At 55.3% G+C, this 57671-nt stretch carries 49 protein-coding genes, 1 tRNA gene and 1 pseudogene (2 of these 51 cut by a window edge); 27 read left to right on the top strand and 24 right to left on the bottom strand.

What is annotated here, in order from left to right; translation table 11 throughout:
* Nucleotides 1–940, top strand: partial view of a YifB family Mg chelatase-like AAA ATPase gene (locus OS190_RS12135; RefSeq protein ID WP_267158970.1) — the 3' portion only. Its footprint begins 575 nt before the window's first position; the window shows 940 of its 1515 coding nt (coding positions 576–1515); the start codon falls outside the window, past its left edge; it ends in the stop codon at nucleotides 938–940.
* Here OS190_RS12135 and OS190_RS12130 read toward each other — a convergent pair.
* The 4 genes from OS190_RS12130 to rsmI are packed head-to-tail and all read right to left on the bottom strand — an operon-like array spanning nucleotide 906 to nucleotide 4063.
* Nucleotides 906–1832 carry an alpha/beta hydrolase gene (locus tag OS190_RS12130; RefSeq protein WP_267158969.1) on the bottom strand — a complete coding sequence of 309 codons (927 nt, stop codon included), beginning with the start codon at nucleotides 1830–1832 and terminating at the stop codon, nucleotides 906–908. The two genes, OS190_RS12135 and OS190_RS12130, sit on opposite strands and share 35 nt — an antisense overlap.
* Complete coding sequence (gene gshB, locus OS190_RS12125) at nucleotides 1829–2764, bottom strand: glutathione synthase (protein WP_267158968.1); 936 nt, start codon at nucleotides 2762–2764, stop codon at nucleotides 1829–1831. The genes OS190_RS12130 and gshB overlap by 4 nt, the downstream gene beginning before the upstream one ends.
* Before the next feature lie 58 nt (nucleotides 2765–2822).
* Nucleotides 2823–3203: a YraN family protein gene (locus OS190_RS12120; protein WP_267158967.1), complete on the bottom strand. Its 381-nt coding sequence runs from the start codon at nucleotides 3201–3203 to the stop codon at nucleotides 2823–2825.
* Nucleotides 3200–4063: a 16S rRNA (cytidine(1402)-2'-O)-methyltransferase gene (rsmI, locus tag OS190_RS12115; RefSeq protein WP_267158966.1), complete on the bottom strand. Its 864-nt coding sequence runs from the start codon at nucleotides 4061–4063 to the stop codon at nucleotides 3200–3202. Before rsmI ends, OS190_RS12120 begins: the two co-directional genes overlap by 4 nt.
* Nucleotides 4064–4149: 86 nt before the next feature.
* Between rsmI and OS190_RS12110 the strand changes: the two genes are divergently transcribed.
* The 3 genes from OS190_RS12110 to murJ all read left to right on the top strand — a co-directional run bounded on the left by OS190_RS12110 (nucleotide 4150) and on the right by murJ (nucleotide 9789).
* The gene (locus tag OS190_RS12110) at nucleotides 4150–5334 is read left to right on the top strand and encodes a penicillin-binding protein activator (protein WP_267158965.1); all 1185 of its coding nucleotides are present in this window, start codon (nucleotides 4150–4152) and stop codon (nucleotides 5332–5334) included.
* Between the two features lie 2 nt (nucleotides 5335–5336).
* Nucleotides 5337–8120 (top strand): [protein-PII] uridylyltransferase, encoded by a 2784-nt coding sequence (locus OS190_RS12105; protein WP_416237401.1) that lies wholly within the window; start codon nucleotides 5337–5339, stop codon nucleotides 8118–8120.
* Nucleotides 8121–8241: 121 nt separating this feature from the next.
* Entirely contained in the window at nucleotides 8242–9789 is a 1548-nt protein-coding gene (murJ, locus tag OS190_RS12100; RefSeq protein WP_267158964.1) for a murein biosynthesis integral membrane protein MurJ, read from the top strand.
* Here murJ and OS190_RS12095 read toward each other — a convergent pair.
* Nucleotides 9786–10472 (bottom strand): rhomboid family intramembrane serine protease, encoded by a 687-nt coding sequence (locus tag OS190_RS12095; protein WP_267158963.1) that lies wholly within the window; start codon nucleotides 10470–10472, stop codon nucleotides 9786–9788. The genes murJ and OS190_RS12095 overlap by 4 nt on opposite strands.
* 74 nt (nucleotides 10473–10546) lie before the next feature.
* On the opposite strand from OS190_RS12095, the gene trpS reads away from it, so the two are divergent.
* The 4 genes from trpS to OS190_RS12075 all read left to right on the top strand — a co-directional run bounded on the left by trpS (nucleotide 10547) and on the right by OS190_RS12075 (nucleotide 14067).
* Complete coding sequence (trpS, locus tag OS190_RS12090) at nucleotides 10547–11566, top strand: tryptophan--tRNA ligase (protein ID WP_267158962.1); 1020 nt, start codon at nucleotides 10547–10549, stop codon at nucleotides 11564–11566.
* 75 nt (nucleotides 11567–11641) lie between these two features.
* Nucleotides 11642–12748: a class II histone deacetylase gene (locus OS190_RS12085; RefSeq protein ID WP_267158961.1), complete on the top strand. Its 1107-nt coding sequence runs from the start codon at nucleotides 11642–11644 to the stop codon at nucleotides 12746–12748.
* Nucleotides 12749–12751: 3 nt separating this feature from the next.
* Nucleotides 12752–13330, top strand: coding sequence for a nitroreductase family protein (locus OS190_RS12080; RefSeq protein ID WP_267158960.1), 579 nt, complete (start codon nucleotides 12752–12754; stop codon nucleotides 13328–13330).
* Complete coding sequence (locus OS190_RS12075) at nucleotides 13315–14067, top strand: EI24 domain-containing protein (protein ID WP_267158959.1); 753 nt, start codon at nucleotides 13315–13317, stop codon at nucleotides 14065–14067. The genes OS190_RS12080 and OS190_RS12075 overlap by 16 nt, the downstream gene beginning before the upstream one ends.
* Here OS190_RS12075 and OS190_RS12070 read toward each other — a convergent pair.
* Together OS190_RS12070 and mce are read right to left on the bottom strand one after the other, a co-directional pair.
* Entirely contained in the window at nucleotides 13982–14275 is a 294-nt protein-coding gene (locus OS190_RS12070) for a DUF1467 family protein (RefSeq protein WP_267158958.1), read from the bottom strand. The two genes, OS190_RS12075 and OS190_RS12070, sit on opposite strands and share 86 nt — an antisense overlap.
* Before the next feature lie 3 nt (nucleotides 14276–14278).
* Nucleotides 14279–14683: a methylmalonyl-CoA epimerase gene (gene mce, locus OS190_RS12065; protein ID WP_267158957.1), complete on the bottom strand. Its 405-nt coding sequence runs from the start codon at nucleotides 14681–14683 to the stop codon at nucleotides 14279–14281.
* Nucleotides 14684–14813: 130 nt separating this feature from the next.
* Between mce and OS190_RS12060 the strand changes: the two genes are divergently transcribed.
* Nucleotides 14814–15533 carry a response regulator gene (locus OS190_RS12060; protein WP_267158956.1) on the top strand — a complete coding sequence of 240 codons (720 nt, stop codon included), beginning with the start codon at nucleotides 14814–14816 and terminating at the stop codon, nucleotides 15531–15533.
* An 11-nt stretch (nucleotides 15534–15544) separates the two neighbouring features.
* Here OS190_RS12060 and OS190_RS12055 read toward each other — a convergent pair whose 3' ends face one another.
* Nucleotides 15545–16270: a GNAT family N-acetyltransferase gene (locus OS190_RS12055; protein ID WP_267158955.1), complete on the bottom strand. Its 726-nt coding sequence runs from the start codon at nucleotides 16268–16270 to the stop codon at nucleotides 15545–15547.
* Between the two features lie 169 nt (nucleotides 16271–16439).
* Here OS190_RS12055 and OS190_RS12050 point away from each other — a divergent pair, with 169 nt between their 5' ends.
* Nucleotides 16440–16643, top strand: a complete 204-nt coding sequence (locus tag OS190_RS12050; RefSeq protein ID WP_267158954.1) for a hypothetical protein — start codon at nucleotides 16440–16442, stop codon at nucleotides 16641–16643.
* A 12-nt stretch (nucleotides 16644–16655) separates the two neighbouring features.
* Here the strand turns inward: OS190_RS12050 and OS190_RS12045 are convergent, their stop codons facing one another.
* From OS190_RS12045 to aspS, 3 genes are all read right to left on the bottom strand, one after another.
* Nucleotides 16656–17819: a DUF1501 domain-containing protein gene (locus OS190_RS12045; RefSeq protein ID WP_267158953.1), complete on the bottom strand. Its 1164-nt coding sequence runs from the start codon at nucleotides 17817–17819 to the stop codon at nucleotides 16656–16658.
* A gap of 9 nt (nucleotides 17820–17828) precedes the next feature.
* Nucleotides 17829–19211, bottom strand: coding sequence for a DUF1800 domain-containing protein (locus OS190_RS12040; RefSeq protein ID WP_267158952.1), 1383 nt, complete (start codon nucleotides 19209–19211; stop codon nucleotides 17829–17831).
* A 146-nt stretch (nucleotides 19212–19357) separates the two neighbouring features.
* On the bottom strand, nucleotides 19358–21208 hold the full coding sequence (gene aspS / locus OS190_RS12035) for an aspartate--tRNA ligase (RefSeq protein ID WP_267158951.1): 1851 nt from the start codon (nucleotides 21206–21208) through the stop codon (nucleotides 19358–19360).
* Nucleotides 21209–22196: 988 nt separating this feature from the next.
* Here aspS and OS190_RS20510 point away from each other — a divergent pair.
* The gene (locus OS190_RS20510; protein WP_323370692.1) at nucleotides 22197–24131 is read left to right on the top strand and encodes a DUF4214 domain-containing protein; all 1935 of its coding nucleotides are present in this window, start codon (nucleotides 22197–22199) and stop codon (nucleotides 24129–24131) included.
* Nucleotides 24132–24606: 475 nt separating this feature from the next.
* On the opposite strand, the gene OS190_RS12020 is transcribed toward OS190_RS20510, so the two are convergent.
* The 5 genes from OS190_RS12020 to OS190_RS12000 all read right to left on the bottom strand — a co-directional run bounded on the left by OS190_RS12020 (nucleotide 24607) and on the right by OS190_RS12000 (nucleotide 32033).
* Nucleotides 24607–27975, bottom strand: coding sequence for an error-prone DNA polymerase (locus OS190_RS12020; protein WP_416237400.1), 3369 nt, complete (start codon nucleotides 27973–27975; stop codon nucleotides 24607–24609).
* Nucleotides 27918–29387 (bottom strand): Y-family DNA polymerase, encoded by a 1470-nt coding sequence (locus OS190_RS12015; protein ID WP_416237399.1) that lies wholly within the window; start codon nucleotides 29385–29387, stop codon nucleotides 27918–27920. The genes OS190_RS12020 and OS190_RS12015 overlap by 58 nt, the downstream gene beginning before the upstream one ends.
* Nucleotides 29314–29784, bottom strand: coding sequence for an ImuA family protein (locus OS190_RS12010; protein WP_267158949.1), 471 nt, complete (start codon nucleotides 29782–29784; stop codon nucleotides 29314–29316). Before OS190_RS12010 ends, OS190_RS12015 begins: the two co-directional genes overlap by 74 nt.
* 204 nt (nucleotides 29785–29988) lie before the next feature.
* The gene (locus OS190_RS12005) at nucleotides 29989–31362 is read right to left on the bottom strand and encodes a sensor histidine kinase (protein ID WP_267158948.1); all 1374 of its coding nucleotides are present in this window, start codon (nucleotides 31360–31362) and stop codon (nucleotides 29989–29991) included.
* The gene (locus OS190_RS12000) at nucleotides 31359–32033 is read right to left on the bottom strand and encodes a response regulator transcription factor (RefSeq protein WP_267158947.1); all 675 of its coding nucleotides are present in this window, start codon (nucleotides 32031–32033) and stop codon (nucleotides 31359–31361) included. Before OS190_RS12000 ends, OS190_RS12005 begins: the two co-directional genes overlap by 4 nt.
* Nucleotides 32034–32196: 163 nt before the next feature.
* On the opposite strand from OS190_RS12000, the gene OS190_RS11995 reads away from it, so the two are divergent.
* From OS190_RS11995 to OS190_RS11975, 5 genes are all read left to right on the top strand, one after another.
* The gene (locus OS190_RS11995) at nucleotides 32197–33276 is read left to right on the top strand and encodes a tricarboxylate transporter (RefSeq protein WP_416237405.1); all 1080 of its coding nucleotides are present in this window, start codon (nucleotides 32197–32199) and stop codon (nucleotides 33274–33276) included.
* A 68-nt stretch (nucleotides 33277–33344) separates the two neighbouring features.
* Complete coding sequence (locus OS190_RS11990) at nucleotides 33345–35372, top strand: tripartite tricarboxylate transporter permease (protein ID WP_267158945.1); 2028 nt, start codon at nucleotides 33345–33347, stop codon at nucleotides 35370–35372.
* A gap of 13 nt (nucleotides 35373–35385) precedes the next feature.
* Nucleotides 35386–36474: a 4-oxalomesaconate tautomerase gene (locus tag OS190_RS11985; protein WP_267158944.1), complete on the top strand. Its 1089-nt coding sequence runs from the start codon at nucleotides 35386–35388 to the stop codon at nucleotides 36472–36474.
* Between the two features lie 50 nt (nucleotides 36475–36524).
* Nucleotides 36525–36764, top strand: a complete 240-nt coding sequence (locus OS190_RS11980) for a hypothetical protein (RefSeq protein ID WP_267158943.1) — start codon at nucleotides 36525–36527, stop codon at nucleotides 36762–36764.
* A complete protein-coding gene (locus OS190_RS11975; protein WP_267158942.1) occupies nucleotides 36761–37738 on the top strand; it encodes a D-2-hydroxyacid dehydrogenase family protein in 978 nt (325 codons plus the stop codon). The genes OS190_RS11980 and OS190_RS11975 overlap by 4 nt, the downstream gene beginning before the upstream one ends.
* Before the next feature lie 7 nt (nucleotides 37739–37745).
* On the opposite strand, the gene OS190_RS11970 is transcribed toward OS190_RS11975, so the two are convergent.
* Genes OS190_RS11970 through OS190_RS11960 form a run of 3 tightly spaced genes read right to left on the bottom strand, consistent with a single transcriptional unit; the run spans nucleotide 37746 to nucleotide 40115 of the window.
* Entirely contained in the window at nucleotides 37746–38420 is a 675-nt protein-coding gene (locus OS190_RS11970; RefSeq protein ID WP_267158941.1) for a transporter substrate-binding domain-containing protein, read from the bottom strand.
* A 19-nt stretch (nucleotides 38421–38439) separates the two neighbouring features.
* Nucleotides 38440–39468, bottom strand: a complete 1029-nt coding sequence (locus tag OS190_RS11965; RefSeq protein ID WP_267158940.1) for an AbrB family transcriptional regulator — start codon at nucleotides 39466–39468, stop codon at nucleotides 38440–38442.
* The gene (locus tag OS190_RS11960; protein ID WP_267158939.1) at nucleotides 39465–40115 is read right to left on the bottom strand and encodes a GntR family transcriptional regulator; all 651 of its coding nucleotides are present in this window, start codon (nucleotides 40113–40115) and stop codon (nucleotides 39465–39467) included. Before OS190_RS11960 ends, OS190_RS11965 begins: the two co-directional genes overlap by 4 nt.
* A gap of 57 nt (nucleotides 40116–40172) precedes the next feature.
* On the opposite strand from OS190_RS11960, the gene tcuA reads away from it, so the two are divergent.
* The gene (tcuA, locus tag OS190_RS11955; protein WP_267158938.1) at nucleotides 40173–41651 is read left to right on the top strand and encodes an FAD-dependent tricarballylate dehydrogenase TcuA; all 1479 of its coding nucleotides are present in this window, start codon (nucleotides 40173–40175) and stop codon (nucleotides 41649–41651) included.
* A 246-nt stretch (nucleotides 41652–41897) separates the two neighbouring features.
* Here tcuA and OS190_RS11950 read toward each other — a convergent pair.
* Nucleotides 41898–41974 (bottom strand) — tRNA-Met (locus OS190_RS11950).
* A gap of 106 nt (nucleotides 41975–42080) precedes the next feature.
* Here OS190_RS11950 and OS190_RS11945 point away from each other — a divergent pair.
* Nucleotides 42081–42746, top strand: a complete 666-nt coding sequence (locus OS190_RS11945; RefSeq protein ID WP_267158937.1) for a hypothetical protein — start codon at nucleotides 42081–42083, stop codon at nucleotides 42744–42746.
* A 23-nt stretch (nucleotides 42747–42769) separates the two neighbouring features.
* Here the strand turns inward: OS190_RS11945 and OS190_RS11940 are convergent, their stop codons facing one another.
* Nucleotides 42770–43171, bottom strand: a complete 402-nt coding sequence (locus OS190_RS11940; protein ID WP_267158936.1) for a hypothetical protein — start codon at nucleotides 43169–43171, stop codon at nucleotides 42770–42772.
* A gap of 138 nt (nucleotides 43172–43309) precedes the next feature.
* Between OS190_RS11940 and OS190_RS11935 the strand changes: the two genes are divergently transcribed.
* Entirely contained in the window at nucleotides 43310–44671 is a 1362-nt protein-coding gene (locus OS190_RS11935) for a caspase family protein (RefSeq protein ID WP_267158935.1), read from the top strand.
* 322 nt (nucleotides 44672–44993) lie between these two features.
* Here the strand turns inward: OS190_RS11935 and OS190_RS11930 are convergent, their stop codons facing one another.
* Nucleotides 44994–45407: a response regulator gene (locus OS190_RS11930; protein WP_267158934.1), complete on the bottom strand. Its 414-nt coding sequence runs from the start codon at nucleotides 45405–45407 to the stop codon at nucleotides 44994–44996.
* A gap of 13 nt (nucleotides 45408–45420) precedes the next feature.
* Entirely contained in the window at nucleotides 45421–47232 is a 1812-nt protein-coding gene (locus OS190_RS11925) for a CHASE domain-containing protein (RefSeq protein WP_267158933.1), read from the bottom strand.
* A gap of 337 nt (nucleotides 47233–47569) precedes the next feature.
* Here OS190_RS11925 and OS190_RS11920 point away from each other — a divergent pair, with 337 nt between their 5' ends.
* Genes OS190_RS11920 through argE form a run of 3 tightly spaced genes read left to right on the top strand, consistent with a single transcriptional unit; the run spans nucleotide 47570 to nucleotide 51321 of the window.
* Nucleotides 47570–48943 (top strand): aspartate aminotransferase family protein, encoded by a 1374-nt coding sequence (locus OS190_RS11920; protein ID WP_267158932.1) that lies wholly within the window; start codon nucleotides 47570–47572, stop codon nucleotides 48941–48943.
* 22 nt (nucleotides 48944–48965) lie between these two features.
* Nucleotides 48966–50150: a M24 family metallopeptidase gene (locus OS190_RS11915; protein WP_267158931.1), complete on the top strand. Its 1185-nt coding sequence runs from the start codon at nucleotides 48966–48968 to the stop codon at nucleotides 50148–50150.
* A 4-nt stretch (nucleotides 50151–50154) separates the two neighbouring features.
* A complete protein-coding gene (gene argE, locus OS190_RS11910) occupies nucleotides 50155–51321 on the top strand; it encodes an acetylornithine deacetylase (protein ID WP_267158930.1) in 1167 nt (388 codons plus the stop codon).
* A gap of 193 nt (nucleotides 51322–51514) precedes the next feature.
* Here argE and OS190_RS11905 read toward each other — a convergent pair whose 3' ends face one another.
* On the bottom strand, nucleotides 51515–52009 hold the full coding sequence (locus OS190_RS11905; RefSeq protein WP_267158929.1) for a hypothetical protein: 495 nt from the start codon (nucleotides 52007–52009) through the stop codon (nucleotides 51515–51517).
* Here OS190_RS11905 and OS190_RS11900 point away from each other — a divergent pair, their 5' ends adjacent.
* From OS190_RS11900 to OS190_RS11880, 5 genes and pseudogenes are all read left to right on the top strand, one after another.
* Nucleotides 52010–53299 carry a phospholipase D-like domain-containing protein gene (locus OS190_RS11900; RefSeq protein ID WP_267158928.1) on the top strand — a complete coding sequence of 430 codons (1290 nt, stop codon included), beginning with the start codon at nucleotides 52010–52012 and terminating at the stop codon, nucleotides 53297–53299.
* Nucleotides 53300–53438: 139 nt separating this feature from the next.
* Entirely contained in the window at nucleotides 53439–55085 is a 1647-nt protein-coding gene (locus OS190_RS11895) for an FAD/NAD(P)-binding protein (RefSeq protein WP_267158927.1), read from the top strand.
* Between the two features lie 80 nt (nucleotides 55086–55165).
* On the top strand, nucleotides 55166–55759 hold the full coding sequence (locus tag OS190_RS11890) for an exopolysaccharide biosynthesis protein (RefSeq protein WP_267158926.1): 594 nt from the start codon (nucleotides 55166–55168) through the stop codon (nucleotides 55757–55759).
* 598 nt (nucleotides 55760–56357) lie between these two features.
* Nucleotides 56358–57422 (top strand): annotated as a pseudogene (locus OS190_RS11885) (aminotransferase class V-fold PLP-dependent enzyme); the annotation flags it as partial.
* 141 nt (nucleotides 57423–57563) lie between these two features.
* Nucleotides 57564–57671 carry the start of a cyclase family protein gene (locus OS190_RS11880; protein ID WP_267159126.1) on the top strand. It continues 693 nt past the right edge of the window, so only the first 108 of its 801 coding nucleotides appear in the window; the start codon lies at nucleotides 57564–57566; its stop codon lies beyond the right edge, outside the window.

Below are 57671 nucleotides of genomic sequence, written 5' to 3'. Positions count from 1 at the left end.
CAAAGGCCAGGAACGTGCAAAACGCGCGCTTGAGATTGCGGCGGCAGGGCGGCACCACCTTATGCTTGTCGGCACGCCGGGATCGGGCAAGAGCATGCTGGCTGCACGGTTGCCGACCATTTTACCGCCCCTCACCCCAAGTGAGGCGCTGGAAACCTCGATGATCCATTCCCTCGCCGGTTTGCTGGACGAAGGCGGCATATCCCGCGCACGCCCGTTTCGCGAACCTCACCACACAGCTTCGATGGCCGCAATCATCGGCGGTGGACGGCAGGCCCAACCCGGCGAGGTCAGCCTGGCCCACAACGGGGTGCTGTTTCTCGATGAACTTCCCGAATTTGCTCGAACCGTATTGGAAACCCTGCGACAACCCATCGAAACCGGTGAAGTGATGATTGCGCGAGCCAACGCTCATATCCGATACCCTTGTAAATTCATGCTGGTGGCGGCAGCGAACCCCTGTAAATGCGGCTATCTGTCGGATCCGGCCCGCGCCTGTGCCCGTGTGCCTCAATGTGGTGAGGATTACCTCGGTCGCATCTCCGGCCCCCTGATGGACAGGTTCGATTTGCGCGTTGATGTGCCTCCTGTGGCCTATTCCGACCTTGATCTGCCTGCCACTGGTGCCTCATCCGCCGAGATCGCACAGCGCGTCGCCTGCGCTCGCGATATTCAACTGAAACGCTTTGCAGGCCAAAAGGGATTGATGGTCAATGCCGATGCAGTGGGTGACATCCTGGAAGACATTGCAACGCCGGATGACGAGGCGCGTGCGTTTCTAACCAAGGTCGCAGAGCGGTTTCACCTGTCGGCACGAGCCTATCACAGGATCTTGCGCGTTGGGCGCACCATTGCTGATCTGGACGGATCTCAGGTCGTGCGCAAACCCCATATTGCCGAGGCCGTCAGCTTTCGCCTTGCCTCACCTGTTTTCGTCTGATCCATTCCGTCAGGACATCCAGCGTCTTGCGTGCTTCAGGCAGGGTATTGTGAAAAAATGGCCAGACATGGGGCAAATCCTGTTCTTCTACAAATGTGACATCAACGCCATCACGTTTTAGCACCTCGGCCATGCGCCGGGAATCATCACGCAGGATCTCTGTATTCCCGACAGTGAGCCACACGGGCGCGGCCCCTGAGAAGGTGGCGAAAACCGGACTGACACGTGGATCTGTTTCTTCCTGACCATCAAGATACAATGCCGCCATTTCATGTGCCCGCGCGGCGGGCAGAACAGCTTCCTTTTCTGCGTTTTCATGAAAACTGTCGCTTGCAAATGACAAGTCCGTCAATGGCGAAAAGCAGAAAGTAGCCACCGGCATCTGCGCTGCTTCCTGCGCAAGCTGGCCCAAAAGTGATAGCGCCAATGCACCGCCTGCGCTGTCACCGCCGATCACGATCTGATCTGCGGCAACACCGCTTGCGATCAAGCCGTTCCAGGCAATGCGGCAATCTTCAAGGGCAGCGGGATAGGGATGTTCCGGAGCCAGGCGATAGCGCGGCAGGATCACCCGCGCGCGCAACCGTTGAGCGAGTTGGCCCGCCAGAGCAGAGTAAGCTTGCGGACTGCCGAAAACAAAGCCGCCACCGTGCAAATACAACACGACCAGGTTCGTATCCAGATTAGCTGGCACAACTTCAAGCGCTTCAATACGTGCCTGTTCATGCGCTAACACCTGCCATTGCATCTGTGTTCCGCGCGGGGCGTGGAAAAACAAGCGGGCTTGCAGCTCCAGACGTTTGCGCAATTGTTCTGGCCCAGCCGCCCGCATCATCGCGGGCTTTTCGATACGCCGCAACCAACCGTTCAACAGACGAGCCCGAAGGCTCATGCCAATCGACCCTCGATTGCGGCCCAGATTTTCGCCGCGATATTGACCCCGTCAAACCGTTCAAGTTCTTGAATGCCCGTGGGTGAGGTGACGTTGATCTCCGTCAGATAATCGCCGATGACGTCGATTCCGACAAATACCTGGCCTTTTTCCTTTAGCAGAGGACCAATGGCTGCACATATCTCTCGATCACGTTCGGTCAGGCCGATTTTTTCAGGACGTCCTCCCACATGCATGTTCGAGCGTGTCTCTCCTTTGGCGGGGACACGATTGATGGCGCCAACGGGATCACCGTCAACAAGAATGACGCGTTTGTCCCCTTTTGCCACCGCAGGCAGAAATTTCTGAACGATCAGAGGTTCCCGCGAAAACCCGGTGAATAATTCATGAAGGGATGAAAGGTTTCTGTCCTGCGCATCCAACCGAAATACACCGGCGCCGCCATTACCATAAAGCGGCTTCAGGATGACATCGCCATGCTTGGCCTTGAATGCTTTGATCGTATCCAGGTCACGTGCAATAGTGGTTGGCGGAGTAAGATCGGGAAAATCGAGCACCATCAGTTTTTCAGGATAATTCCGTACCCAAAATGGATCATTCACCACCAAGGTATGCCCTTTGAGGCGGTCCAGCAGATGGGTTGAGGTGATATAATGCATGTCGAATGGAGGATCCTGACGTAGCCACACCACATCGAAATCGACCAAGTTCACCTCGATCTCGGGGCCGAGCTGTGCGTGATCTCCCTGCACTCTCTGCACTGTAAATTCATGCCCGCGCGCGGTGATCCGACCTTCCTGATAGGCCAGTTTGTCCGGAGTATAGAAAAATAGATCATGCCCCCGTAACTGGGCTTCTTCGGCGAGCCGAAAGCTGCTGTCGGCGTCGATGTTCACATCCCCAATGGGGTCCATTTGAAAGGCGATCTTCATAAGTCTATCCTTGCTGCACCCTCTTTAGATGGCGCAGCGCAGCGTTAGGTGCAATGGGTCAACCGTGGCCGAAGGCATTTTCGATGATCTGAAAATCACCGATCCCATCAACCAGGGCTACGTCAAACCGCACTTCTGTCAGGCTGCCAAACCTTTGAGTGTCCAGAAACTCTTCTGCCGAGGAGCAGATGCGCCGCATCTGCCGTTGTGACAGGCTTTCGGCGGCGCGGGCCAAGTTCTGGCTTTTCTTGACTTCGACAAAAATAAATCCTGCCCCGTCACGGACAATCAAATCAATTTCACCACCTTTGCCACGCCACCGCTGATGGGCCACGGAAAAGCCGCGTCTTTCGTAGTCCCGTGCGATGCACATTTCGGCAGCGATGCCAGCATGATAGGCGATGCGCCCCCGGTGATGTCTGTTGTTTGCTGCCGTCATATGCTGTCTTTCCCCAGGGCCAGGGCAATCTGATAGACCTGCCTGCGTGGCAATGCGTGCGCTTGTGCCACCATATCCGCCGCATCACGCACCGACATTTCCAGCAACGCGCTGCGCAGGGATGTTTCTATGTCGATTTGTTTAATGGGTTCTGAATACCCGCGATCCACCAAGACGACGATTTCACCCTTGGGGGAAGTCTTCGCGTATAGGTGTGACAATTCTTCCAAAGTCCCGCGTCGCACCTCTTCGAATTTTTTGGTGAGTTCCCGACACACCGCTGCCTGCCGTTCGCCCCCCAAAACAACGGCTGCATCGCGCAACATCGCAGCCAGGCGTTTGGGTGATTCGTAAAAAACGAGCGTCCCGGACACCTCTTGCAACTTTTCCAATGCCGCGGATCGCGCCGCCCTGGCATTGGGCAGAAATCCGGCAAAGAAAAATGCATCGGTCGGCAATCCGCCCAGTGCCAGGGCAGTCAACACAGCCGAGGGACCGGGTGCGCATGTCATTTCTATCGACTCACGCACTGCCAACCGCGAGAGTTCGAAGCCAGGATCGGCAATCAGCGGCATGCCTGCTTCGGAGGCATAGGCGACAGATTTACCTTCCTTTACTGCTTTCACCAGCCGTGCCCCAACCCCTTCCGCACTGTGATCATGCAACGCCAGGATGCGCCGTTCACGCAGGGGAATGCCGTGAATATCCATCAGTTTACGCATCGATCGCGTGTCCTCTGCGGCCAGCACATCAGCCGATGCCAGTACATCCAGTGCCCGCAGGGTAATGTCTCGGGCCGTGCCAATTGGCACGCCGACAAAGTACAAACCTGCCGACAGAGGCACCTTTTGATAATTCACGCTGGACCCGCCTTTCGCACCCTCTATGATCACGCCCGAATGATGGGGTGCGCCTGCACCTCTGTGACTTTGGGGAGTGAGTTACGATGATTGCTTTTTTCAACGCGGGCCGCAAGAAGCTGCGGCTGCTGATGTTTCCTGTATTTGCCTTGGTTCTGGCAGCCTGTGATCCGGCCGCCGTCGGATCGATTGCCGCTTCGGGCGGACCAAAGATTGATGCCAATGCTGCCGTGCCTGTCGCGCTCTTGATCCCGCGTGGAGGATCACAAAGCGACAACCTACTGGCGAATAACCTTGAAAACGCCGCACGGCTGGCGATCCGCGACCTTGATGGCGTCAAGATCGACCTGCGGGTCTATGGCACTGGCGGCAACGCCGGCACTGCTGCGACGATGGCTGCACAAGCCGTTGGCGAAGGAGCCAAGATCATCATCGGTCCGGTTTATGGCGAAGCAGCGAATGCCGCAGGCGTCGCAGTCGCCAAACAAGGCGTGAATGTGCTGTCGTTCTCCAACAACCCGACCATTGCAGGTGGAAACGTCTTTGTGCTGGGGCAGTCATTTGCAAACACGGCGGACCGACTTGTCGGCTATGCCAAACGCGCCGGGAAAGACCGCATCGTCGTTCTCCATGCGAATGATGTCGCTGGGCAATTGGGGCGTAATGCGATTACTCAGGCGATTTCAGCCAAGGGGGCAACGCTTGCCGGCACCGTAGATTACGCCCTGAGCCAGGAATCGGTTGTCGCCGCAATTCCGCGTGTCAAGGCGACGGTGGACAATGGAGGTGCCAACGCCATCTTTCTGACGACATCTTCGGCTTCTGCGCTGCCCTTGTTTGCACAACTTTTGCCGGAAGCCGGCATCAAAAGCGCTTCAACGCAATACATCGGTTTGACCCGCTGGGACATTCCGCGCCAAACGCTGGAGTTGCCTGGTGTCCAGGGCGGCTGGTTTGCGACGCCCGACCCGGCCGCTGCAACGGCGTTTCGTCAAAAATACAATGCAGCCTATGGTTCTGATCCGCATCCGCTTGCGGGTCTTGCCTTTGACGGAATAGCTGCTGTCGGTGCTTTGGTGAAGTCCAGGAAATCCAACGCGTTGACCGGCGCTTCCCTGACCCAGGGTGCCGGTTTTCGCGGGGCCAATGGCATTTTCCGTCTGCGTCGCGATGGTACCAACGAACGCGGGTTGGCAGTTGCCACGATCCGCAACAAGTCGGTCGTCATTCTCGAAGGGGCTCCGCAGGCCTTTGGCGGGGCTGGTTTCTGAACTTGGCAGACGACAAGTCTCTAAAGCAACATTCAGGCGCTGCCCCCGCGCGGCGCCTGATTTGTCCAGCCGAGCTTATTTTTGATCCCGCCGCTGTTCAGGGTGAGATTGACGCCGCCTGCGCCGACCTGGCAGCGTCTGAGCAACGTGCCGCGATGGTCAAAATCCTGAATGCGGCGCAAAAGCAAGGCCGCGCCGCAATTGCCCAAGGGTTTGCTGCGGCACCCTTTGAAGCGCGGCCGATGACCCGCGCCTATACCTATCTCACCGATCATCTGGTACGTACCGCCTTAGCTTTCTCTGCGCGCGTATTGCATCCCAAACCCAACCCGACAGAGGGTGAGCGTTTAAGTGTGATTGCTGTTGGTGGCTATGGCCGTGGTGAAATGGCGCCGTTTTCCGATGTCGATCTGCTGTTCTTGATCCCCTACAAGGCCACGGCCTGGACCGAAAGCGTGATTGAAAGCATGCTTTACATACTTTGGGATCTCAAGCTGAAGGTTGGCCATTCCACGCGCACTGTCCAGGATTGCATAAGATTGGGCGCAGAAGACTACACCATCCAGACCGCATTGCTGGAACACCGGTTCATAACGGGAGATCAGGATCTTCAATCCGATCTCGTGCATGCTTTGAACAAACATCTTTTCTCAGGCAACGGGCGCGATTTCATCGAAGCCAAACTGGAAGAGCGGGACCGGCGCCATGATAAACAGGGCGAGCGGTATGTTGTTGAACCGAATGTCAAAGAAGCCAAGGGGGGTCTACGTGACCTGCATTCGCTGTTCTGGATCGCCAAATTCATCTACAAGGTCAATCATTCCTCCGAATTGGTAGGCAAAGGCGTCTTTCGCGCCGAGGAATACGAGACCTTTCAAGCGGCCGAAGACTTCTTGTGGGCCGTGCGCGCGCATCTGCATCTGCTAACGAACCGTGCGACGGAACAGCTTACCTTTGATATGCAAGTGCAGGTGGCCGAGGCCATGGGATACAAGGATACCGGCGGGCGGCGCGGCGTCGAAGTCTTTATGCAGGCGTTTTTCAGACATGCGACTGCCGTTGGTGATCTGACCCGCATTTTCCTGACAAATCTGGAGGCAATTCACGTCAAGGCAGAGCCACTGCTGGAACGCATTTTTCGCCGCCGTCCCAAGATCAAGGGTGGTTACCGCGTGGTCCATAACCGGATTTCGATCCCGGACGAAGCGGCGTTCCTGTCCGACAAGTTGAACCTGTTACGAATATTCGAAGAGGCTCTGCGCACCGGCATGCTGATCCATCCCGAAGCGATGCGACTGGTCAAGGCCAACCTCGGGTTGATCGATGACGACATGCGTCACGACCCTGAAGCCCAACGCATCTTTTTCGATCTGCTGTTGAAACATGGCAATCCCGAACGGGCCTTGCGGCGCATGAACGAACTGGGGGTGTTATCCACCTTTATCCCCGAATTCGAGAATATCGTCGCGATGATGCAGTTCAATATGTATCACAGCTATACCGTCGACGAACACACCATCCAGACCATCGCCAATCTTGCGCGGATCGAAAAACACGAACTGGAAGAAGAGCTGCCGGTCGCTTCCTCCATCCTGACAGGGGGGGTAAACCGCAAGGTCCTATACACGGCTCTGCTATTGCATGACATCGCCAAGGGGCGGCCCGAGGACCACTCGATCCACGGAGCCAAGATGGTACGTTCCATCGCCCCCCGCCTGGGCCTCAAACAGGAAGACACTGACACCATAGAATGGCTTGTGCGTTATCACCTTCTGATGTCCGATATGGCACAAAAACGGGACATCGCAGACCCACGCACTGTGCGTGATTTTGCCAAAGCGGTACAAACTGTCAAACGGCTGGACCTGTTGTGCGTCCTGACTGTTTGCGACATTCGAGGGGTTGGGCCGACCACTTGGAACAATTGGAAAGCAGTACTGATCCGCGGCCTTTACCGGCAAACCAAGCGTGCGCTTGAAACCGGATTGGAAGACCTCAATCGCGAAAACCGGGGGGCGGAGGCCAAAAAGGCCTTGCGACTGGCATTGTCGGACTGGCCACGCAAAGATCTGCAAACCGAAACCGCACGACATTACGATCCTTACTGGCAGGGTCTGCATGTGACGGCTCATGTGGCTTTTGCCGATCTGTTGCGCGACATCGGTGTTGACGATGTTCGTATCGACCTGCACCCGGACGAGGATCGCGATGCGACCCGCGCCTGTTTTGTCATGCCTGACCATCCGGGAATTTTTTCGCGCCTTGCCGGTGCATTGGCGCTGGTGGGTGCCAATGTGGTGGACGCACGCAGCTATACGACCAAAGATGGCTATGTAACCGACGCTTTCTGGATTCAGGACGCCGAGGGCAACGCCTATGAATCATCCAAGTTGCCACGCCTGCGCCAGATGATTGCCAAAACCCTGCGTGGCGAAGCCCTGGGGCGGGATGCCTTCAAGGCGCGTGACAAGGTCAAAAAGCGCGAGCGGGCGTTCAAGGTGCCCACACACATCACATTTGATAATGACGGTTCGGAAATCTACACCATTATCGAGGTCGATACCCGGGACCGCCCCGGTCTGCTATATGATCTGGCGCGCAGCCTGGCGGACAGCAACGTCTATATCGCCAATGCAGTGATCGCGACCTATGGCGAACAGGTGGTCGACACCTTCTATGTCAAGGATATGTTTGGCCTGAAGTACTATTCGGAAAGCAAACAAAGAACGCTGGAAAAACGCCTGCGCCAAGCGATTGCAGAAGGGGCGGAACGGGCAGAGACCTGATCGTGCCGGCCGCCTGTCGCTCCTGCTTCGCCTTGCTCCGGAGCAGCGCCGGATTGTCAGCATTGCTTAGGCTCAAACGCCGCGCTAAGGCAGTGGTCAGCAAATATTCACAAGGCACGCCATGAAACCCATCCGCCTCATGTCCGGCTTCTTTACCGTCGGTTTCTGGACTTTGCTGTCCCGTATCTTGGGTTTTGCACGCGAAGCCTTGTTGATCGCCCTGATCGGGCCAGGCCCTGTAATGGATGCCTTTGTTGCGGCCTTTCGTCTGCCCAACATGTTCCGGCGTTTCTTTGCCGAAGGGGCGTTCAATGCGGCCTTTGTCCCGATGTTCTCCAAGAAATACGAAAGCGCGGAAGGGGCACAGAAATTTGCCCAGGATGCCTTTAATGGTCTGGGTCTTGCCGTGCTGATCCTGGTCGGACTGGGTATGGTATTCATGCCCGGTTTCGTCTGGCTGACCGCCGAAGGGTTTTCCGGCGATGAACGCTTTGACTTGACGGTCGGTTATGGCCGCATCGTCTTTCCCTATATTCTGTGCATGTCCCTGGCCGCGTTGTTTTCTGGTATCCTGAACGCGACCGGGCGTTTTGCGGTTGCCGCCGCGGCGCCGGTCTTGCTCAACATCCTGCTGGTCGCAGCGATGACTTTGGCCGCCCTGACGGGGGGCAAGATCATCACCTGGCTGATCTGGGCTGTTCCAGTTGCGGGCGTAGCGCAACTGGCGTTGACGTGGCATGCTGCGGCGCAGGCTGGTTTCCACCTGACGCCATCCCGGCCGCGTTGGACACCGGATATGAAAGCAATGGTCGTCATTGCCCTGCCCGCCGCGCTTGCCTCTGGTGTGATGCAGATCAATCTTGTCGTCGGACAACTGGTTGCCAGCCAGTATGACAAAGCTGTGTCATGGTTGTTTGCCGCTGATCGCCTGTATCAATTGCCCCTGGGCGTTGTCGGGATTGCAGTAGGCATTGTATTGCTGCCGGATCTGTCGCGTCGTTTACGGGCGGGTGACGACGACGGCGCGCGTGTTGCGCTTAGCCGTGCAGGCGAAATAGCGCTGGCACTGACCATTCCATCGGCCGTTGCGCTGATGGTGGTGCCGCAAACGCTTGTTTCAGTGTTGTTCGAACGCGGGGCGTCAAATGTCGACGACACAGCCGCCATTGCCACCGCTGTCACGATCTACGGCCTTGGCCTTCCTGCCTTTGTGCTCCAGAAAATATTGCAACCGATCTATTTCGCCCGCGAAGACACACGCCGTCCATTCTATTTCGCGCTTGTCGCCATGGCCGTCAACGTCGTGCTCGCTGTGGGTCTTGCGCCACTGGTCGGCTGGATCGCGCCGGCAATTGCCACCACTTTCGCGGGATGGTCGATGGTGGTCTGTTTGATCATAGGAGCGCGCCGGTTTGGCAAGACCGCCCGCTTTGATGACCGCTTTCACAAGCGAATCTGGCGGATCATTGCAGCCTCGATGGTCATGGGTGTCGCGCTTGTCCTTGGCGATGCTGTGCTGGAAGGCCTGTTGAACACCCCCTGGTGGCGCGGTTTGGGGTTGATGGTGCTGGTCGTCATCGGTGCGTTCAGCTATTTCGGCACAGGTCAAATCCTTGGGGCGTTCCAGCTGGCCGAATTCAAGGCGGCAATGCGACGCGGCAAGGCTTAACGTCGCCGGAGCGCTTCGACAATACGGCCCCATTCACCGGGAGCCATGACAAAACACAGTGCGAAACCCAAAATGAATCCGAACAATTCGGCGACCCATTGTGTGCCCACATCAAAGAACACGCCCCAAACCAACTGGATGCCCATCAGAAACGCAATCAGCGTGAATGCTCGATATTGCTGCGCCCCTGTGCCCGCAAGTTGGCGCCACATCACAAAAGTATAGCCTCCGATCAGTCCGTAGGCATTCGGGTAGGCCCCGACCAGCCACATTGGATCATTGAGCAGCAAACCATAAATCACAGCCCCCCCAGCACCTGAAAGTACAAAGATCAATGCATATGTGAGCGGGCCCATGACCTCTGCCACCATCTTGCCCAGAGCAAGCAGCAGAACCATCGCAAAAAGGCTGTGCGTAAAACCGAGATGGATAAACGGGTAGGTAAAGACGCGGACAACCTCTGCCAACGGCCAGCGGCCATTCGCCTGCATCCAGTCGAAAATCTGACCAGAGAACCCATAATCGCGTATCAGTTCCAAGCGCCAGCCAACCGCACCAGGGCCGCCGATAATGCCTGCCTCCCCGAGGGACAGACCGGCCTCGACCCCGGCAATGGCCAGAAATGTCAGGATGACTATGGGTGGCAATGGATTTACGGGTGGCTCAAAATCTGGGTCTTGCATGGGCGCTCCTTGACGGCGACAGTCCCCCTGAGTAAGCCGCAGTGAGTACGAAATCCAGCCCTTCAAGGATCAACATGACCGATCAGAAATTCACCCCGCGCGCATTTTCCGGTATTCAGCCATCCGGCGGTCTTACGCTGGGCAATTATCTGGGTGCGATCAAACGTTTTGTGTCGATGCAGGACGAAGATTTCGAAACGATTTACTGCATGGTTGATCTGCATGCGATCACCGCCAAATTCCTTGATCCCAAAACCCTGACCCATAATACCCGCGAATTGGCCGCGGGCTTTATTGCCTCGGGCATCGACCCGGCCAAATCGATCCTGATCAACCAAAGCCAGGTTCCAGAACACGCGCAATTGGCCTGGATTTTCAACTGCGTGGCGCGAATGGGCTGGATGGGCCGGATGACGCAATGGAAAGACAAGGCCGGCAAGAACGCCGAAGCAGCCTCCCTCGGCCTGTTTGCCTATCCTGCCTTGATGGCCGCAGACATTCTGGTCTATCACGCGACGCATGTTCCTGTGGGGGACGACCAGAAACAGCACCTTGAGCTGACCCGCGACATCGCCGCCAAGTTCAACCATGACTATGGTGTTGATTTCTTTCCGATCACCGAGCCAGTGATTGAGGGGGCGGCGACCCGTGTCATGTCCCTGCGCGACGGGTCCAAGAAAATGTCGAAATCCGATCCTTCCGATGCCAGCCGTATCAATATGACCGACGATGCGGACGCCATTGCCAAGAAAATCCGCAAGGCCAAGACCGATCCTGACGCCCTGCCTTCCGAGATTGACGGCCTGGCGGATCGTCCAGACGCCCGCAATCTGGTAAACATCTATGCAGCCCTTAGCGATCAATCTGTCGAAGAGGTACTGCGCGACGTGGGCGGACAGCAATTTGGCACGTTCAAACCCGCACTTGCGGAGCTTGCTGTGGCCAAACTTGCCCCGATCTCGACGGAAATGGCACGCCTGATGGCCGAACCGGACGAGATTGACCGGATTCTTGCCAAAGGTGCGCTGCAAGCGCGCGAGATCACCACACCGATCCTCAAGAAGGCATATGAGATTGTCGGAATGGTTGGATAAGTAGGGAAAGGTCTGCCCCATGGACAAATACCTGCCACTGAGACAGGTTTGCCCTGACAGTAAGGGAGGGCCCTCATGGCCACTGGATTTTTCTATGATGAGCGCTGTTTCTGGCATGCCGGTGGCAACTATGCCTTTACCATGCCGATTGGTGGATTGGTTCAACCGCTCGCTTCCGGAGGCTTGCCCGAAAACCCGGAAACCAAACGCCGCTTGAAAAATCTGATGGATGTTACCGGCCTTACCGGAGAGCTTGTCTGCCAAGGGGCCGCCCCTACCACCCGCGCGATGCTGGAGCGGGTTCATCCCGCCAGCTATCTTGATGCCTTCAAGGCGATGTCAGAGGCAGGCGGCGGCGAAATCGGCCATCATGCCCCCTTTGCCCAAGGCGGATACGAAATCGCGACCCTTTCGGCGGGATTGGCCGTTGCCGCCGTAGATGCAGTATCGACCGGCGCGCTGGCCAATGCCTATGCCCTCAGTCGTCCGCCAGGACACCATTGCGAACCGGCGGCCCCCAAGGGTTTCTGTCTGCTCGCCAATATTGCCATTGCAATAGAAGCTGCCAAGGCCTCAGGTACGCTCAACCGTGTGGCGGTTCTGGATTGGGATGTACATCACGGCAACGGGACCGAAGCAATCTTTTATGACCGCGATGATGTGTTGACGATCTCACTGCATCAGGAAGGCAATTATCCCGCGACATCGGGTGCCCTGTCAGATCGGGGCACTGGCGCGGGCAAAGGATATAATATCAACCTGCCCATGCACGCAGGTTCGGGCCATACCGCTTATCTTCATGCGATCGACCGTGTCGTCATTCCCGCTCTGGAAGCCTTTCATCCCGATATGATCATCGTCGCCTGCGGCTATGATGCCGCGGTGGTCGACCCGCTGGCACGCATGCAGGCCATGGCCGAAACCTTTGGTATGATGACGCAAAAGATCAAGGATACTGCCGAGCGACTATGCGACGGCAAGCTCGTGCTGGTCCATGAGGGCGGCTATTCTGAGGTCTATGTCCCGTTTTGCGGCCATGCCACATTGACTGCCCTCTCCGGCAGTGCCATCGCAGCCCCTGACCCGATGGCTGCTGGACTCTGGCCGCGTCAGCCTTCGCCTGCTTTTGATGCCTTCCTGCGCCAATCAATCGACGATATGGCGCATCAACTGGAGCTGTGACCCATGCCCGAACATAACGCGGATGCACTTCGCTTTCTCCAGACGCGCCGATCCCGCCCGGCAAAAACACTTGGCCTTCCGGTGCCGGATCGTGCGACGTTGCGACCGCTTTTGACAGCCGCGGCACGCACGCCTGATCATGGCAAACTGGAACCCTGGCGGTTTATCGTCATCGAACAGGGCGCAATGGCACGTCTCGCCAGCCTCGCACAACAGCGTGGCACCGCACTGGGACTGGACCCGGAGCAGATTGCCAAGGGGCGCAATCAGTATGATCAGGGCAACCTGGCGGTTGCTGTCATCGAGGTGCAAAAATCTTCGCCCAAGATACCGCCACTGGAACAAACCTATAGCGTCGGTGCAGTTTGCCTTGCCTTGCTGAATGCCGCCCTGGCCGCGGGATGGGGTGCAAACTGGCTCAGCGGCTGGCCCTCGCATGACCGGGAATTCATGAGACAGGGCTTCAATCTTGAAGACCATGAACGCATTGCCGGTCTGATCCACATTGGCACTGAAACGTCCGAGCCCCCCGAACGTCCAAGACCTGACATTGATGGGATTACGACATGGGTATCGGATTGATCCTTCGGTCTTTCGGGCTGGCGATCGGGCAACTGTCAGATCGGCGCTTTCGGCGCGTGTTCTTTTTGGGCATTGCTCTGGCGCTTGCCTTGCTGATCGGATTCACCGCCGCCTTTGCAGGGTTCCTGGACTGGATGGTGCCCGAAAAGCTTTGGCTGCCTATTCTAGGCGAAGTGACCTGGATTAACGATCTGGTGTCCTGGGGTGCTCTGTTCCTCATGCTCTTCCTATCGATTATTCTAATGGTTCCCGTCGCCTCGGCCATCACCTCCATGTTTCTGGATGAAGTCGCCGATGCGGTTGAAGCAAAGCATTTTCCAGATCTGCCACAGGCAACCAAGGTACCCTTTGGTGAGGCGCTGCGCGATACGATCAATTTTTTAGGTGTGCTGGTTGGCGCAAATGTCCTTGCGCTCGTGCTTTATGCGCTGTTCGCCCCTGCCGCCTTGTTCATCTTTTGGGGGGTGAACGGGTTTTTGCTGGGGCGTGAATATTTTACTATGGTTGCGATCCGCTGGGTCGGCCGCATTGAGGCCAAAAAATTGCGCCGCCGGTATACAGGGACGATCTGGATCGCCGGTATCTTGATGGCGATGCCCTTATCCGTGCCATTCCTGAACCTGGTGATTCCGATTCTCGGCGCGGCGACCTTTACTCACCTATATCACGGCCTGACCAGGCCCCGGCACGAAACAGGCTCTCTACATCATCCACGGAGATCCGACCTGACAGGATGATTGCTGCCACGATGCCCCAGACCACCAACGCAACGAGGGTGGTCCACAGCGCCTTTTTGCGCAAATGATGATGTTCGGGTGACCCGGCATGCGTACCGGGTACGATGTCATTCAGGTCTCCCTGTGTCTGAACGCGGATGGGCAGCGCGATCAGAAACACCATGGCCCAAATAATCGCAAACAGGACAAGACCCGATACAATACCCATGCTTCACACCTGTTCCAGTTCAACCAAGGCGCCATTGAAATCCTTGGGATGCAGAAACAGGACAGGTTTGCCATGCGCGCCAATCTTTGGCTCTCCGCTGCCCAGGACGCGGGCGCCGGTCGATTTCAGGTGGTCTCGGGCTGCGATGATGTCTTCCACTTCGTAGCAGATGTGATGAATTCCGCCTGACGGGTTCTTTTCCAGAAAACTGTTGATCGGGCTGTTTTCGCCCAGAGGGTAAAGCAACTCGATCTTGGTATTCGGTAATTCGATGAAAATGACGGTGACGCCATGATCCGGCTCATCCTGTGCAGGGCCGACATTCGCCCCGAGTGCGTTGCGATATTGATCCGCTGCTGCCTCAAGGTCGGGCACAGCAATGGCAACATGGTTCAAACGGCCAATCATCTAGGTCTCCTTGGGCATTTTCCTGTGTCGCGCTGTTATGACGTCAAGAAAGATCAAGGGCAATGCGTCACGTTAACCCGCTGTTAGCCAGCATTGCGTAACGATGAAACGAAGAAAATTGGAGGCTATTATGGATACCATCGACGTGTTCGCGGCAAATATTGCGAGGCCGACTGCCGAGCGGCCGTTATTGGGATTGACGGTGTTGGTGGTTGAAGACAGCCGTTTCGCCTGTGACGCCCTGCGCTTGTTATGTTTACGCTCGGGTGCGCGGATCAGGCGGGCGGATTGTTTGCGCTCTGCCCGGCGTCACCTCAGCGTGTACCGGCCTTCATTAATCGTTATTGATCTGGGATTGCCCGATGGCAATGGTGCCGATCTGATTGCAGAGTTGAATGAAACATCGCCCCGTGTTGCTGGCATTCTCGCAATTTCCGGTGATCCCCATCTAGAAGCAACCGCCATGGATGCCGGTGCCGACAGCTTTATGGAAAAGCCGATTATGTCCATTGGGGCCTTTCAGGAAAAAATCATCGCGATCCTGCCACCCGAACGGCGTCCATCCGGCCCACGACAGTTCAACAACACCCCAGTGGCACCTGACCGGCTCGCCTATCAAGACGACATGGCTCATATCGCCGATGTTCTTGATGAACATATGACTGATCACACCCTCGATTATGTCGCCCAGTTTTTGAGCGGGGTCGCGCGCTCGGCAAATGATCCGGTACTGGAACATGCTGCACGGGCACTGGCCGAAAAACGCGCCCAGGGTATGACCGCCGCATCCGAAACCGCGAAAATCGCAGGACTGATCCAAAGCAGGCTGGCCGAACGCATCGCCATCTAGCAGACAAACCACTAAAGCGTGGGGTCACCTGCTACGCGCACCAGTCGGGTCAAATCACCCAATCGTTCGATTTGCTTGCCCGTGTTATCAAAGTTGGTCGGGGCAAGCCACGCTTCGAAAGCTTCCTTCAGCGCGGGCCACTCCGCATCAATGATGGCAAACCAGGCAGTGTCGCGGTTGCGTCCCTTGACCACCGCAGCCTGGCGAAAGACGCCTTCGTAACTGAACCCCAACCGCTGCGCCGCCCTACGGGAGGGGGCGTTCAGGGCGTTACACTTCCATTCATAGCGTCGATAGCCAGCTTCGAACGCCCATTTCATCATCAGATACATGGCTTCTGTTGCCGCGCGGGTACGCTGCAAGGCGGGCGCATAGCTGATGTATCCGACTTCGATCGTGCCCGCTTCCGGTGCGATGCGCATATGGCTTGCGACACCCTCCCAATCTTCGGTTTCGAGATTCTGGATCGCATAAAAATACGGATCGGCTTTGCCTGCGTGGTCCCTGACCCAGCGGTGATATTGCGACGCAGATGAAAACGGACCGTTGGGCATATAATCCCAAACACCATCATGCCCGTCAAAAGCCCGGAACAATAATGCGGCATGGGCTTCTGCGGAAAGGGGGGCAAGGTGGACATATCGCCCTGACAACTCTTCGCCCTGTGGCGTCGGAGGAGCTACCCAGTTTGGGACAGGCGTGCCTAAGGCGGGGTTCTCTGAAGGTTTCTTTGTCATAGTGGCACGTTAGGCGTAAGTCCGCGGCACGCCAAGCCCTGAAAACATCACCGGAGTTTTCAACAAAGTGCCAAAGTCTGAACCCGCCTCCAGCCTAGAATTGCCACATTTTTACAGCAACTTATGCCCGAGCAGGTGAGCTGCGTGAATATGAGACAAGGACAAAGACATGATCAAGGCATCTATTTATAAATTCTGGAACGATACATCCGGTGCGATCACGATCCCATGGATCGCTGCAGGCGGGCTTGTCGTGATAATCGGCGCGAGTGCCACAACCCTGATGGAAGGTAGCTCAGAAACGCTGCAAGAAGACAACAGATCCTTTTTTGAGAATATCGACAACACCGGCGGCGAAGGCACATATAATTAAAAGGCTCTGCGTTTAACGCAATAGCCGCATTTCAGGTCCCATATCGAGGCCCGGAAAAACCGACTGCTCTAAAGTGGAAGTGTCCAGCCCGGTCAAACCTCGCATGATCCAAGCCGCAGGCGCACGCACGTCGCCTGTCGGCATCAGGTCACGTTCCTGATAAAGATCCCCGGCACCTAGACCCGGCCAGCGCCCGAAAACCCGTCCGCCGCGAATGGCACCGCCTGCCATGACCATCAATCCTGCGGTGCCATGGTCGGTTCCGCCCGTGCCATTTTCGCGCGCCGTTCGGCCGAATTCGGTCATGGCAATAACTGCTGTTTTCCCCCATATATCGCGGCCCAGGTCCTCTCGTAATGTCAAAAGCGTGTCCGACAACTGACCCAGACTGCGTGGCAACGTTCTACCTTGGCGGCGATGCGTGTCCCATCCGCCCAGGGAAAACGCGGCCACGCGTGCCTCCTGTTTCAACCTGGACGCGGCAAATTCCGCGATTTGCGCATGCCTGCGGCCGCCATGCTGTGAGTTTCCGTTTCTCATTGAAAGCACCTCTGCCTCGGCCAACGCGGCATGCATCTGGGGATCTTCTTCCATCACCAATTCAGCCAGTCGCAAGGCCTGCGCACTTAGGCTCAGCTTTGCATCTGGTGCCCAATTGGACACAGGGACCGATCCGTTCAATACACGCAAATCGTTATAACCGATGGCATAGGCCGTATCCGATGTAAGTCCCGGCATCTGTTGCAACATGCGGTTCAACCACCCATCGCGCATCCCGCCGGTCAAACCGTCTGTGCCAGCTTCCAGCATGTCCTGACCATCAAAATGGCTGCGTTTGTCGCGATAGGGGGTGGAAACCGCATGCACAAATCCCAGTTCCTCTGCCCGCCAAAGTGGCATCAAAGGGCGCAATGCCGGATGCAAGGCGAAATATCCGTCCAGATCAATCGCGGCTTCGGTGTTCAAATTGGGACGTAGCGCTGCAAATGCCGGATCACCCATGGGACGGACAACATCCAATCCATCCATCCCACCGCGAAGGATTATAACCACCAATCGTGCATCCCAAGGTGCTGAGGCAAAGGTAACCGGCGTCAAAAGAGGGCTGGCCGCCAGCGAGCAGCCAATCGCGCCTGCACGTCCCAAAAGCGCACGTCTGGTCAATCTTTCTGCCATTACCGCCTCCTATCGCCGTTGAAACGCAGGTGAGGTTAAGATCAATCCTATCGCCACCTCGCGGCTTTCTGCGGCATTGGCCGCAAAGGCAACCGCTTGCGGCACCTGTCCGCCCAAAGCGGTCCGCACAAATTCACGTGGGTCAGGTAGCGCCGACACCAGCCTTGCAGGCGTGCTGACCGCCCATTCCAGCCGCGCTGAAATACCCTGTGGGGTGACCCATGCCTGGTCGTCCTCAGCAAAACCATCGGGTCCAGCAGGCATCAGCCACGGCTGCCCCATCAACTGTAGAGGACGGAAAAACAAGTTGCGCACCTCACGCAAATCCAACCGCTGCAAGGTTTCCGCAGTCACGCCAAGCGCGCGCATTGTAGCGCTGACAAACTCGTCCGGCGGACGCATGTTGGGCGCTTGCTCTTGCCATGCGAGCGGATGTTCCAGCAAGGCGGCATAGCATTCGGACAGGTTGCCTTTGCTGCGCTTATATGCGGCGGTGATATGCACAACCAGATCCTCGGGCGGGTTATCCGACACAAAATGCACCGCAAGTTTACGCGCAATATGTGCCGCCGTTGCTGGGTGGTCCGCGAGGTCCTGCAACACTTCCCGGATCGCGGCCATGCCGCCCTTGGCCGGATATGTCTTGCCCAGCACCGTTTCCCCCCCCGGTTCGACCATATTCGGGCGAAACTTGAAACCAAAGTTGCGAGTCGCCCCAAGACCGGTGAACAACATCGCCAATTCACGAACATCGCCCTGCTGATAGGGTGCTTGCACACCCAGTGTGTGCAGTTCAAGCACCTCGCGTGCAAGGTTTTCGTTCAACCCCCTCCGCCTGTCCCGTCGTCGCGCCACACGACTGTTGGGACCGACAGATGTATTCTGGTCCAGATAATGCAGCATCAGTGGATGGGTAATACAAGCGGTCAGCAACGTCGAAAAATCGCCAGCGATATACGGGCGGACGGCCTCTTCCACATAGAGGGGATTGGCCATGCGCATCAGTCCGTTCATCCCCTGTGCAGTGAAATGATCTGCCCAGAATGCGGTCAAGCGTTCGCGAAAGCCCTGTTGCAGCGTGATCCGGCGAAGCTGTGTCCGGGTGAACCAAATGCCGTAATCGCGGCGCATGTCGTTCAGGATGTTCCTGGATTTCTCGAACGCCTCTTTTCCTTCAGAGGTTTCAGGGAACTTGCGCGCATAGCTGTAGAACCGTCTGCGCAGGGCATAGGCCTCTTGAAAAGTGCGGAAGGGCGGGATTGGAAAGGCCGTCCGGGCCGCATCCTCCCCCGTGAGCGTTGAAAGCATTTCAGCAATGCCGGTGGCTGCTGCCACACGGGGACTGTTTCCATAACCAAAGCGATGCTCGGCTAGAAAAGGGTCAAATTGCATGATGCTGGCTCGGACATATGAGGTTCACCTGTCGCAGCATAGGTTATTTAGTCTGCGAATTCACCATGGATCTTAGGCACATGGCCACTATCCGCAGTCCAGACAAACCTCTGGCAAAGGGCCGCAATGCTGCGGCCCTAGCAAAGTCATTCTTGCGGGATTACGCGCAAGCCGAGTTCCATCAACTGGTCGGATGATGGATCGCTGGGCGCGTTCATCATCAAATCTTCGGCGCGCTGGTTCATCGGGAACAGGATCACTTCACGGATATTGGTTTCATTCGCCAACAACATTACTATCCGGTCAATACCTGCCGCGCATCCACCGTGGGGCGGTGCGCCGTATTGAAACGCGTTGACCATGCCACCAAACCGCTTTTCAACCTCTTCCTTTCCGTAGCCTGCAATTTCAAATGCCTTGAACATAATCTCGGGCTTGTGGTTGCGGATCGCGCCAGACACCAATTCATAACCGTTACAGGCCAGATCGTATTGATAGCCCAACACCTTGAGCGGATCCCCCTCCAGAGCTTCCATGCCACCCTGAGGCATTGAAAACGGGTTGTGTTCAAAATCGATCTTGCCGGTTTCTTCATCCTTTTCGTAGATCGGAAAATCGACGATCCATGCAAAGGCAAAACGGTCCTGATCGGTCAGGCCCAGTTCATCCCCAATTACATTGCGGGCACGACCGGCAACCGCCTCAAAGGTTTTCGGCTTGCCGCCAAGGAAAAACGCCGCGTCGCCGACACCCAGGCCAAGCTGTTGCCGGATCGCCTCCGTGCGTTCGGGGCCGATGTTCTTGGCCAGCGGGCCTGCGGCTTCCATCCCCCCCTCTACTTCGCCGGATTTCAGCTTGGCTTGGGCTTCTTTTACTTTGATACCCAGTTCCTGTGCGACTGAATCGGCGGTCTTCTCTCTCCAGAAGATATAGCCCATCCCAGGCAGACCTTCCTTTTGTGCAAAGGCATTCATGCGGTCACAGAACTTGCGGCTGCCGCCCGTCGGTGCAGGAATGGCACGAATTTCGGTCCCTTCCTGTTCCAGCAATTTGGCGAAAATGGCAAAACCGGAACCGGCGAAATGTTCGCTCACGACCTGCATCTTGATCGGGTTACGCAGATCGGGCTTGTCCGACCCGTACCAAAGTGCCGCATCCTTGTAGGAAATCTGTTCCCAGGTTTCGTCGACTTTGCGGCCGCCGCCGAACTCTTCGAAAATGCCTCCGATCACTGGTTGGATCGTGTCGAACACATCCTGCTGAGTGACAAAGGACATTTCCATGTCCAACTGATAAAAATCCGTTGGCGACCGGTCGGCACGCGGGTCTTCATCGCGGAAACAGGGCGCGATCTGAAAATACTTGTCAAAACCGGAGACCATCAACAACTGCTTGAACTGCTGCGGTGCCTGCGGCAAGGCGTAAAACTTGCCAGGGTGTTGGCGGGACGGTACCAGAAAATCACGTGCACCTTCGGGTGAAGATGCCGTGATGATCGGTGTCTGGAATTCCTTGAATTGTTGGTCCCACATACGCTGGCGGATCGAGGCCACCACATCAGAGCGCAGGATCATGTTCGCTTGCATCTTTTCCCGACGCAAATCGAGGTAACGATAACGCAATCGGGTTTCCTCGGGGTATTCCTGATCGCCAAACACCATTAATGGCAGCTCCGCAGCGCTGCCCAGAATCTCGAGGTCGCGGGCATAGACTTCGATCTCTCCGGTCGGAATCTTGCTGTTGATCAGGCTTTCGTCACGGGCTTTTACTGTCCCGTCAATACGGATACACCATTCGGCGCGGACCTTTTCCAGGTCCTTGAATACCGGGCTGTCAGCGTCGCAAAGTACCTGCGTCATGCCGTAGTGGTCGCGCAGGTCGATGAACAATACGCCGCCGTGATCACGCACGCGATGGACCCATCCGGCAAGACGCACGGTATCACCGACGTTAGAGATGTTAAGATCGGCGCAAGTTTGACTGCGATAGGCGTGCATGAGCGGTCCCTTCCGAGGGCTGGGTTTGTTGGCGCAGATACACCTTTTGCAGACTAGGAAGTCAAGAGCAGGGACGGTAGAACAGGATGCATGGTTTCAGACTGGCCAATTGAACGCAGCAGCGCGATCCAGGGTGTTTTCCGCGGACTCGATTATGGCGCACCGGAACATCTGTTATTACCCAAGGGCTTTACCACGTTACCGAGATGTTCGTGGAATTTCAGGCCGGTGGTTCAAGCAGATCACCATGTAGGAGAGATGATCAAAATTCCCGGAACGAAAGACCATTCGCCTGATTCCACAGCCAGAGGTGTGATTGTAGTGATACGCACTGCGTCAGATAGCATGCAAAGACCTTTAAGCGATGCAGTGCCACAACGGAACACGCCACTTTAGCTTACGTTGACAAGCTGCAGTGCAAATTTAGTCATCTATTAGTCATCTAATGGTGACGCGGAATTTTCCACCACCCTCCCGAGAATGACAGTTTGCTTCAACCCAGCGGTGGATGCTTCTCAGCAACTGTTCGGATCGCGAGCTCAAAAAGGTGAACAAATCATAGTGTGTAACCTATGTCGCAGGTGTTGTGGTGTTCTGAGCCTCTTTGATGCGGTTCCAGTGAAGCTGGCTGGGATCGGAAAGAACTGACCGACGACAATGCCAAACAACCGAAACGAGATCCTGCCCTACCTTGACTTGATTGCAATCTGATCGAAAAGCTGGACCATTATCTTGATGTATCGTTGTTACAACTGGTTGCTTTTTCAAGGGTTTATTCCCAAACCGGGCCGCGTAGCACAGATCTCGGATCACCGCGACGGCATGTTTCCTTGCAAGGGTCCTGCCCTCGGTTGATTGGATGACAGCCTGATTATGCGGGGTGTGACAGTAGGCGAAACTTCTTGCGATTCTTCCAAAGATTTCTCTTCATTTATCTATTGCCCCACCTATAGTTTGTTTCACGTAATATTTGAGCCAGGACTTTACCATGAATTCTTCAGACCCTTTCGCCGACGCATTTAGCGCCTTCGGGACGCTTGGATCTTATGGCGCTTTCGCCCCTCCTACATCCGCCGATGACATTCTGAATCAAACAGTCGGGGAATATCGCAGCCTTCTGGACGCAGCCGAAACTGCGCTGAGCCAATTGGATAGTTCGATGTTCGCAAACCTGTTGAACAATCCGCAAGTTGTCGGTTCTCTTGATCCTGCAACCCGCGCTTTGATCGAGGATTTCGCACGCGGCGACTTTGCGCTTGTGCGCGACCCTATTGATGCGGCACGCCAGATCGTAGCGCCCTATTCCGCTGATACGCTGTTGCGCGATGTCTTCAATGACCTTGACCCTTCCGGTGGTTCCGTCGACGGCATCGAACAGGCTTTTGCCACAGCACAGGCCGAATTGGCAGCCCTGTTGTGGGATGATCAGAATGGGATCTTCAACTCTCCCACATTCTCGGTGGATTTGAATTCTGGCACATGGTCCGCCCAGACCACTGGTGGACAGAACGGATATGGCGGCACGACGCTCGCGGATTTTTACAACCAACTGGGCAATGCCGTTGGCAACTCCATCATGGCCTTTATCGGATCACGCGACAGTATCGTCGGGCAGTTGCTTGACCAGGGTGCCACAACTGCCAATTTTGGACAGGCTCAGGTGGCTGCACAGGCTGCCGCGACTCAAGCTCTGCAGGCCCTCCAGACATTGGGGAACCAAATCATTGCTCAGGACCACAGTGGTATGTCCTTCGCAGGTTCAAACGCGGCAGCTCAATCCCAAAGCTTGTTCAACGCTTTGGCCTCTGTGCTGCCGGGGGTAAGTGAATTCCTCAACAGTTTCATTTTTGGATCGCGCAATTCCGACCCGAATTTCGTTGTCAGTTTTGAAGGTGATGTCGCAGGCTCGGATCACGGTGACTGGTTCTACCTCTCCAAGGGCAACGACACGTTTGACGGCGGGGCCGGTACAGACATCCTTTTCGGCCTTGAGGGCAATGATAACCTCATTGGCGGCGCCGATAACGACGGCCTGTTTGGTGGCGTCGGTGATGACAACCTGAATGGCGGCCAAGGCGACGACAATCTCGACGGGGGCGAAGGCGCAGGTGATATTGCCAACTTTGCCAATGGGTTGGGCCAATATACGTTACAATTCAACAACACCGGCAACGTTATTGCGCAGGACCGTTCTGCAATCGGCGAGGGGACGGACCTGCTGACAGGTATTGAAATGCTCTCGTTTGGCGGCGGTGCGTCGATCTTTGCTGACGGCATGATTGATCTCACAAAGTTCCAAGGCATTGCGGGTCTTGATGCTGCGCAGATCAATACATTTGTGGAACTCTACATCGCGTATTTCAATCGCGCACCAGATGCGGTCGGTCTCAACTTCTGGGGCACTGCATTCGCAACCGGCACATCGCTGGACCAGATCGCCTCATTGTTTCTTGATCAGGATGAAACCCGTGCAACCTACGACGCGGACATCAACAATCTGGAATTTGCCACACAGGTCTATCAAAACGTCCTGGGACGCACCCCTGATGCTGCAGGTCTGGCCTTCTGGCAGGGAGAACTGGACAGCGGCAACGTCAGTCGGGATACCTTCATTCTGGAAGTACTGAAAGGTGCCAAGGCAGATTTGCCAGCAGGTTCCTTACAGGCGGATATTGATCTGCAACTGATGGACCGGGGATACCTCGCGACCAAGACCGACATTGGTACCTATTTTGGTGTGATCAAGGGGCTGTCTGATGTTGCGGACGCCACGGCTGCGATGCAACTGTATCTGCGCGGCGATGACAGTTCGATACAGGGTGCCATCGACAAGATTGATCAGGAGTATGCCGCAGCTCTTTCAGACAGCAATGGTGAATTCCTGATGCAGCTGGTTGGCGTGGTGGATGACCCGTTTGGGTGATTTAACCCCGCACGCTGACAAGGCGAGGTCGGTCTATGTGTCCCGCCCGGCGCTGTTAACAGTGTCGGGCCGCTTGAATACCATAGGTTCAAAATTCCCAAACGTGCCCGGAGTGGCGGCTTTGGGCTTGGGCGCGCTGGTGCCGGTTTTGCAGCATTACCTATCTGTTAACGGGTCTCGATCCTGCCTGAAAAGGCACCAAACACCAGCATCCCAAGTGTCTTGATATGCTTGTTGGGCATCCCGTCGGCAGAGTCAAAGGCAATCAGGCTGTCATGGTCTGCAATCCGCTCTGCAGCATTTGTCTTTCCCTATTCTGATTCCGATTTCACACCGTTCCTTTCTGCCTTCCCTTGCCGCTATCAGGAGCAAGCATAGCCTGCATTTCTCGCAAGATTTCATTGTCGCTCTCACACGATTGGGGGGTATCAAGCTCATCTTCGGTAAATACGTTGGCTGTGGGGCTTGTCATCATTCAATGGAAATCCCTGCTTGGGAAAAGTTTCTTGGCTTGATCCCGCGGATGATACGCGCGGCCTGTGGACACAGGTTTTCTGGTGCGGGGCACGTCGTCAGCTTGCGATAATGTATGACCAACCCTGTGCTCCATCGGATGGCCAAGCTCGGACAACTTGTGCGAGATGTCCTGAATATCCTGTGCGATCAAATGAACCACAATACCTTCGCGTTGCAGATACCCTGTTACCCGCAACAAGCGCCCGCCCATCACAGCCGCCCGGAACTGTTCATAGACCTTGGGCCAGACAACGACATTGCTGACACCAGTTTCATCTTCAAGCGTCAGAAATACCACACCAGAAGCCGTTCCAGGACGTTGACGGGTGATCACCAGACCACAAACGGTGACACGACCAGCCGGAACATGAGGCAGTTCGGCATGAGGTGTGACATCGGGCAATGCCGGGCGCAGTAACTCAACCGGATGCGCCCGAAGCGAAAACCGCATCGAGACATAGTCTTCGACCACAGCTTCGCCCAAATTCATGACAGGCAACGTGACCTTTGGCTCTGCAATCACTTCACCATCAATGGGATCATTGAACAGTGGTAAAGACGTGTCAGCCCTGATGGCCTTGACATGCCAAAGGGCATCACGGCGGGCCAACCCCAGCCCTGTAAAGGCATCGGCTTCGGCCAGTCGTTCCAGCAAGCCCGAGGAAACACCTGCGCGATGCCACAGGCTGGCGATGTCATGATAACCGTTTCCCCGGGCGTTCACGATCCAGTCCGCATCATCTTGCCTCATGCCCTTGATCTGGCGAAATCCCAGCCGAAGGGCCAAACTGCCATCTGCACGTTTCTCCAGATGGTTGTCCCAACCTGAATTGTTGACGCAGATAGGGCGGACTTCGATGCTGTGTTCACGGGCGTCCCGCACGATTTGGGCAGGCGCGTAGAATCCCATCGGCTGGGAATTCAGAAGGGCACAGGCAAATGCAGCAGGATGATGACATTTCAACCACGCCGACACATAGGCCAGCATCGCGAATGCCGCAGCATGGCTTTCGGGGAACCCATATTCACCAAAACCTTCGATCTGGGTAAAGCAACGATCCGCAAAATCGGCATCATAATTGCGCTCTAACATTCCGTTGATGAAACGATCTCGGAATGTACCGATGGTTCCCATCTTGCGGAATGTTGCCAGGGACCGCCTGAGGTGGTCGGCTTCTTCGGATGAGAACCCTGCCGCCACGACGGCAATCTGCATGGCCTGCTCTTGAAACAACGGAACGCCGCAGGTTTTGCCCAGCACGGCTTCCAATTCAGCCGATGGGAAACTGATTGGCTCCTTTCCTTGTCGCCGGTTGATATAGGGGTGAACCATGCCCCCTTGGATGGGGCCTGGCCGCACAATCGCCACCTCGATCACGAGATCATAGAATGTACGCGGTTTCATCCGTGGCAAGAAATTCATCTGCGCACGGCTTTCCACCTGAAACACACCAACCGCATCCGCCACACAAAGCATATCATAGGTCTGAGTGTCTTCTTGTGGCACGCTCGCAATAGAGAGTTCAGGACCATCATGGGCCGAAATCAAATCAAAGCATTTGCGAATGCAAGTCAGCATCCCAAGGGACAGGATATCAATTTTGAGAATGCCCAAACTGTCGATGTCGTCCTTGTTCCATTCTATCACGGTCCGGTCTTCCATCGCCGCATTCTCAATTGGACAGAGTTCATCCAGCCGCCCCTGGGTGATGATGAAACCGCCAACATGTTGGGACAGGTGACGCGGAAACCCTATTATTTCTCGGATCAAACGCAGGGTTTGTGCCAACCGGCGATCTCTGGGATCCAGACCAAGTTCACGCATGCGGTCCTCATCAACGCCGCTCCCCGACATTCCCCAGATTTGCCCTGTCAGACCGGCCAACACATCCTGGGACAGTCCCATGACCTTTCCCACTTCCCGAATGGCCGCCCGTGTTCTGAAATGGATAACGGTGGCACAGAGACCTGCCCTGTGCCGGCCATATTTCTCATAAATATGCTGAATTACTTCTTCACGGCGTTCATGTTCAAAATCAATATCAATGTCAGGCGGTTCGCCACGATGCTCGGACATGAAGCGCTCGAACACCATTGTGATCGTTTCGGGCCCGACATCGGTGATGCCAAGGGCATAACACAGGATCGAATTGGCAGCGGACCCCCGCCCCTGACACAATATTCCGCGTGATCTGGCAAAGACGACAATGTCATGTACCGTCAGGAAATATGCCGCAAACCCCAAAGTTTTCACCAACTTCAGTTCTTTTTTCACCAACGCCCCTACACGTTCAGATATTCCATTGGGATACCGCCGCTGCAGGCCAAGCTGCGTCAGCCTTACCAACCGGTCTTGCGCGGTTTCTCCATCCGTCACCTCTGTCGGATATTCATAAGAGAGTTCCGACAGGCAGAAACTACACTTGGCGACTATTTCCTGTGTACGTCGGATGGCAGCCGGGTGTTTGCGAAAAAGACGAGCCATATCCTGAAGGCCCTTTAACCGGCGCTCCGCATTTGGCAGCGCACGTTTACCGATATCGTCGATGCTGCAACCTTCGCGCAGACAGGTCAGCACATCCGCCAACTGGCGCCGCGACCCGTGGTGCATCAACACATCCCCTATGGCGACCATCGGGGCGGCCGTGGTGTGTGACAAGGACATGCAGCAATCAAAGCGTGCTTGATCGGTACCATCATACCGGGGTGCACACCCCAGATACACATTTGAAGGAAAGGTTCGCGCCATCTCTGCGATATGGTCTGTGGCATCCCTGTAGTCCCCCTGCGGAACCGCGATGAGCGTCATGCCAAGGCCGCCTTCCATGAGGTCACTATGTGCCAGATGACATTGCCCTTTGGGGGCACGCCGTTTGCCAAGGGTCAGCAACCGCGATAACGCCTCGTACCCTTTACGGTCCCTGGGAAGCGCGACCCAATGCGCTGTACTGTCTTGCAGCACCAACCTTGCGCCAACAATCAGCTTGGGGAATTGAGGGCCAGTCACAGGACAGTTGATCGATTTGGCCTGTGTTATCTGGCGGCTGCTGTGATCCACCTGCCGGGTTGATCTGATTGCAATGTCTTCTGTTGCCATGCGTTTGATTTCCTGTAGCGCGGCATAGGCCCGCACCACACCCGCCAGTGAATTCTGGTCTGTAATCGCAATAGCGGACAGACCAAGCTCTGCCGCACGCGTGACCAGTTCCTCCGGATGCGAGGCCCCTTTGAGAAAGGTGAAATTACTGGTGGTGCAGAGTTCGCCATAGGTCATGCGAATATACCCTGAACAAACCAACAGGGGTTCTGCGGAGTGTGGAACATCCATAAGCGATGTCCCTCTCTTGTTTCGACCTTCCAATAATCACGGACACCATGACGCCAGTTTTCATCCTCGAACCACCATTCTGGTGCGATACGTTCCGGTCCCGTGATGCGCCCGACGGTGAATGACATCGCCCGCCACCTGAATCTTCCGGGCGGGCGGTGCCCCTGTGCCGCGACATATTCCGGCGGGAACAACCGGATCGGCCGCGGGTTTGTCGCCCCCCATGAACCTGTGGGGTCGGACCAGGCCGCGGGTGAAATGATATAGCTGCGTTCTGGAATATGGCTGTCAGCGGGCAGGAAACGCTGAATGTTTTCCAATCCGATACGGTTGCCCAGCCGTGTCATCAGATCATGTAAACCGCCGTTGTCATGCTCTGTAGGGCGCGCGGTGATCTGTTCTACCGGCAGTGGTTCAACCTGGGTGGCCACAAGACGCAACTGGTCGATGCCAAAACCTGCATTGATCCCGTCTACCCCCTTTGCAAACAGCGGCAATATCCTGTGTGGATCACGCAAAGCCCGTGCAAGCCGCAGTTCAACACTTTGATCGACCCCGTCAATACGGCGACACATCAGGCAGAGCACCCGCGCACCGCACACGTCTCGGGCCAGTTTTTCGCACAAAGGCAGCAACAACCGTTCGACGCCAGCCATCACATCTTTGGCCAGGCCTATCGGTTCAGGGATCGTCAGACGCGTGGCATAGGTCTGTTGGGTTTCCTCGGGTGAAATGCTTTCTGCTTGTTGTCCCAATGCCTGATCCAGCCGCATCAGGACGGATGGCCCGAACCTTTGACCAATAGTGGCACGTGGCAGATCGGCAAGTTGGCCAACCGTCTTGATCCCCAGCCGCTGCAACGCCGTATCCTCATTGATCGTGATTCTGAGGCTGGCAACCGGCAGCGCGTTGATGGCTTGCCCCGTTTGCCCCGTTTGTGCGCATCCCTCACCAAAGCGCGCCAATGCCCAGGCGGCACCGACGGTATCGGCCAGACCGATACGCACCGTGAGTCTGGATTGGACCAACCGCACCCGCATGTCCTGCAGCATCGCAGCCTCGCCACCAGACAGATGGGCGGACCCTGTTACATCAAGGAGCAAACCATCGCCCCTGTCTTTGCCGACCCAGGGACAGTACCGCTTGGCCCAGCGGAGCAGACCATCTTGAAAGGCTTGATCGGCTTGCGGGCTATGTTCGCATGTCTGAAGCTCGGGACAAAAGGAACGCGCATCGGCCAATCCCATGCCTCGTCTCAGTCCACGCTGTTCAGCCTGTGGATTCAGGCACAATACGCGATCTGCATTCCTGATCTGCGCAATGACCGCAAATGGACCTTCATGATGTCGTCTGCGTAGCAAGCGTTCGCTGGACAGGCTCGGAAACCACAGAGATACGACACGCCGTTTCATCCCACCTGATGTCCCAATACCCATTTGTTCCCGATTTGTTCTTAATAAGAGACCACCTCATCTGAGTCGAGTCATCAGATGAAAAAACGGGGGAGACATGCCAACGTGTCTGTGTCGCGTTACTGCCCATGCCGTCGCTCACGATCATCAGGCCTGTTGACCCACCGACCTCGGCCGCCAATTGCAATCTGCGCCCCGCTGTCAGCGTCAAAGGCTTCGTAAGTTCTGCAATCACCAGAGAGATCACGCCGGACCGCAACGCCTCTTCTGTCGCGGCCAGTACGTCAGTCGAGCTGTTGCATTTCCCGATCAACACCTGATGCGGGTCGCAATACATTTGCAGGCCAAGAGGATTCACCACCTCCGTCACCCAGCTTTCAACAAACCAAAAAGCCATACCAGCAGTATTCCCGCAACAAACAGACGCAAAACCATATGCGCCTGCCCCGGTAACTTCATGATACCGAGCGGGCTTTAGTGGAAACACATCAGAGAACTGGACAGACATTCGCATTTATGTTCACCAAACGTTCCGGATTTCAAGTATCGCAAACCGTATAACTGCACAATCCCACCCGGCGCGCTGGTAGTGTCTCAGCCATCAGACCTGTGCATTGATCAGCGGCAAACTCAAAAGCACAACTGCTCCGTCAGGCGCATCGATCAGTCTGAGCGACCCACCGTGGTTTTCCATGACCCGCGCAGCAATCGGAAGACCAAGCCCACTGCCCGGCCCGCCATTGGCCTGGCCAAAACGGCTGATCGCTGCAATGAATTTTTCACGCGGGATGCCAACCCCGTCATCTTTGACAAGAAGTATCGCCCTCTCGCCCTCGATCGTCAGATTGACCTCAATCCGGGACAAATCCGGACCGCCATGAACCACTGCATTCATTAGCAAGTTCAACACAGCCTCTTGCAACATGACTTCATCGCCTAGAATGCGACCCTTCTCATCCGGCAACATCAGGACCAATTCCACCAAGGACGACGGATTCTGAAGCCTGAAATTCTCTGCTATCCTGCGCAACAGCTCTGTCAGATCCAATTGGACACCGGAACGATCGACATCTGTTCCGCTGGCCCGTTCAAAAGACAGAAGCTGGTTGGTCAGATTACTGGTTTCACGCGCCGCCTGCACCAATTCGGCGCTGCGCTCATTTGCGGCTCTGGCATTCGGCGCATGATGAACAGCTTCGGCAAGGGCAAGGACCCCGGCCACAGGATTTCTCAACTGATGCGCCGCGTTCGAAATAAATTCGTCCTTGGAACTGATCCGGCGCGACACCCGGTCCAGAAGGCCATTCAGGGTCTCGACAAGCTTGCGGGCTTCGATCGGCACCGGGCGGCGAATGGGCTCCAACTCGGTCGGAGTGCGCTTTGCGATCGCTTCTTCAAGATCGAGAAGCGGGCGCAGGCCAAGTGCCACCCCGAACCAGACCACAAGCGCGACAGACAGAACCAACAGACCTATAACCGCAAAGGAGCGGGTAACGACTTCACGGACAAAACTGTTGCGGACATCGGCATTCTGCCAAACGGTAATATTGAAAATACCACTGACGCCGCTGATCGTCGTGCCATCCTGAAATCTCAGAACGCGCACGCTTTGACCCTGATACTGAGCGTCATAATAAATCGCGTCCGGCTGATCCAATGGCGTTGATTTGGTTAAAACCGGCGGGGTCGAATAGCCCGTCACGAAAACCCCGTCCGGCGCATAGACATGGTAGAACAATTCGCCTCCCGAAGTGTCGTTCAAAAGCCGGCGCGTTGCCGGGCTGAGGGCGTCCCCGTCGGAAACCGCAATGTCGCGTGAAATGGCCAGAGCTGCCGACAGCAATCCCCGGTCAAAGATATTTTGCGCACTCCGGGTGGCATTGCGGAATTGCCAGGCACCAGCGACCAGCGCGATCAGCAACAAGGGCAGCAAAATGATCAAGATCAACCGCGATCGAAGCGAGCGCGGTGTCATTCAACACTCTCGGTCAGCAATTGATACCCCAAACCACGCTGTGTTCTGATCTGGATACCAAAGGGGCTGAGCCGCCGACGCAAGCGCGAAACATAGACTTCTACCACGGTATCAGCGACATCTGTACCAACCCCATAAGCATGGTCGAGCAGGGTATTCTTGGACACAAGACGACCCTTGGCGGCAAACAGGCATTCGAAAACGGACATTTCACGGCGAGGCAAATCGATTTCGGTTTCACCGTCAAGCAATTGACGCCCTGCGACATCGTATTTCAGCATCCCAACCTCTTGAAACTGCAGCTGCGGAATGGTCCGCCTGCGCAGCAAAGCTCTGACCCGTGCTTCGAGTTCGGCCATCTCAAACGGTTTGATTAGATAGTCGTCCGCTCCCGCATCCAGACCGATCACCCGATCCTCGGTCTTGGCACGCGCCGTCAGCAAGATCACCGGCCTGATGTCGCCGCGCTGTCGCATCTGCGTCAGCAGGGTAAGCCCGTCAGTGCCTGGCAAATTGATGTCCAGAATGATCAGGTCAGCACCATCGTCCAACAAATACCGCCCCGCCGTATCACCGTCACTGACAAGATCGACCGCGTGGCCTGTATCTTCAAGGCAATAGCGAATACCCTTGGCAAGGCTGGCATTGTCTTCGATCAACGTGATCCGCATGGTAATAAATTCTCGAAGATGCAAGTTTGATGCAAGGTTCGCAGGTCAGCTAGAGAACATCAACAGGGGGCGGACACCCCTTTTTGATTCTGTTTTTGTCCTACGACAAAAGGGACCGCATTAAAGGGAGGTACATATGTCCACTTTCAAAACCACGCGTCGCGTGGCTGCCAGCCTGTTGGCCGCTGCCGCAGCAACATTCTCGTTTCAGGCGCATGCCGACGGCCATTCCATGGATATGGCGGGCAAAACCGTTGAGTGGATCATTCCGTTTTCGGAAACCGGCGGATCGGCAAAATGGGCGAATTTCTATGCACCGCTCCTGTCCGAAGCACTTCCAGGGCAGCCTACCGTTGTTGTGAAATTCATGCCCGGTGCAGGATCAACCAAAGGTGCCAACTATTTTCAAGAACAGGAATTCGAAGATGGCACGACAATCTTCGGTTCCAGCGGCTCTACTCAGTTTCCTTTTCTCCTTGGCGATCCACGGGTCAAGTTCGACTATGCGGATTGGAACGTAGTTCTTGCCTCGGGCACTGGTGGCGTAGCCTACTTGCCGCCTGATCTGGCTGCCAAGATGGACGGCATGGATGCCAGTGCCCTCAAAGATATTGATTTTATCTATGGCAACCAGGGCGCAACCCGTCTTGATCTTGTGCCTACCTTGGCTTGGGAAATGTTGGGGCTGAATGTCGAAAGCGTCATGGGCATCAAGGGCCGCGGTGATGGCCGCCTCATGTTCGAGCGCGGTGAGGCAAACATCGACTATCAAACGTCGTCCTCCTATCTTTCCGGCGTCACGCCGCTGGTTGAAGCAGGCACAGCCGTTCCCATGATGACCTGGGGCGCACTGGACGACGATGGCAACATCGTGCGGGATCCGACCTTCCCCGAAATCCCGACCTTCAAGGAAGTCTGCGAAAGCACCGAAGGATGTGAAACCTCTGGCGAACAATGGGATGCCTGGAAGGCTTTCTTCATCGCGGGTTTTCCTGCACAGAAAATGGTGTTCCTGCCAAACGGTGCATCCGATGCGGCAATCGCGACCTATACCGCAGCTTTTGAAGCAGTAAAGGCGCGCCCCGACTTTGCAGAAATTTCTGGCAAGCGTTTGGGAAAATATCCCCAGATGACAGGGGCTGCAGCGAAGAAGGCGCTTGATAGTGCGACCAAGGTAACGCCCGAAGCAAAGGCGTTTATCATTAACTGGTTGCAGGAAAAATACGGCGTTTCGCTGAACTGATCCTTGCTTTTTGAACGCCCCGCTCTGCGGGCGGGGCGTTTTCACAAGCAAGAATGGGGATAGAATTCATGGAAATCATCATGGAAGCGTTGCCGGCACTTGGCAGCGCCTGGCAATTGATCCTTCAGCCCGTCGTCTTGGGGTATCTTGTTCTTGGCGTTGTGATGGGTTTGTGTATCGGAGTGTTCCCCGGTCTGGGCGGTATCGCCGGGCTTTCCTTGCTTTTGCCTTTCATGTTCGGCATGGACCCCATCCTTGGGCTCGCGCTGATGGTCGGTATGGTAGCGGTCGTTCCGACCTCGGATACATTCGCATCGGTCCTGATGGGCATTCCCGGTTCCTCTGCCAGTCAGGCCACGGTCCTGGACGGTTTTCCGATGGCCAAGAAAGGCCAAGCCGCGCGGGCGCTTTCGGCGGCCTTTGCTTCTTCTCTTTTTGGCGGGCTTGTCGGTGCCAGCTTTCTGACCGTTTTCATCCTGATCGCGCGGCCAATCGTGCTGGAATTCCGCACACCGGAATTGTTGATGATCACCATTTTCGGTTTGTCGATGGTTGGTATCCTGGCCGGGCGTGTTGCGATCAAGGGGATCGTTGCTGCTGGTTTGGGCATGTTGATTGGCACAATTGGCGAAGGCGCGTCTTCGGGTGATCTGCGCATGTCATCCTATGATTTCCCTTATCTCACAGATGGTTTGAAGCTGGTCATTGTCGGTCTGGGTATCTTTGCCATTCCAGAGATTATTTCACTGCTGAGACAGGACCGCGCCATCTCGCAGGAACCAGAACTTGGCGGCGGATGGCTGGAGGGGGTCAAGGACTGGTGGGCCAACATCTGGCTATCGGTCCGCTGTTCGATCATCGGCGTGATTGTAGGGGTCATACCCGGCCTTGGCGGTTCCGTCGTCGACTGGATCGCATATGGCCACGCCGTGCAAACGACCAAGGACAAGTCCCGGTTTGGCAAAGGCGAAGTGCGTGGTGTCATCGGACCGGAAAGCTCCAACAATGCAAAGGAAGGTGGCGGGCTTGTCCCGACCCTGTTGTTCGGCATCCCTGGGTCAGGCTCCATGGCGATTTTCATCGGTGCGATCGCGCTGCTGGGGTCCGGCCAGATTGAAGTCGGCCCGGCCATGTTGAAGAACAACCTCGACATTACCTATTCCATCGTTTGGCTGCTCGCCCTCGCCAATGTCGTCGGCACGATCATCTGTATTGCTGCCTCTGGTGGCATCGCTAAACTGACGACAATCCGCTTTGCATTGCTTGCACCCTTCCTGTTCATGATCATCAGCTTCGCGGCCTTTCAGTCCGGCCAGAACCTGATGGATCTCGTGGCCCTGCTTGCCATCGGGTTTCTGGGCATCATGATGCGCCGCTTTGACTGGTCGCGCCCCGCATTCCTGATCGGTTTTGTTTTGGCCCGCCCCGCAGAGACCTATGCAAACCAAGCGGTACAGATCGCGCAAAGCCAGTTCCGCAAAAGCCTCGGTGAAGGCTTTGAATATATTTTCTCCCCTATCGTCATCATTCTCCTCATCATCACAGTCATCTCTGTGGTCTTGGGTTTGCGCCAAGCCAAAAACATTCTGGCAGAAGGTGACGTGCAATCCGGTTCAAAGCGCGCGCCGCTCGTCTTTCTTTTGATCATTACGGCTTACATCGCCTATGCCTTCTATGATGCGGCATCCATCCCGAGTTACAGCCGTGATCGCACCTTCCCGATGTTTGTCGCCGGTGTTTGCCTGCTGGGCTGTGCCGCACTGATCATACGAATGATGCTTAAACCCGAGACAAATACGATCTTTGCCGACCGCGAGTTGAACGGCGAGGATGCGGATGCGTCACACAGGCTGTGGCCGACACTGTTCTGGTTTGCCGCGCTTCTGGGTCTGACAGCCCTGTTTGGCTTCATCCTTGCGCTTGGTGCCTTCTTGTTCAGCTTTATGAAGGTCCGCGCCGGGGTCAGCACGATATATGCCATCATTTATACGGCTTGTGGCATCGTCTTTATGTGCGGCATGGCGTGGTTGCTGAACCGTGATTTCCCGCCGGGCCTCTTGCAGGAATACACGAACTTTCCTTGGCCCTTCAATTGAGGTTTTGGTGACGATGCAAACGCCTATCCCCTTTTTGTTCATGCGTGGTGGGACATCGCGTGGACCCTATATGAACCGTAATGACCTGCCCGAAGACCTTGAAAAACTCGCCGATGTGTTGATTGCAATCATGGGGTCAGGACATCCGCTCAACATCAACGGGATCGGCGGCGGCGCAGCGGTCACCACCAAGGTGGCCATGCTTTCGCGTTCCGATGATGATTGGGCCGACGTGGACTACTTTTTCGCGCAGGTCAGTGTCGAGGATCGTTTGGTTGATTTCAAACCAACCTGCGGGAATATCCTGACAGGTGTCGGCCCTGCCGCAATCGAGATGGGGCTGGTTGAGGCAAGGGGCAATGAAACAACCGTCAATATCCGGGCGGTCAACACCGGCGCAAAGGTTGTCGCCGTGGTGCAAACCCCAGGCAATAGGGTGAGTTATGAAGGGACGGCAGAGATCGACGGCGTTCCGGGGACATCGGCCCCCGTGGCTTTGCAATTCATGGATACCGTCGGCGGCGTGACCGGGTCCTTTCTGCCGACGGGGAATCTCGTCGATACCATCGACGGGATCGAGGTGACCTGTATGGATGTCGCCATGCCGATGGTCATTGCCCGGGCGGCAAGTTTTGATTTGACGGGATATGAAACCGCCGCTGCGCTGGATGAAAACACAGCCTTTTATGCCCGTATGGAGGCCATCCGCAAACAGGCTGCAGAGCGGATGGGAATGGGCGATGTGTCCAGATCGGTAACGCCGAAGTTCGGGTTACTTGCGCCTTCCACGCAGGGAGGGACAATTGCTGCGCGATATTTCATGCCCTGGAAATGTCATCCCACCATGGCAGTCACCGGTGCTCAATGCCTTGCCTCTTGTGTCCTTGCCCCCGGCACGGTGGCCGACGGGATGGCGGCAATACCCAACGGCACTCCTGCAAAGATCACTTTGGAACACGCCTCGGGCGTGATCGAAGTCTTGGTTGACTACGAAAACACCGCGACCGGCTTCAGCTTGAATGCCGCGGGCTTGGTCCGGACCGCGCGCAAACTGGCTGCGGGCGAAGTCTTTGTGCCTTCCAATATCTGGCGCGGGAATTGACGGGTTCGTAAATTGGTATACAATGGTATACACAACTGAGGGCAATGATCATGACCGAGAACTTCGAAAACTGCATCCTGACTGCCCGGGCGGAATTGCAAGTCGCCCGTCAACGCTTGAATCAGGAAATTTCGGGCTACCCTGCTCCGATCGCCGGATGTGACGTCCAGTTCAACCATCTCTTGGCGGAACGTGAAAGAGTTTGTGGCGCGCTCCAGATCCTTACGCAAAGCATATTTATTCCAACCCCACGAACGCCAACCGCGACTGCGGGCGTAGAAAGCCGATGAAGGTTCATATTCTGGACGACTGGTTTGACACGCTGCGTACATTGAGCTGTTTTTCCAAGCTTGCCGACCATGATGTGACGGTCTGGACTGACCACCAACCTGACCCACAAGCGCTCTCCGGCCGGATTGCAGAGGCCGAGGCATTGGTGCTGTTTCGGGAAAGAACCCGTATTGGCGCCGATCTACTGGCCCGACTTCCGGTCCTCAGATTAATCTCGCAACGCAGCGTATATCCTCATGTGGATGTGGATGCCTGTACCGAAAACGGGGTTCTTTTGTGTTCAAACATGCATCCAGGTGCCCCATCCTATGCGGCTGCCGAACACACGCTTGCGCTTGTTCTCGCCAGCTATCGCCAAATCCCACAACAGGCTGCCTCACTCAAGGCGGGGCACTGGCAATCCGGTGTCGGGCGTACTTTGCGCGGGCGCACTTTGGGCCTGTACGGATATGGCCGGATTGCAGGTGCTGTCGCGCATTATGCAAGAGCATTGGGAATGAATATCCAATGGTGGGCATCCGAACAGGGCCGCCAACGTGCCAAGGCAGCAGGCGAAACGATTGCACCATCGCGGGCGGACTTCTTTGCCACCTCCGACATCGTCAGCCTCCATGTTCGCCTGAAACCAGAAACGCGAGGTATTGTCACTGCGGCTGATCTGGCGGCGCTTCAACCACGTGCATTGTTTGTGAACACATCTCGGTCAGGCCTTGTCGAACCGGGTGCACTGGAAACAGAAATCGCCAAGGGGCGCATTTATGCAGCCGTTGACGTCTTTGACGAAGAACCGCTGACAAATACAGACCACCCGCTGCTGATCCATCCCAATGTACTGGCCACTCCACATATCGGCTATGTCACTGAAGACGAGTTCGATTTGCAATTCTCCGACATATTCGATCAAATCAATGCTTATGCCGAGGGCAAGCCAATCCACATGATAAACCCTACGGTTTGGTCAAAGCGATCTTAACCCTGTTTTACGTGGCAGCTGCGACGAACCCTTCGTCAATCGCGCGCCGCACGAAATCGTCAAGCGCAGCAATGGATGGGTCGTCCCGAGAAGACAGAACCATTGCCTGCCGCACCGAAGCCAGCACCCCCGGCAATATCCTTACTGAAGGATCATCACCGAAAAAATCGACAAGCGATTCCCTGACCCCGGCCACAGCATCACAGCGACCATCGCGGAAATCAGCGAAACTTTCAGGCGGTGTCCCTGCGCGTTCCAGCACTGCATTATTCAGTGTCTTTGAGAGATGCATGTCATAGGCCGAACCCGTCGATGTCAGCACCCGTGTGCCGACGCTATCCACCTCCTCGATAAATTGAAGATCAGTGTCTGCGCGCACAGCATAGGTTGCTTCGATGATGATATAGGGTCGGGTAAAGGCGACCTTTTGCGCCCGTTTTTCGTCAATCGCCAAAAAGGCGACATCCCATCTATCCTGATCTGCATCCGCAAAAACCTTGCCCGCCCCATCGTAGATCACCGGTAACATCGCCACCCCGATTTCTGCCGCCAAACGCTTGGCCAGGGCGGGGCTCACGCCGGTCAAATCCTCTCCATCGACCTGAACCAATGCGCGATTGCCGGTATTTATTGCGATACGCAGAGCACCCTGCCGTGCCAGATCTGCAAGTTTTGATCGCATTTGGACCCTCTCTTTCAGATTAATTTTGGCTTGCACCACCAAAGCAGTGTGCAAAGAGCGGCGCGCCCAGGATGACGACAAAAATCCTTAACACATGATGCGCCACGACAAAGGCCATGTCAGCCCCGACAATCAATGCCAGAACGGTCAATTCAGCCTGCCCACCCGGTGCGAAAGCAAGGAGTGTCTCCATCGCAGGTGCCAGTCCGAGCAAATAAATGATCTCTGCAAATACGACCGTCAAAACAAGTAGTAGGCCGCAAAATCCAAGTCCTGCGATGACAGAGGTGCGCACTTCTGTCATCGTCACTCCGGCGTATTTGGTGCCAACGCTCATTCCGATAAAGAATTGCGCCGCCCAGATCGCTTCGGCCGGTGGACGGAAATGCAGGAAGCCCGACAAGGTTAGGGCTGCGGCCAGGATCAAGGGGCCAAGGATCGAAGCGCCGAACATGCCAACTTGCCGTGCCAGTTGCCAGCCTCCGATCCCGCAAAAGACCATCAAAGCCAATTGTTGCATCGGTATTGATGCGGCGGGTACCCCGGGCGGGTTGCTCAAATCGGCGTCCCATGCCCAGCGTAACAGAAAGGGCAAGGTTACAACGATGACCATGACCCGTGTTGCATGGATAAGGGACAGCGTGCGCACATCCGCACCCGCCTCTTCCCCGAAAAGCACCATGTCCTGGAACCCGCCCGGCATGGCACTGTAATAGCTGGTGGCAAAATCGAATTTCCATATCTTTTGAAAATAGGGAACACCAACCAGACCGATAAACACTACCATTACGGGGATCAGGACAAGGGTTGGCCACATGGTTACCATCGACAACAGTAGCGTCGTGGTAAAAGTTGCCCCCACTGCAACCCCCAGTATGGTGCGCATGCCATTGCTCAACAGGGCATTGCCGCGCATCGGTACCCCGACTAAAGCTGCAAGCAGACAGGCCCCAATCGGCCCCAGTAACCAGGGCAATGGCAAATGCAAAGCATGGAAAATACCAACACCCATACCCGCAACGACCAGTGATGAAAAAAACGGTTTCATGTGCTCATGACTTTTAACCGATGGCGCAAAGAGGTTTGCAAGTGGCTCTCTGCCGCTTCACCGGCACCGGAAACATCACCGATGCGGATCGCCTCAATGATCCGGGCGTGCTGCGCATAGACCGTTTTGATTCGTGCTTCATCAGCCAGCGTCGTTGGTCCCAACAGCATGAGCGCGTTATTCAATGCTCTGGCGGATTCCAACAGAAACCGGTTGCGTGTCGCCAGATAAATGCTGCGATGAAAATCCTGATTAACAGCAGAGGCAGTTGGTACATCGTTTGTTGCCTCTCCGATCCGGGCATTCAGATGCTCCAGCACGTCAATCTCCGCCGGAATTGCATGTTTGGCCGCCATTTCGGCTGCGGTCCGCTCCAGCACGACCCGCATTTCATATAATTCGACCACTTCGGTTTGCGTCAACCTGCGGATCACCGCGCCGATGCGAGCGCGGTGTTCTACAATACCGTCGCTTTCCAACTTGCGCAGGGCTTCGCGAACTGGGGTGCGTGACAAGGACAACTGTGCGGCAACGTCGACTTCGCGCAGACGGTCCCCGGGTTGAAACAGGCCGTCCCGGAGGGCCTTGTGCAGCCGCCGATAGGCCAGTTCACCCTGAGATAAATCTTGCAACTCAGCATTTTCCATTCTACCAATCCAAATTGTATCCACCGGGATACAATACTGCAAACCAAGGGAAAGCCAATGTCTAAAACCGTTATCGTTGTGGGGACAGGAAATGCCGCTCTTTGCGCTGCGATTGCCGCACTGGAGAAAGGTGCCGAGGTCTTGCTCCTGGAAAAAGCAGATGACGCTCTGGCAGGGGGCAACACCAAATACACTGCCGGTGCCATGCGGTTCGCCTATGAGGACAAGAACGACCTGCTGCCTTTGCTGCGCGATGCAAAGGACCCGCGCCTGTCGAACACCGATTTCGGCAGCTATACGGTCGAAAAATTCTCGCAGGATCTGCTTGGCTTCAACGATGGCCGCCCCCTGTCACCCGAACAACAAACCTTGGTCGAACATTCCGGTGAAACCATGAAATGGCTGGCCTCCCATGATGTCACTTTTGAACCGATCTATAGCCGACAAAGTTTCGAAAAGAACGGCCGCCATGTGTTTTGGGGGGGGCTGACGCTGTCAGCCCAGAACGAGGGCGTCGGGTTGTTTGACATGGAACTGGCCGCGGTCAAGCGCATGGGCGGCAAATTGCGATACAACAGTGCGGTTACCGAACTGCTCTGCGATGGCGAAACCGTTATCGGTGTGAAAGTAGATACCGAAGTCATCCTTGCGGATGCCGTCATCCTTGCTTCCGGTGGTTTTGAGGCAAGCGAGGAATTGCGGGTCAAGCATATGGGCCCGAACTGGAAAGCCGCGAAGGTACGTGGAACCCCGCACAACACCGGCGACGGGCTGCGCATGGCCATAATGGCGGGCGCCGCCGAATATGGTCTGTACGAGGGATGTCATGCGACACCAATGGACCTCTATATGGCGGATTTTGGCGGACTTGACCTGCCGCCAGGCGAACGCAAGAACTATCGCAAAATATCATATTTCCTTGGCGTGATGTTGAATGCTGAAGGCGCGCGTTTCGTCGACGAAGGTGCGAATTTCCGAAATTATACCTATGCGCAATACGGTGCTGCGATCCTGGAACAACCCGGACAATTCGCCTGGCAGATCTTTGACAGCAAGGTCTTTGATCTTCTCTATGCTGAATACCGCTTTCATGATGCACATTTTATCGAGGCAGCCACCCTTGAGGAACTGACCGCACGCATGGAAGGCGTTGATGCGTCCGCCGCCCTGGAAACACTGCGTGCGTACAACGCTTCGGTGGATGACAGCGTTGCATTTGACCCCACTATACTGGATGGAAAGGGGACCAGAGGACTTGCTTTGCCAAAATCCCATTGGGCACAGAAACTCGACGCTGGCCCCTTTCGCGCCTTCCCGGTCACCGGTGGAATTACCTTTACTTATGGCGGTTTGAAAGTGAACGAAAATGGCAACGTCCTTTCGCACAAGGGTGACCCGATCAAAGGTCTCTTCGCCTGTGGGGAACTGGTGGGCGGTGTCTTCTTCGCCGGTTATCCCGGAGGCTCCGGTCTGACTTCCGGTGCTGTATTTGGTCGCCGTGCCGGTCATGGTGCCGCTGCGACGCAAGCTGATTGATTTTGACGATCGCCAAGCTGCCAGCCAGACACCGCTGCTGTTTCAGTGACACATCCGGTTGCAACGCATCATAACGCCGGCAAAAAGCAAGCAGTTCGACCACACTCAACCCCGGTATGGGATCTCCAAAAACAATGACATTTCTGAAAGCTGAGCCGACTTTGCTGCTGGTTTCCGGCAACCGATAACAAAACGATCAAAGCCCGGAATACAAATTCCGGGCTTTGATCAAATTGGCGTTTTTTTTGGTTGCGGGAGTAGGATTTGAACCTACGACCTTCAGGTTATGAGCCTGACGAGCTACCGGGCTGCTCCATCCCGCGCCAAGTCCGGGTGATATACGAGCAAGTGCCAGGGACCACAAGAGCAAAATCCCTTCGTTTCACCGAAAGACTGCCTTGACCCCTCGTCATACAACTGAGGACAGTATTGGAACGGGTTTTCCAATTACTACGGGATCTGTTTCACCATAGTTGTCTCAGGTTGCGGGGCTATTTGGCATCGCACCCGGCACAGCTGCGCGGGGGTTTGCGCCTGCCCGAGTCGAGCATCAAGGCTCACGCCCTAGCAAAGCCACCGGGAGCGATCACAAATATCTCGAAAAACGGATGCAATCGCTTAAGGTTGCTATCATGCCGTCAATCTTTTCTGAAACATCGCAATCCAGAGGTCCGGTCAATGCTGAAAGCCATTTCAAGACAACTCCGTGAACACACCGCCAAGGTGATTGTCCCATTGGGAATCTCAGCAGCGATCTTGACGGGTGAGGCTTTGTTGCTTCATCACGCGCAGGCCTCGGACGCTACCGAAGGATCGACGGTAACGCTCTCGCGCCCCACGCTTATTCGTTTGATCCGACAAGAATTGCAACGCACGGGATGTCTTGTTGATGTTGGTGCCGCAGGCTGGGGAAAACCCGAGCGACGGGCGGCTGAGGACTTTTTGACAATGACGGACAAAGAAGCACAAACCGGCAAGCCGACTGCTCGTTTATTGATGCTCCTTGCCAATGCAGCCGAAAATGTTTGCGACAAAGACGCCAGTGAAGGCACTTCAAAATGTTTCACCTACGACGGTGCTGAATATTGTGATTAACACCACGTGGATGAGGGTAATCGTCAGTAGACCCGCATCCGCAGGTTGATGCGAATATCACCGTGCCCGCGAATGGTATAGGATGTGCGGTCGCGCCCCTTTGTGCGCCCGGCAACATAATACACCAGCAACACGCTGAGCTTCTTTCCCTTGCAGCGTCCGTTCTGTTGCGTGAATTTTCGGCGCACTGCCCGGTAACTGCCCAACTTCGGCGGCGTGTTGATGATCAGACGCGGATAGCCGCGATCCTTGCAGGTCTTTTCATCATAGTTCAGCCACTGAAATTCCATTTCCTCGCCAACGGCGACGCGTCGGTCCCAGTTGCGGGTATTCTGTGCATCGGCTGCATGGACATCTGTCATCATCAACAGGGCAGCAAGTCCAAACACCACCGATGCGTTAAAACGAGCGTTGCGAATTTTCATGAATTGCCCCCCAAAGCATCAGATGAAATTTAGAACTCAGAGCAATATCCCAGTGATTTGTTTATCGACTCCCGGACATTCCCGCTGTTAGGCTTGCGTCATCTTGATCAAAAGTCAAATGACGAATGGATTGTGTCGATGGTAGGGTTGAGCGGCTATGCGCGCTTGCTGGCTTCTTTTGTCATGGCTGTGCTGTTGTTCAGCGTTGCGCGACCTGTGCACGCGGACCGGGTAGCACTTGTTGTTGGCAATTCTCAATATCGAAACACCCAACCGCTTGCCAATCCGCGCAACGACGCCGAAGCCATCGCCGCTAAACTGCGCGAACTGGATTTTGAAGTTTTTGATGGCTACGACCTTACCCGCACGGGATTTGAGGATCTGATCCGCGACTTTGCGCGGCACGCGCAAGACGCCGATGCCGCCGCTTTCTATTATGCAGGTCACGGGCTGGAGGTCGGGAGTGTCAACTATCTGGTCCCTGTTGATGCAAACATCCGCGATGAAGCAGATCTGAAATTCGAGACGATCAACCTGAACGATATCCTGGGCTTCATGGAGCGTGAACAACGCACCAATCTGGTCTTTCTCGATGCTTGCCGTGACAACCCGATTGCGCGCAACCTTTCCCTGAATATGGGGACGCGGTCGGTTGCTGTCGGGCGCGGATTGGCCCCCATTGACACGGGAGTTGGCACATTGATTGCCTATTCGACCCAACCGGGAAATGTCGCTCTGGACGGTGAGGGGCGCCACAGTCCGTTCACCGCGGCATTGCTGGATCACATGGCAACGCCTGATCTGGATGTCGAGATCATGATGCGAAGTGTCCGGCGCGATGTGATGCAAGAAACCGGTGGGCAACAGGTGCCCTGGAGCAGTTCATCGCTCACCGGCAGTTTTATTTTCCGCCCGCTGCCGCCGAAAGAGACAACTGCCCCGGTTCCGAAACCATCCCCAACACCTGAGGTCGTCGTTGCGCCCGCACCCGAAACCGTTGTCCTGCCAGCCCCGGTGACAGAACCAGTCCCGTCGACGGCCGGACAAACAGTGCCAAGGGCACAATTGCCGCAAATGGAAAGCGCCAGCAGTCCCGACACCTCAATGTCAGAGCGCGAACTGGTATTGAAATCACAGGCAGCGCTAAACCGTCTGGGCTGTGATGCCGGAAACGAAGACGGCATTTGGGGGCGCAAAAGCCGAGATGCCCTGGCGCGCCTGGTGAAACACGCCCCCACTACGATTGAGGCAACACAGGAGCCTTCCGTGCCTCTCTTGCGTCAAATGGAGAGGTTGAGCGGAAAGATTTGTCCATTGGTGTGCCAGGTTACAGAGCACAAGGTTAACGATGCCTGCGTACGAAAAACATGCCCTGCCGGTCAGCGTCTTTCCTCAAAAGGGTTATGCTATTCTCCTCCGGTTGCCAAAACCCAAAGACGGTCGACCTCGAAACCCTCATCCAGTTGTTTTACCCTGAATGGTTCTACCTATTGCCAATGATCCAGAGGCGGTTCGCTTCAAGCATTAACCGCATCATGGGGAAATGGGCACAGGGTGAAGCGCGATGAACATCCGGTCCTTTGAGGTGGGGTAAGTCTTCAGATCGAGATCACTTGCAATAACACACGTTCGCGCGCCTATGGGCGGCGCGCAGCAATTCATGCGCGTGCAATTTCGGTGAGCCAAGGGCATCTGCTGAATGTCGCGGCAATGGCCCCAGGAGGCTGGCCAACAAGTTTCGTACATCTTTCGACACAAGGTATCGGCCTTACCGCAACAAGTGCCACAATATAGTCAGCATAGGTGCCAGAGGCATCCTCGCTCACTTCGGGTTTTCGGAAATATCCCAGAACCTTTGAAGCGTGTCCAAGACCTCCTGGAGATCCGACGAACAGTTGGGTTTCACGATATAGCCATTGGCATGTTGTTCATAGGCAAGGCCCACGTCTTCTTTACTGTTTGAGGTAGTAAAGACAAAAACGCGCGCATCCTTGATACCCTCAGTGGTGCGCAGCGTCTTCAAGAATTCGTGCCCGTTCATCCGCGGCATGTTGATGTCCAACAAGATTACAAAGGGTGTCGGCAACGGTTGGTCCTCGAGCCCCTCCGTCAAGAGCTGCAGCGCCTCCACACCGTCCCTCGCGCGCACGAGGGAATTGGTGGCGCCCATTTTCTTGAGTCCGCGTTTGAGGATTTCGGCAGAAATGTCGTCATCCTCAACCAACAAAATATTCATCGCTTGTTTCATGTCATGCCACCCATTCCATACCCGGCGAAAGCGCGGGCTTTTCAGGTAAAGGCCAATCAAAACCGAATGTCGCCCCTGCCCCAGGGGACGACATCAGATTGATCGTGCCGCCGTGTTGTTCGACCGTCTTTTTTACGATTGAAAGGCCAATACCCGTGCTTTCAGGCGCTCCAGGTAAACGGAGGGTTTGAAACACTTCAAATATCCTCTTGTGAAACTCCTGAGCGATGCCCGGGCCATTATCCTTAACCGTGACCTGGCATCGCTCCCCGGCATGGGCGATTGTGACGATTATTCTGAGTTCCTCTGCGCCATCGTGATATTTGATCGCATTACCGACAAGGTTTTCGACAACTCGCCGGAAACCAAGTGGGTCCGCATCAATGGTTTCCACGTCACTTATCAAAACCAATTGACCCGGCTCCAACCCGAAATCGAGCGATAAGGCTGTAAACAACTTGTCAGGATTGATTGGTTTGCTCTTGATGATACCGCCATCCACCCGAGAGTATTCCATTATTCCCTGGGTAAGATCGTTCATCCGGCCCACCCTGTCATGAATGCGCGTCAGGTTGATCGGAACATCCGGATTGGCCAAATCTGAGGCAAGGTAATCTTCGAGATCCTCCTCGATCATTTCGGTCAAACAGCCAATCCCGCGGATTGGAGTCTTGAGGTCATGTGAGGCGATATAGGCGAACCGTTCCAATTCGTCATTTTTGACCGAAAGTTCGGCATTGGCCTGCTTCAATTTCTTTGAGCTTTCGCGCAGGTCGGCCGTTACATCATCCGCATAGCGAACCGCCTGAGAGTTTGCCCATGACATTTGAATAAAAAGCAGCACGATAAGGGCTTCAACAAAGAGCCCACCAACAAGAATGAGGGTCGGCTTGGACAGATCGTGGTTCTGCCGAAATGTACGGTCTGTGCGGATGTCCAGCAACCAAGTTCTGCCATAGAGGTTCAATGGGATCTCTTCCCTGAACATTGGCGACGGATCCAGCACAGGATCGTCTGCACTATGTTCGTCGTAAATCAGCTCATCCTCGTCTATGATGCTGAACCTGACCTGACGCAACTCCTTGGCCAGCAACCCTTCCATCAGGCGGTGAACGACAAAGGGCGCATAGACAGTACCCAAAAAGCGATCGCGCCGGCGTTCGATGTCTGGTTGTTTGCCCCCCCGATAGACCGGCGCAAAAAACAGAAAACCAGCGGTCCGGTCCGCATCCTGAACCAGTGTTATCGGCCCGGTGATTTGCGCCGTGCCCCGATCCCTGGCAGCAAGGGCGGCTGAGCGCCGGTTGTGTTCATGGGCCAGATCCAGCCCGATTGCCGCGGCATTTTCCTCTTCCGGTTCAATATATGTGATCGGCATGAAAATCGGATATTCATGCATCGGGTGGGTGCGAAACGCCGGTCGAAACTGACGTTGTTCTGCAAGAAAACGATGAAAGGTTTTTGTCGTGTGAAAATGTGTTACGCCGATGCCGTTGATGCCTGGATACCGCTCTTCAATCCGCAGGGTTCGGGCAAAGGTTTTCCACCCACCATGAGATATGTCGCCGCCATGGGATTCGAGTGCGGCAACGCCGGCCCACAACGCATCTTCGTATTTGTTCATACGCTCAACGATCAAACCCAATACATGATCTCGCGCCGCGGTGAAAACCTGCTGTGTCTGGTTCTCGACCTGACGTTTCGAGTATTGCCAGGCCGACACCGTAACAATCAGAGAAATCACCAACACGATGATATGATACAGCTTCAATTGCCCTTCCTGCTGAGAAGGCTTGTCATGGGTGTCGACCATCAGTCGCTCCAGAATGGCGTTTCGCGCAGCTTATGGGGCAAACTAGTTAATACATCATAGATGCCTGCCATTCTCATTCAGCCGCAGGCGTAGCGGCGTTTTTCCTTTCTCCACCGCCCTGGGAGTGTCAGGAAAAATAGCACTTGCATCAAAACGCAGTTGATCTTGAACGATCAAGCGTGCTTCATGCTCAATACTACCTTGGCAATAAAGGCATTGCGCGCTGCTGCTTGGGGAGCGGAGCCATCTGCTCACCAACCTGAATTTGGGTTGGTCAAAATGCGCAACTGGCTCCATTCATCATCAGGCGGCGCGCCGCCAAAGCCAGAGGTCTGACATGCTTCACAACGACAAACTTGAACAATGGGATCGGGATAACTTTTTTCACCCCTCCACCCATCTCGCAGAATTCGCACGTGGAAATCTACCCCAGCGCATCATAACTGGTGCCTCAGGGTGCCATATTCAGGACCGCGACGGCAACCGTTTGCTGGATGCATTTGCGGGGCTTTACTGTGTAAATGTTGGCTATGGCCGCCCCGAAATCGCAGAGGCCATCGCGGATCAGGCGCGGGAGCTGGCCTATTATCATTCCTACGTCGGGCATGGCACAGAAGCGTCAATTACGCTGGCAAAAATGGTGCTCGACCGTGCGCCCGATCACATGTCCAAAGTGTATTTCGGTCAGTCCGGCTCGGATGCGAACGAAACCAACATCAAGCTGATCTGGTACTATAACAACATCCTCGGACGCCCAGCCAAAAAGAAGATCATCTCGCGGTGGCGTGGCTATCATGGGTCTGGGTTGATGACGGGATCCCTTACGGGTCTGGAACTGTTTCACAAGAAATTCGACCTGCCACTGACGCAAGTGCTGCATACCGTGGCGCCCGATTATTTCCGTCGTGCTGATCTGAATCAAAGCGAAGCCGAATTCGTGGCGCATTGCGTGTCCGAACTCGAGACCATGATCCAGCGCGAGGGAGCAGATACAATCGCTGCATTCATCGGCGAACCGGTGCTTGGCACCGGTGGCATCGTACCTCCCCCCAAGGGGTATTGGCCCGCGATCCAAGCTGTGTTGGATCGCCATGACATTCTGCTGGTCGCGGATGAGGTCGTCACCGGATTTGGCCGCCTTGGAACGATGTTCGGCTCGGATCACTACGGCATGCGACCTGATCTGATCACCATCGCCAAAGGGCTGACATCCGCCTATGCGCCGCTGTCCGGGTCCATCGTTTCTGAAAAGATGTGGGCGGTGTTGGAGCAAGGGACCGACGAAAACGGTCCCATTGGCCATGGCTGGACCTATTCAGCCCACCCCATCGGGGCCGCTGCTGGTGTGGCGAACCTGGCCCTTATCGACAGCCTGGGTTTGGTAGAAAATGCGGGCGCGGTCGGGACCTATCTGAATGCAGCAATGAGCAGCGCCTTTGCCGATCATCCCCACGTCGCAGATATACGCGGCGAAGGCATGCTCTGCGCCGTCGAATTCGTGGCAGATAGAGACGGACGCCGTTTCTTCGATGCTGCCGACAAGATCGGGCCACAAATCGCCGCCAGGATGCTGGAACAAAACAACGTTATCGCACGGGCGATGCCCCAGGGTGACATCCTGGGCTTTGCGCCGCCTTTTTGCCTGACGCGCTCGGAAGCGGATCACGTGGTGACGGCGACGCAACAAGCCGTGGCATCGGTTCTAGGGTAATGATTTCTGAAAGGGCGATTTGATGGCTGTACACAATGCTGCATTCGAGATTTCGGAATATGACCGGCGCATCGCCAAGACCCGCACCGCAATGACGGAGGCGGGATTGGACGCGCTGTTTGTTACCGATCCGTCAAATCAAGCCTGGCTGACCGGATATGACGGATGGTCCTTTTATGTTCATCAGGGCGTAATCTTGACCCAGGAAGGCGATCCCATCTGGTGGGGCCGTCACATGGATATGATGGGAGGACGTCGCACCTGCTGGATGCAGCAGGAGAATATCGTCGGCTACGGTGATCAATTTGTGCAATCGACCAAGATCCACCCAATGCAGGACCTGGCCGCTCAGTTCAAGGCGCGCGGTCTTGAAGGTGCACGGATCGGTGTAGAGATGGAGAATTACTATTATTCTGCCAAAGCCCATGCCATTCTGACCGAAGAACTCCCACAGGCAGATATTATCGACGCAACCGCCTTGGTGAACTGGCAACGTCTGGTCAAATCGGCCGCTGAAATTGAATTCATTCGCAAGGCCGCCCGCATATCAGAAAAGGTGATCGGGGTCGCACTGGAACGTGCAGCACCAGGGGTGCGCAAAAACGATCTGGTTGCAGACATCATGCATGCCGGTGTCACGGGTGTCGGGGATGACTGGGGCGACTACCCTGCCATTATACCGTTGACGCCTTCGGGATTGGATGCAACGGCTGCCCATCTGACGTGGGACGGCACGCCGATGCGAACGGGTGAGGCGACCTTTTTTGAATTGTCCGGATGTTACCGACGGTACCACGCGCCGGTTTGTCGTACCATTTACCTGGGGACACCCCCGGATGAAATGCGCCGTGCCGAAGAAGCACAGATCGAAGGCATCGCAGCGGGCCTTGAAATGGCACGCGCGGGCAACCGAACCTGCGACATCGCGCAAGCGTTCATGCAGGTAATGGCCAGGCACGGAATCGAACGATCAGGCCGCATGGGCTATCCTATCGGTCTCAGCTATCCGCCCGACTGGGGCGAACGAACCGCTTCTATCCGCACTGAGGACGAGACCGTTCTTGAGGCAGGCATGACTTTTCATTTCATGCCGGCGCTCTGGATGGATACCTGGGGATTGGAGACCACCGAAACGATACTGATCAGATCGGAAGGCCCTGCCGAAACTCTTTGCGACATTGAACGCAAACTGTTTGTAAAAGGTTGAGGTGGTGATCGAACAGACCAAGCGCATCCTGTCGGACCTGATTGCCTTTCCCACGGTTTCTGCCGATAGCAACCTCGAGATGATCGCCTATCTTGCCAGCCGGCTGCAGGACTGTGGTGCCCAGGTCGACATTCTTGCAGACGAAAGCGGTAAAAAGGCCAATCTTTTTGCAACACTGGGACCGCTCTGCGATGGCGGCATCGTCTTATCAGGCCATAGCGATGTAGTGCCTGTCACCGATCAGGACTGGGCCAGCGATCCGTTTGCATTGCTTGAGCGAAACGGCCGTCTCTACGGGCGCGGGAGCTGCGACATGAAAGGCTTTATCGCGGCAACCCTCGCGATGGCCCCCGTTTTCGCCCAGCGCATCCGCAACAGACCCCTGCATTTTGCTTTTACCTACGATGAGGAAACAGGATGTTTCGGTGCAAGCCACCTTGCCCGTACCCTGATCGAGAGAGCGCTCAAACCGTCCCTTGCCATCATCGGTGAACCGACAAGCATGGGCATTGTTGAAGGGCACAAGGGTTGCCATGAATACAGTACCCGATTTCAAGGGTTGGAAGGTCACGGTTCATCACCGGACCTTGGCGTCAATGCTGTCGAATATGCTGTGCGCTATGTCAGCCGGTTGATGGAACTGCGGGATCATCTAAAAACCATGGCCCCAGAAAACAGCCGCTTTGATCCGCCCTGCACCACCTTGAACATCGGCGCGTTGAATGGTGGCACGGTCCACAACGTCATAGCTTCGAAAGCGCAGGTTGACTGGGAAATGCGACCGGTGCAGGCCGGGGATGCCGAGTTCGTCAAGGAGGCGATGAAAACCTATTGCAACGACGTACTTTTGCCCGCAATGCACGCCGTTCATCCATCCGCTTCGATCGAAACCGAGGTCATCGGCGAAGTGGCCGGCCTGACACCTACTGACAATAACGAAGCCCTGCGCATTGTTGCCGGTCTGACAGGTGCCAATAGCGCGTCTGTCGTGCCTTTCGGCACCGAAGCGGGCATATTTCAGGCAATTGGCATGGATGTCGTGGTCTGTGGACCCGGCTCAATCGACCAGGCTCATAAGGCAGATGAATATCTGGAGATCGATCAGCTTGCCCAATGCCTCACCATGTTGGACAGGCTTGGCACGGAACTGTCCGATCACTCCGGGTGCTGAAGCCTGGCAAGGCGAAGTCACAAGTATTGCGTATCATGACACCCCGCACGTCGTGACCAAACCAATATAAGCCTGGCCCAGCGCATCTTCAGGTATCTACCTGCCTTCCACCGCAAGGCAGACGTTGGAAATGAAGAAGGTTGACGCCAGCAACAAAGCCGCCTGTGATGAGGAGGTGCCCCACCGTGGCTTATCAGCGTTTCCAACCAAGCGGTGAACCAAGCATCTTGTGCCGCGACTGTGCAAAAACGCTTGAAAGGAACTCGATGGCTCTCTCATCAGTTTGTTCCCAGATGGGCTTGGCTTTGATGAAGGGGGTTGGCGTGACAGGTGAATTGAACGGCAGGTCGCAAACGCCTTTGATGCTGCAGGTACTTGGTAAAACGACATTTGATCGCCGGTTTGGCAACCAGCGAAATGGAGGCATGATTTCATGAACAAACCAAACAGTGATCTCCCAAGGGAAAGCCCGTTCTTCGAAAGCGAAGTCAATTGCTGGAGGGTCGAGAAAGCGAAAAAATTCGCGGTTATCATTGATGGCGCCGATTATTTTCTGAATTTGAGAAAGGTCATTGCAGACTGTCAGCACCAATTGCTTCTGATCGGTTGGGATTTCGATTTCGAGATCGAGATGCTGCCCGGCGAAAGCGACGATGACGGCTTGGCTCCAGATGGATTGCCAAACCAAATGGGTGCCTTTCTAGAAGCCGTGATTGAGCTCAAGCCGCAACTGCAAATGTATCTGCTAAAATGGAACGGAGCCGTTGTCGTCGCTCCGGGAAGACTGCTGCCCTCTGTCGCGCTCAGCGTCTTTGGCAGTGATCGCATTCACTTTGCCCTGGATGGCCACCATCCCTTTGGCGCGTGCCATCATCAGAAGATTGTCGTCGCCGATGATAGCTTTGCGTTTTGCGGCGGGATTGATGCAACCGAAAACAGGTGGGATACATCCGAACACCTTCCGGATGACCCACGACGGGTTTGCAAAGATGGTTCTCCGGCAAAACCTTGGCACGATGTCACATCAGCGATGACCGGAGCGGCCGCATCAGCGCTGTCCGATCTGTCACGTAAAAGATGGGAGCGCGCCACAGGCGAGCAGCTGGAGCGGCCGCCTGTACCGGATCGCCCGATTTGGCCAGAAGGATTGGATACCTGCGGGCGCAATCTGGAAATCGCCATTGCCCGCACAGAGCCCCCCTATGGGGATCGGCGTCTCGTGAACGAAATAGAGAATTTGTTTCTCGACAGCATCAAATCGGCGAAAGACGTAATTTATATTGAGTCTCAATATTTTACGGCGAAATCAATTTGCGATGCCCTGTCTGCGCGGCTGGAAGAGAAATGTGGGCCGGAGGTCATCGTCATTAACCCCAAGGCCGCGCAGTCCGATTTTGAAAATGACGCCATGCATGTCCTGCGCAACAGAATGATTGAAAAACTTCAGAGCGTCGATCATCAAGACAGGTTTCGGATTTATTATCCTGTAAACGCCGCACAGGAACCCATCTACGTCCATGCAAAAATCATGATCGTAGACCAGACGGTTATCCACCTGGGGTCGAGTAACATCAACGACCGGTCCATGGGGTTTGACACGGAATGTAACGTGGCGTTGAAGGGCGAGAATGATTTGATCTCGCATACACGGTCAAGGCTGCTCGCCGAACATTTGGGGGTTGGGATCGACCACTTTGATCAAACCCTGAAAAGACACGCATCCCTCATCGCAACCATTGATGAGTTGAACAGCGAAACAGAAAGAGGTCTGCGCAGCATCAAAAAGCGACCTGAAAACCTGCGCGGAAAGATTCTGGCCAAAACCCGAATGATGGATCAACGCTATACCCCCAGAGAGGTTTCTACAGCGGGAAAGGGCATGCGCCCGCGGCATGTGGCCCTGATCGGCACCGCTGTCGCTATCGGCCTATTGGGATGGCAAGCATGGAAATGGCGACGCGGCAATCCTCGCCAATAGGATGCGTCGGCTTTACCCTGTCTGAACGCCTTTACCGTCTGGCAAGAACACTCAACATCAATCGCCATATCAGAAGTGATGCGTGCTCAGCCAAATGCGAATTCTTTGTACGCTTATCATCTGAACAAGAGGTGCGATCATGTCCACAAACAAATCCGCGATCAAAGTCGCCATTATCGGCATGGGCCCGCGTGGGTTAGGGGCGCTTGAGGCACTGCTCAACCAATGTGCGCTTCATAACAGAACTGTGAACCTCAGCGTTTTTGATCCATTGGACCTTGGCGGCGCTGGGCCGAATTTTGATCCCGGTCAGTCCATCTTGGGGCTGCTCAACACGCCGACGCGCGATGTGCAACTTGATACCGAACTAATCTTGGCTTGTGGTGGATTTCCGGAATGGCAAGCGGGCCAAGACCATAATGACATTGATCGTTATGCGCCCCGTGCGGAGCTTGGCTCTTATCTTCAACAACGCTTTCAAGATGTTGTAACAACGTTCAAGGCGATGCTCACCCTATCCGATTACCATGACTGCGCAACCGCAATACGGCGCGATGAAACCGGTTGGCATGTTACGTCAACAGCAAATGAACACGGCCCATTTGATGAAATCCTGCTTGTTCCGGGACAACCACAAACAGAATATGACGCCCAATGGGCCTCGTGGGTTGAACACTCGCGGCAAAGTGATGCGGACTGTATTCAAGCCTATCCAGACCAGAATGTTCTTGACGCCGCAAAGGGTTGGACCGGTCGAAAAGTTGGCATTCGTGGTCTCGGTCTTTCGACCTTTGATGTGCTGCGGTATCTGACCGCCGGTCAGGGAGGAAGGTTCGAAAAAAATGTCTATCATAAATCCGGCAAGGAACCTGACCGTATTTTCGCATTCTCCCTGAATGGACAGCCGCCCTTTCCCAAGCCCGAGAATGCGCGTCAAGACCAAGATTATTCATTGCAGCGGGTGGAAATCGAACAATTTCTGCTTGTTTTGAAGAACGCGGTTAGTCTCCCCCATGATCAGGCGCTTGATCATATTTGTGACGCATTGGTCGCACCTACCTTTCGGATCGGATCGACAATGGGAATGGATGGTGATGTTTCTGACATCCGGAAATGGTTGCAAACAGAGCGCACTTCCCCCGGCGATCAGGAAACTCATGCACCGGTTGATACTCTGAAGCAGGGCATTGCTATGGCCAACGGATCGGTGCCCCCGACGATCGGCTATGTCATCGGGCAAATCTGGCGAAAGCTGCAGAATGAACTGCGAATTGGGTTCAACAGTGCACAAATATCTCCGGAAACAGCCCGAGCGCTTATAGATTTGGACGAAGGATTGAAACGATATGCCTATGGTCCGCCACTCAGTTCTGCCTGTGCGATGCTGGCTCTGATTGACTGCGGCCTTGTCAGCCTGTCAGTCGTCGATGACCCAGATGTCGCCATGGTAGACGAGGGATGGCAACTTTTCGACGATGGGGAGGCCGCAACAGTTTCGGTCATGATCAATGCGGTGCTGGCACCGCCGTCATTGCAAAAAATCACTGATCCGTTTGTCGTTCAACTCAGATCGCAAAACTTCCTTCATGAGTTCTATGAAGGGTCCGGCGCAAAGACCATCCCAGACGGGCAAGTGGTAACCGCAACGGGTGCCGTGGTTAAAGGTCTATGTCTTTTGGGCCGCCTGTCTCTGGGTAGCGTCATTGCCGTGGATTCGATCAACGATTGTTTTGGTGCTTCGGCCCAGCGTTGGGCCGCAGGTGTCATCCGTCGCTCACAACCTTGATCCTTCCTCCCCGTCGTTTATGAAGCCAATAGCGTTGGAACCTTAAACAGGCGGACCCGCCTTTCTCAACCAGGAGGCGCATGATGGCGCAAGACAAGACCCACGCCCTTAGCGATGTTCTGGACCGGTTGGAGGAATCTCTGGTCGGAAAGCAAATCCTTTTTGGAGATGTTGTCGGTGCAATTGGGCCCAGTTCGTTTTCTTCGCTCATGCTGATATTCTCACTGATTTGCACATCTCCGGCCAGTGCCATTCCCGGCGTAACCTCCGCCGTTGCGCTGGTTGTTTGTATTCTGACAGTCCAGATGATCGCAGGACGCGAAGCGGTCTGGTTGCCGCGCTTTCTGATGCACCGTCATATTTCGACAGTGACATTAGGAAAGGGCATCAAATGGTTGCGCAAACCTGTCCGCTTTGTCGAAAGGTTTCTCAAGGTGCGCCTCACCTTTGTATTTCACCGGCCTTGGCTATGGTTGCCGTTGATCCTGATCCTGTGTTTGACAATCATAATGCCGTTTATGGAAGTCATACCGGCTTCTGGTTCGATAGCTTCTACCATCATCGCGCTCTTTGCTGCCGGCATGTTAACCCGTGACGGTGCACTGGTGCTGATTGCACTTGCCTTGTTATTGGCCGTGCCGATCACGATCTGGGGTCTGGGCCATTTTGGCTAATCAAGGGCCTGTTACAACTTCGCGCCTGGCCGGGCGCGACTTTGGCAAATACAAGCGCTCTGCCAAACCCTTGCATGCTGCGCCAGGCTCGATAAAGGCACAAATCAGCTCAAGCTGCCGCCAGCTAAACCCCCCAAAAAAAATACGCCGATCCAGGCCCCTTTCAATGCGGTAATCTAGCCCTGTCCGTCATCATCTTAAGACTGCCACCCGCCGGAAACAGCATGACGCCCACGTCTACCCCTTGCAGCGATTGTTCTGGATCATCCAACGGATCATTGGCCCAGGTTCAGATCCGATCCATCCTTTGATCATTTCAAGTATGCCCCGCCAGAAAAAGGGCAGAAACCTCGCCCGATGCTTTCTGCAATGCGCATGAGGGTTGTGCAATTTCGGCTGCATTGACCGATGCCGCCATGGTTGTTTTGAATATTCAGACAGCTATTCCAATTGCGAAGACCAGCCGCGCTAATTAAAAATACTTCAGAAAACCGCTGTGTCTCGTGTTGCTGAAAGTTCATCGGCGTGACTATGTTGTTCAGGCTTGGCGCGGGTGCGACCCCTTCACGCCAAATGCCTTTGTTTGAAAGAAGCGACAATGACCTCCAACAACTCGGCATCAGGATATTTCCTGTACCACTCAATCGGCATGTACCCCGGCAAAGAGGATGACCTGAAAACGGCCATGTCTGAATTTGCCGAGATTTGGGGCGAAGCGAATGACAAACAATGGGGCTATGTCCTGCAACGGCGACAGGATTTCATCGACTACTGGCGTCGGGTGATCAATGTACCCAAAGGGTCATTGACAACTTGTGAAAGCGTAACAGGGGGCATGCATATGTTGATGCGGTCGCTCCCTGAAGGAAGCCTCAAAGGGAAACGCGTTCTGGTTTCTGCCGACTGTTTCCCTTCGGTACATTTCCTGCTGGCTGGTCTGGCAGCAAAGATGGGCTTCATTCTGGACACCGTTCCGCTGAGCGCGGGCAAAGCATGGGTCGAAACCCAGGACTATATCGATCATTGGCAGCAAGACGTCGGCCTTGCCCTGTTGACATGGGTGACCTCTGTGGCATCCGCGCGCGCTGACATGAATGCGCTTGTGGCACACGGGCGCGACATGGGCAGCCTCATGGTCGCGGATATAACCCAGGCGGCGGGACTGATCCCCTTTGATGCCTTGTCACCAAAGGTCGATTTTGTTGTCTCTACCAGCCTGAAATGGATGTGCGGGACACCGGGTGCCGGAATTCTCTATGTAGACAAGGCGCTGGCACTCGAATTGCAGCCAGAGGCGCGCGGCTGGTTTTCACAGAACAACCCGTTTTCCTGGGACCTGGACAAATTTGAATATGCGCCTGATGTGCGCCGCTTTGATTCCGGCACCCCCGGGTCGATTGCCGCTGTGGCGTCCCTGCCAGCGATGCGCTGGCATGCCGCGCAAGATCATGCTGAAATGGTTGCCCACAACCGTCGTTTGATCGATCAGATCATCGCCCATGCGGATGATCTGGACCTTCCGCTCTATTCACCGCGCGACGCTGCACGCCGGGGCGGATCGATCATGTTGCGCATGCCAAACAAGGCAGAAGCCGCTGCCGTGGTCGGTGCCCTTGGGCTTGAGCGATACGCTGTGGATTTTCGCGGACCGATCATGCGTCTATCTCCCGGCAACGTGACCGACGAAGCCGCTATCGATACCGTTTTTCAGATTACCAAAGATGTACTTAACCTGCGTAAAAGGCGCTTTGCGGGCAAGGGTCCGCAGGGCGATTCCGCAACGCTCAAGATAGGTGGGAAAACCATGTCATCGCAAGAAATTCTAGGCGCGTTTGGTGAAATGTTGCTGAGCGGAAAGATCAAGGTTGTCGATTGCACAACCACGCTTGGCCCGAAAACGCCGATCATCCGA

Origin of the sequence: Sulfitobacter sp. F26204, assembly GCF_026410305.1 — a bacterium.
GTDB lineage: Bacteria > Pseudomonadota > Alphaproteobacteria > Rhodobacterales > Rhodobacteraceae > Sulfitobacter.
Note: the sequence above shows the minus strand (reverse complement) of the source record. Positions and strands in the feature narration are given on the sequence as shown.

What these genes read in the sequence shown, in the direction of transcription:
- OS190_RS12130 (WP_267158969.1), bottom strand. Translation starts at nt 1,832, where the DNA reads ATGAGCCTTCGGGCTCGTCTGTTGAACGGTTGGTTGCGGCGTATCGAA.
- gshB (WP_267158968.1), bottom strand. Translation starts at nt 2,764, where the DNA reads ATGAAGATCGCCTTTCAAATGGACCCCATTGGGGATGTGAACATCGAC.
- OS190_RS12120 (WP_267158967.1), bottom strand. Translation starts at nt 3,203, where the DNA reads ATGACGGCAGCAAACAACAGACATCACCGGGGGCGCATCGCCTATCAT.
- OS190_RS12110 (WP_267158965.1), top strand. Translation starts at nt 4,150, where the DNA reads ATGATTGCTTTTTTCAACGCGGGCCGCAAGAAGCTGCGGCTGCTGATG.
- murJ (WP_267158964.1), top strand. Translation starts at nt 8,242, where the DNA reads ATGAAACCCATCCGCCTCATGTCCGGCTTCTTTACCGTCGGTTTCTGG.
- OS190_RS12095 (WP_267158963.1), bottom strand. Translation starts at nt 10,472, where the DNA reads ATGCAAGACCCAGATTTTGAGCCACCCGTAAATCCATTGCCACCCATA.
- trpS (WP_267158962.1), top strand. Translation starts at nt 10,547, where the DNA reads ATGACCGATCAGAAATTCACCCCGCGCGCATTTTCCGGTATTCAGCCA.
- OS190_RS12085 (WP_267158961.1), top strand. Translation starts at nt 11,642, where the DNA reads ATGGCCACTGGATTTTTCTATGATGAGCGCTGTTTCTGGCATGCCGGT.
- OS190_RS12080 (WP_267158960.1), top strand. Translation starts at nt 12,752, where the DNA reads ATGCCCGAACATAACGCGGATGCACTTCGCTTTCTCCAGACGCGCCGA.
- OS190_RS12075 (WP_267158959.1), top strand. Translation starts at nt 13,315, where the DNA reads ATGGGTATCGGATTGATCCTTCGGTCTTTCGGGCTGGCGATCGGGCAA.
- OS190_RS12070 (WP_267158958.1), bottom strand. Translation starts at nt 14,275, where the DNA reads ATGGGTATTGTATCGGGTCTTGTCCTGTTTGCGATTATTTGGGCCATG.
- mce (WP_267158957.1), bottom strand. Translation starts at nt 14,683, where the DNA reads ATGATTGGCCGTTTGAACCATGTTGCCATTGCTGTGCCCGACCTTGAG.
- OS190_RS12060 (WP_267158956.1), top strand. Translation starts at nt 14,814, where the DNA reads ATGGATACCATCGACGTGTTCGCGGCAAATATTGCGAGGCCGACTGCC.
- OS190_RS12055 (WP_267158955.1), bottom strand. Translation starts at nt 16,270, where the DNA reads ATGACAAAGAAACCTTCAGAGAACCCCGCCTTAGGCACGCCTGTCCCA.
- OS190_RS12050 (WP_267158954.1), top strand. Translation starts at nt 16,440, where the DNA reads ATGATCAAGGCATCTATTTATAAATTCTGGAACGATACATCCGGTGCG.
- OS190_RS12045 (WP_267158953.1), bottom strand. Translation starts at nt 17,819, where the DNA reads ATGGCAGAAAGATTGACCAGACGTGCGCTTTTGGGACGTGCAGGCGCG.
- OS190_RS12040 (WP_267158952.1), bottom strand. Translation starts at nt 19,211, where the DNA reads ATGCAATTTGACCCTTTTCTAGCCGAGCATCGCTTTGGTTATGGAAAC.
- aspS (WP_267158951.1), bottom strand. Translation starts at nt 21,208, where the DNA reads ATGCACGCCTATCGCAGTCAAACTTGCGCCGATCTTAACATCTCTAAC.
- OS190_RS20510 (WP_323370692.1), top strand. Translation starts at nt 22,197, where the DNA reads ATGAATTCTTCAGACCCTTTCGCCGACGCATTTAGCGCCTTCGGGACG.
- OS190_RS12020 (WP_416237400.1), bottom strand. Translation starts at nt 27,975, where the DNA reads ATGGATGTTCCACACTCCGCAGAACCCCTGTTGGTTTGTTCAGGGTAT.
- OS190_RS12015 (WP_416237399.1), bottom strand. Translation starts at nt 29,387, where the DNA reads ATGAAACGGCGTGTCGTATCTCTGTGGTTTCCGAGCCTGTCCAGCGAA.
- OS190_RS12010 (WP_267158949.1), bottom strand. Translation starts at nt 29,784, where the DNA reads ATGGCTTTTTGGTTTGTTGAAAGCTGGGTGACGGAGGTGGTGAATCCT.
- OS190_RS12005 (WP_267158948.1), bottom strand. Translation starts at nt 31,362, where the DNA reads ATGACACCGCGCTCGCTTCGATCGCGGTTGATCTTGATCATTTTGCTG.
- OS190_RS12000 (WP_267158947.1), bottom strand. Translation starts at nt 32,033, where the DNA reads ATGCGGATCACGTTGATCGAAGACAATGCCAGCCTTGCCAAGGGTATT.
- OS190_RS11990 (WP_267158945.1), top strand. Translation starts at nt 33,345, where the DNA reads ATGGAAATCATCATGGAAGCGTTGCCGGCACTTGGCAGCGCCTGGCAA.
- OS190_RS11985 (WP_267158944.1), top strand. Translation starts at nt 35,386, where the DNA reads ATGCAAACGCCTATCCCCTTTTTGTTCATGCGTGGTGGGACATCGCGT.
- OS190_RS11980 (WP_267158943.1), top strand. Translation starts at nt 36,525, where the DNA reads ATGACCGAGAACTTCGAAAACTGCATCCTGACTGCCCGGGCGGAATTG.
- OS190_RS11975 (WP_267158942.1), top strand. Translation starts at nt 36,761, where the DNA reads ATGAAGGTTCATATTCTGGACGACTGGTTTGACACGCTGCGTACATTG.
- OS190_RS11970 (WP_267158941.1), bottom strand. Translation starts at nt 38,420, where the DNA reads ATGCGATCAAAACTTGCAGATCTGGCACGGCAGGGTGCTCTGCGTATC.
- OS190_RS11965 (WP_267158940.1), bottom strand. Translation starts at nt 39,468, where the DNA reads ATGAAACCGTTTTTTTCATCACTGGTCGTTGCGGGTATGGGTGTTGGT.
- OS190_RS11960 (WP_267158939.1), bottom strand. Translation starts at nt 40,115, where the DNA reads ATGGAAAATGCTGAGTTGCAAGATTTATCTCAGGGTGAACTGGCCTAT.
- tcuA (WP_267158938.1), top strand. Translation starts at nt 40,173, where the DNA reads ATGTCTAAAACCGTTATCGTTGTGGGGACAGGAAATGCCGCTCTTTGC.
- OS190_RS11940 (WP_267158936.1), bottom strand. Translation starts at nt 43,171, where the DNA reads ATGAAAATTCGCAACGCTCGTTTTAACGCATCGGTGGTGTTTGGACTT.
- OS190_RS11935 (WP_267158935.1), top strand. Translation starts at nt 43,310, where the DNA reads ATGGTAGGGTTGAGCGGCTATGCGCGCTTGCTGGCTTCTTTTGTCATG.
- OS190_RS11930 (WP_267158934.1), bottom strand. Translation starts at nt 45,407, where the DNA reads ATGAATATTTTGTTGGTTGAGGATGACGACATTTCTGCCGAAATCCTC.
- OS190_RS11925 (WP_267158933.1), bottom strand. Translation starts at nt 47,232, where the DNA reads ATGGTCGACACCCATGACAAGCCTTCTCAGCAGGAAGGGCAATTGAAG.
- OS190_RS11920 (WP_267158932.1), top strand. Translation starts at nt 47,570, where the DNA reads ATGCTTCACAACGACAAACTTGAACAATGGGATCGGGATAACTTTTTT.
- OS190_RS11915 (WP_267158931.1), top strand. Translation starts at nt 48,966, where the DNA reads ATGGCTGTACACAATGCTGCATTCGAGATTTCGGAATATGACCGGCGC.
- OS190_RS11900 (WP_267158928.1), top strand. Translation starts at nt 52,010, where the DNA reads ATGGGTGCCTTTCTAGAAGCCGTGATTGAGCTCAAGCCGCAACTGCAA.
- OS190_RS11895 (WP_267158927.1), top strand. Translation starts at nt 53,439, where the DNA reads ATGTCCACAAACAAATCCGCGATCAAAGTCGCCATTATCGGCATGGGC.
- OS190_RS11890 (WP_267158926.1), top strand. Translation starts at nt 55,166, where the DNA reads ATGATGGCGCAAGACAAGACCCACGCCCTTAGCGATGTTCTGGACCGG.